This is a genomic window from Streptomyces sp. NPDC016851 (assembly GCF_055562795.1).
Map to the genome: position 1 here is coordinate 1 of NZ_JBVHEP010000005.1, position 57,671 is coordinate 57,671.

Annotated in this window: 44 protein-coding genes and 2 tRNA genes (1 of these 46 running past the window's edge); 41 read left to right on the forward strand and 5 right to left on the reverse strand. The window is 70.8% G+C overall.

All coding sequences use genetic code 11. The annotated features are described in order from the left end of the window. The first annotated feature begins 346 nt into the window (after positions 1-346). Positions 347-1,162, forward strand: a complete 816-nt coding sequence (locus ACZ3I3_RS10030; RefSeq protein WP_467364017.1) for an Fpg/Nei family DNA glycosylase — start codon at positions 347-349, stop codon at positions 1,160-1,162. Positions 1,163-1,210: 48 nt separating this feature from the next. On the opposite strand, the gene ACZ3I3_RS10035 is transcribed toward ACZ3I3_RS10030, so the two are convergent. Continuing rightward, a complete protein-coding gene (locus tag ACZ3I3_RS10035; RefSeq protein WP_467364018.1) occupies positions 1,211-2,470 on the reverse strand; it encodes a GNAT family N-acetyltransferase in 1,260 nt (419 codons plus the stop codon). Between the two features lie 161 nt (positions 2,471-2,631). Here ACZ3I3_RS10035 and ACZ3I3_RS10040 point away from each other — a divergent pair, with 161 nt between their 5' ends. Both ACZ3I3_RS10040 and ACZ3I3_RS10045 read left to right on the forward strand, forming a co-directional pair. Continuing rightward, positions 2,632-3,810 (forward strand): PP2C family protein-serine/threonine phosphatase, encoded by a 1,179-nt coding sequence (locus ACZ3I3_RS10040; protein ID WP_467364019.1) that lies wholly within the window; start codon positions 2,632-2,634, stop codon positions 3,808-3,810. 30 nt (positions 3,811-3,840) lie between these two features. After that, on the forward strand, positions 3,841-4,302 hold the full coding sequence (locus tag ACZ3I3_RS10045) for an HD domain-containing protein (protein ID WP_467364020.1): 462 nt from the start codon (positions 3,841-3,843) through the stop codon (positions 4,300-4,302). 15 nt (positions 4,303-4,317) lie between these two features. On the opposite strand, the gene ACZ3I3_RS10050 is transcribed toward ACZ3I3_RS10045, so the two are convergent. Beyond that, on the reverse strand, positions 4,318-5,430 hold the full coding sequence (locus tag ACZ3I3_RS10050; protein ID WP_467364021.1) for an acyltransferase family protein: 1,113 nt from the start codon (positions 5,428-5,430) through the stop codon (positions 4,318-4,320). 694 nt (positions 5,431-6,124) lie between these two features. Here ACZ3I3_RS10050 and ACZ3I3_RS10055 point away from each other — a divergent pair. The 3 genes from ACZ3I3_RS10055 (at position 6,125) to ACZ3I3_RS10065 (ending at position 9,256) form a co-directional block, all read left to right on the forward strand. Then, complete coding sequence (locus ACZ3I3_RS10055; protein ID WP_003990237.1) at positions 6,125-6,319, forward strand: hypothetical protein; 195 nt, start codon at positions 6,125-6,127, stop codon at positions 6,317-6,319. Positions 6,320-6,405: 86 nt separating this feature from the next. Continuing rightward, complete coding sequence (locus ACZ3I3_RS10060) at positions 6,406-8,847, forward strand: protein kinase domain-containing protein (RefSeq protein ID WP_467364022.1); 2,442 nt, start codon at positions 6,406-6,408, stop codon at positions 8,845-8,847. 10 nt (positions 8,848-8,857) lie between these two features. Beyond that, positions 8,858-9,256, forward strand: a complete 399-nt coding sequence (locus ACZ3I3_RS10065; RefSeq protein ID WP_467364024.1) for a squamosa promoter-binding protein 15 — start codon at positions 8,858-8,860, stop codon at positions 9,254-9,256. 171 nt (positions 9,257-9,427) lie between these two features. Here the strand turns inward: ACZ3I3_RS10065 and ACZ3I3_RS10070 are convergent. Then, positions 9,428-9,498 (reverse strand) — tRNA-Gly (locus ACZ3I3_RS10070). Between the two features lie 165 nt (positions 9,499-9,663). Here ACZ3I3_RS10070 and ACZ3I3_RS10075 point away from each other — a divergent pair. From ACZ3I3_RS10075 to clpX, 5 genes are all read left to right on the forward strand, one after another. Then, positions 9,664-9,740: transfer RNA gene (locus ACZ3I3_RS10075), tRNA-Pro, on the forward strand. 199 nt (positions 9,741-9,939) lie between these two features. After that, positions 9,940-11,337 carry a trigger factor gene (gene tig, locus ACZ3I3_RS10080; RefSeq protein ID WP_467364025.1) on the forward strand — a complete coding sequence of 466 codons (1,398 nt, stop codon included), beginning with the start codon at positions 9,940-9,942 and terminating at the stop codon, positions 11,335-11,337. Positions 11,338-11,721: 384 nt separating this feature from the next. Next, the gene (locus tag ACZ3I3_RS10085; protein ID WP_184993373.1) at positions 11,722-12,327 is read left to right on the forward strand and encodes an ATP-dependent Clp protease proteolytic subunit; all 606 of its coding nucleotides are present in this window, start codon (positions 11,722-11,724) and stop codon (positions 12,325-12,327) included. 109 nt (positions 12,328-12,436) lie between these two features. Continuing rightward, entirely contained in the window at positions 12,437-13,144 is a 708-nt protein-coding gene (locus ACZ3I3_RS10090; RefSeq protein ID WP_467364026.1) for an ATP-dependent Clp protease proteolytic subunit, read from the forward strand. A 182-nt stretch (positions 13,145-13,326) separates the two neighbouring features. After that, entirely contained in the window at positions 13,327-14,613 is a 1,287-nt protein-coding gene (clpX, locus tag ACZ3I3_RS10095) for an ATP-dependent Clp protease ATP-binding subunit ClpX (protein ID WP_086603933.1), read from the forward strand. A gap of 60 nt (positions 14,614-14,673) precedes the next feature. Here the strand turns inward: clpX and ACZ3I3_RS10100 are convergent, their stop codons facing one another. Further along, positions 14,674-15,627, reverse strand: a complete 954-nt coding sequence (locus ACZ3I3_RS10100) for a hypothetical protein (protein ID WP_467364027.1) — start codon at positions 15,625-15,627, stop codon at positions 14,674-14,676. A 138-nt stretch (positions 15,628-15,765) separates the two neighbouring features. On the opposite strand from ACZ3I3_RS10100, the gene ACZ3I3_RS10105 reads away from it, so the two are divergent. The 25 genes from ACZ3I3_RS10105 to ACZ3I3_RS10225 all read left to right on the forward strand — a co-directional run bounded on the left by ACZ3I3_RS10105 (position 15,766) and on the right by ACZ3I3_RS10225 (position 50,876). Continuing rightward, entirely contained in the window at positions 15,766-18,390 is a 2,625-nt protein-coding gene (locus tag ACZ3I3_RS10105) for a valine--tRNA ligase (RefSeq protein ID WP_467364028.1), read from the forward strand. A gap of 185 nt (positions 18,391-18,575) precedes the next feature. After that, the gene (folC, locus tag ACZ3I3_RS10110) at positions 18,576-20,099 is read left to right on the forward strand and encodes a bifunctional tetrahydrofolate synthase/dihydrofolate synthase (RefSeq protein WP_467364029.1); all 1,524 of its coding nucleotides are present in this window, start codon (positions 18,576-18,578) and stop codon (positions 20,097-20,099) included. A gap of 4 nt (positions 20,100-20,103) precedes the next feature. Then, positions 20,104-20,460 carry a DUF4233 domain-containing protein gene (locus ACZ3I3_RS10115; protein WP_193505189.1) on the forward strand — a complete coding sequence of 119 codons (357 nt, stop codon included), beginning with the start codon at positions 20,104-20,106 and terminating at the stop codon, positions 20,458-20,460. Between the two features lie 65 nt (positions 20,461-20,525). After that, entirely contained in the window at positions 20,526-20,939 is a 414-nt protein-coding gene (gene ndk / locus ACZ3I3_RS10120) for a nucleoside-diphosphate kinase (RefSeq protein ID WP_467364031.1), read from the forward strand. Between the two features lie 266 nt (positions 20,940-21,205). After that, the gene (locus ACZ3I3_RS10125) at positions 21,206-22,225 is read left to right on the forward strand and encodes a rod shape-determining protein (protein ID WP_006133575.1); all 1,020 of its coding nucleotides are present in this window, start codon (positions 21,206-21,208) and stop codon (positions 22,223-22,225) included. A 144-nt stretch (positions 22,226-22,369) separates the two neighbouring features. Beyond that, complete coding sequence (gene mreC / locus ACZ3I3_RS10130) at positions 22,370-23,317, forward strand: rod shape-determining protein MreC (RefSeq protein WP_467364033.1); 948 nt, start codon at positions 22,370-22,372, stop codon at positions 23,315-23,317. Between the two features lie 13 nt (positions 23,318-23,330). Next, entirely contained in the window at positions 23,331-24,002 is a 672-nt protein-coding gene (mreD, locus tag ACZ3I3_RS10135) for a rod shape-determining protein MreD (protein ID WP_307175164.1), read from the forward strand. 148 nt (positions 24,003-24,150) lie between these two features. Next, a complete protein-coding gene (mrdA, locus tag ACZ3I3_RS10140; protein WP_467364034.1) occupies positions 24,151-26,397 on the forward strand; it encodes a penicillin-binding protein 2 in 2,247 nt (748 codons plus the stop codon). Further along, the gene (gene rodA / locus ACZ3I3_RS10145; RefSeq protein WP_467364035.1) at positions 26,394-27,596 is read left to right on the forward strand and encodes a rod shape-determining protein RodA; all 1,203 of its coding nucleotides are present in this window, start codon (positions 26,394-26,396) and stop codon (positions 27,594-27,596) included. Before mrdA ends, rodA begins: the two co-directional genes overlap by 4 nt. A gap of 55 nt (positions 27,597-27,651) precedes the next feature. Beyond that, complete coding sequence (locus ACZ3I3_RS10150) at positions 27,652-29,157, forward strand: CYTH and CHAD domain-containing protein (protein WP_467364036.1); 1,506 nt, start codon at positions 27,652-27,654, stop codon at positions 29,155-29,157. Positions 29,158-29,288: 131 nt separating this feature from the next. Continuing rightward, entirely contained in the window at positions 29,289-31,253 is a 1,965-nt protein-coding gene (locus ACZ3I3_RS10155) for a TIGR03960 family B12-binding radical SAM protein (protein ID WP_467364039.1), read from the forward strand. A 163-nt stretch (positions 31,254-31,416) separates the two neighbouring features. Continuing rightward, positions 31,417-31,914, forward strand: coding sequence for a DUF2975 domain-containing protein (locus ACZ3I3_RS10160; protein WP_467364041.1), 498 nt, complete (start codon positions 31,417-31,419; stop codon positions 31,912-31,914). After that, positions 31,914-32,144, forward strand: a complete 231-nt coding sequence (locus ACZ3I3_RS10165; RefSeq protein ID WP_467364042.1) for a helix-turn-helix domain-containing protein — start codon at positions 31,914-31,916, stop codon at positions 32,142-32,144. Before ACZ3I3_RS10160 ends, ACZ3I3_RS10165 begins: the two co-directional genes overlap by 1 nt. Next, positions 32,144-32,614: a GNAT family N-acetyltransferase gene (locus tag ACZ3I3_RS10170; RefSeq protein ID WP_467364044.1), complete on the forward strand. Its 471-nt coding sequence runs from the start codon at positions 32,144-32,146 to the stop codon at positions 32,612-32,614. Before ACZ3I3_RS10165 ends, ACZ3I3_RS10170 begins: the two co-directional genes overlap by 1 nt. Positions 32,615-32,724: 110 nt before the next feature. Then, positions 32,725-33,912, forward strand: a complete 1,188-nt coding sequence (locus ACZ3I3_RS10175) for a hypothetical protein (RefSeq protein WP_467364045.1) — start codon at positions 32,725-32,727, stop codon at positions 33,910-33,912. Positions 33,913-33,960: 48 nt separating this feature from the next. Beyond that, a complete protein-coding gene (locus ACZ3I3_RS10180; RefSeq protein ID WP_467364046.1) occupies positions 33,961-34,743 on the forward strand; it encodes a TIGR03936 family radical SAM-associated protein in 783 nt (260 codons plus the stop codon). A gap of 254 nt (positions 34,744-34,997) precedes the next feature. Beyond that, positions 34,998-39,299, forward strand: a complete 4,302-nt coding sequence (locus ACZ3I3_RS10185; RefSeq protein WP_467364048.1) for an Rne/Rng family ribonuclease — start codon at positions 34,998-35,000, stop codon at positions 39,297-39,299. Positions 39,300-39,566: 267 nt separating this feature from the next. Continuing rightward, positions 39,567-39,887 carry a 50S ribosomal protein L21 gene (gene rplU / locus ACZ3I3_RS10190; RefSeq protein ID WP_004931419.1) on the forward strand — a complete coding sequence of 107 codons (321 nt, stop codon included), beginning with the start codon at positions 39,567-39,569 and terminating at the stop codon, positions 39,885-39,887. A gap of 14 nt (positions 39,888-39,901) precedes the next feature. Continuing rightward, positions 39,902-40,156 carry a 50S ribosomal protein L27 gene (rpmA, locus tag ACZ3I3_RS10195; protein WP_010041940.1) on the forward strand — a complete coding sequence of 85 codons (255 nt, stop codon included), beginning with the start codon at positions 39,902-39,904 and terminating at the stop codon, positions 40,154-40,156. Between the two features lie 139 nt (positions 40,157-40,295). Further along, on the forward strand, positions 40,296-41,732 hold the full coding sequence (gene obgE / locus ACZ3I3_RS10200; RefSeq protein ID WP_467364049.1) for a GTPase ObgE: 1,437 nt from the start codon (positions 40,296-40,298) through the stop codon (positions 41,730-41,732). A 161-nt stretch (positions 41,733-41,893) separates the two neighbouring features. Further along, a complete protein-coding gene (locus ACZ3I3_RS10205; protein ID WP_467364051.1) occupies positions 41,894-43,381 on the forward strand; it encodes a VCBS repeat-containing protein in 1,488 nt (495 codons plus the stop codon). 179 nt (positions 43,382-43,560) lie between these two features. Beyond that, positions 43,561-45,111: an alkaline phosphatase D family protein gene (locus tag ACZ3I3_RS10210; RefSeq protein ID WP_467364053.1), complete on the forward strand. Its 1,551-nt coding sequence runs from the start codon at positions 43,561-43,563 to the stop codon at positions 45,109-45,111. Between the two features lie 573 nt (positions 45,112-45,684). Continuing rightward, complete coding sequence (locus tag ACZ3I3_RS10215) at positions 45,685-47,181, forward strand: D-ribitol-5-phosphate cytidylyltransferase (protein ID WP_467364054.1); 1,497 nt, start codon at positions 45,685-45,687, stop codon at positions 47,179-47,181. A 203-nt stretch (positions 47,182-47,384) separates the two neighbouring features. After that, the gene (locus ACZ3I3_RS10220) at positions 47,385-49,463 is read left to right on the forward strand and encodes a hypothetical protein (RefSeq protein WP_467364278.1); all 2,079 of its coding nucleotides are present in this window, start codon (positions 47,385-47,387) and stop codon (positions 49,461-49,463) included. Positions 49,464-49,667: 204 nt separating this feature from the next. Further along, a complete protein-coding gene (locus ACZ3I3_RS10225; protein WP_467364055.1) occupies positions 49,668-50,876 on the forward strand; it encodes a glycosyltransferase family 2 protein in 1,209 nt (402 codons plus the stop codon). Positions 50,877-50,960: 84 nt separating this feature from the next. On the opposite strand, the gene ACZ3I3_RS10230 is transcribed toward ACZ3I3_RS10225, so the two are convergent. Further along, the gene (locus ACZ3I3_RS10230) at positions 50,961-53,057 is read right to left on the reverse strand and encodes a hypothetical protein (protein ID WP_467364057.1); all 2,097 of its coding nucleotides are present in this window, start codon (positions 53,055-53,057) and stop codon (positions 50,961-50,963) included. Positions 53,058-53,396: 339 nt separating this feature from the next. Between ACZ3I3_RS10230 and proB the strand changes: the two genes are divergently transcribed. The 5 genes from proB to ACZ3I3_RS10255 form a co-directional block, all read left to right on the forward strand. Then, entirely contained in the window at positions 53,397-54,503 is a 1,107-nt protein-coding gene (gene proB, locus ACZ3I3_RS10235) for a glutamate 5-kinase (RefSeq protein ID WP_467364279.1), read from the forward strand. A 134-nt stretch (positions 54,504-54,637) separates the two neighbouring features. After that, complete coding sequence (locus tag ACZ3I3_RS10240; protein ID WP_467364280.1) at positions 54,638-55,096, forward strand: hypothetical protein; 459 nt, start codon at positions 54,638-54,640, stop codon at positions 55,094-55,096. 84 nt (positions 55,097-55,180) lie between these two features. After that, positions 55,181-56,467, forward strand: a complete 1,287-nt coding sequence (locus tag ACZ3I3_RS10245; RefSeq protein ID WP_306967004.1) for a glutamate-5-semialdehyde dehydrogenase — start codon at positions 55,181-55,183, stop codon at positions 56,465-56,467. 157 nt (positions 56,468-56,624) lie between these two features. Next, positions 56,625-57,200: an SCO2584 family spore wall biosynthesis protein gene (locus ACZ3I3_RS10250; protein ID WP_467364059.1), complete on the forward strand. Its 576-nt coding sequence runs from the start codon at positions 56,625-56,627 to the stop codon at positions 57,198-57,200. A gap of 89 nt (positions 57,201-57,289) precedes the next feature. Further along, a protein-coding gene (locus ACZ3I3_RS10255; RefSeq protein ID WP_467364061.1) for an SCO2583 family membrane protein crosses the window boundary here: on the forward strand, positions 57,290-57,671 show its 5' end (the start). Its footprint extends 689 nt past the window's final position; only the first 382 of its 1,071 coding nucleotides appear in the window; the start codon lies at positions 57,290-57,292; its stop codon lies off the right edge, out of view.

A 57,671-nucleotide genomic window follows, 5' to 3' on the forward strand; every position in this document is an offset into this window, starting at 1 on the left:
GAACGAGGGGCGCACCCCCTTTTCGGGGTGCAGGGGCGGAGCCCCGCGAGGGGTGCAGGGGACGCAGTCCCCGCCGGGGTCCGGGGCGGAGCCCCGGGGCTTTTCGACCTCAGCCTCTTGAGGAACTGCTTCGGGTGGGCGGGTGGGAGACCTCCCGGCCGGGGTCCGGGGCGGAGCCCCGGGGCTTTTCGGCCTCAGCCTCTTGAGGAACTGCTTCGGGCGGGCGGGTGGGAGACCTCCCGACCGGGGTCCGGGGCGGAGCCCCGGGGCTTTTCGACTCGAGCCCTCGACGAACCGCTTCGGGCGGGCGGGTGGGAAAACCCGTAAGACATCACAGGAGGCACCCGTGCCAGAAGGCCACACCATCCACCGACTGGCCCACGACTACGCCACCGCCTTCCTCGGCACAACCCCCCTCCTCACCAGCCCCCAGGGCAAGTTCACCGACGCCGCCACCCTCCTCACCGGCACGGAACTCACCCACACGGAAGCCCACGGCAAACACCTCTTCCTCGGCTTCCGCACCACCGACTGGATCCACATCCACCTCGGCCTCTTCGGCAAGGTCACCTTCACCCGCGCCCCCGCCCCCGCACCCCCGCCCACCGACACGATCCGCCTCCGCCTCGCGAACGACACCACCTGCGTCGACCTCCGCGGCCCCACCACCTGCGCCCTGATCACACCCCCGGAGAAGCAGGCGATACACGACCGCCTCGGCCCCGACCCCCTCCGCGACGACGCCGACCCGGACACCGCGTACCGCCGTGTCTCCCGCAGCCGTACGACCATCGCCGCCCTGCTCATGGACCAGAAGGTCATCGCCGGCGTGGGAAACGTCTACCGCGCGGAGGTCCTCTTCCGGCACCGCATCGACCCGTACCGCCCCGGCAAGGACATCACCCCGCCGGAGTGGCACGCGATCTGGACCGACCTGGTCGAGCTCATGCACGAGGGCGTCCGCAACAACCGCATCGACACGGTCCGCCCGGAACACACCCCGGAGGCGATGGGCCGCCCACCCCGCGTGGACGACCACGGCGGCGAGGTGTACGTCTACCGCAGGGCCAACCAGCCCTGCCACATCTGCGGCGGCGAGATCCGCACCGCCGATCTCGCCGCCCGCAACCTCTTCTGGTGCCCGACCTGCCAACGCCCCTGAAAAACCCAACGCCCCTAAAAACCCAACGCCCCTGAAAACCCCCCGATTTCAGAATCCGTGCGGCAACCACGGCGCCGCCACCCCGCCGCTCCCGAACGCCAGTGACGCCTCCGCCAAGGCCCCCCGCCGTACCTCCCGCACACGCCCCGCCGCCCCCAACGCCCCGAGGCTCACCCCACCGAGATACGCCGCCCCCAACTCCCGCACGGACAGCGCGACATCCGCCGCATCCGCCGTACGCTCGCAGGACGCCCCCTTCGCATCCCCGCTGAGCCGCCAACGCCCGGCGTTCCAGGGACAGAACGCGTCCTCCACCTCGAACACCACGTCCACCGGCGTCTGAAACGTCCGTGCCTCCAGCGCGGCCCCGACATCCACCGGCCGTACGTACAGCGAATCCCGCAACCGCGGCTGACACCGCCGTATGTCGGACACCAGGTACTGCCACGCGTCGTCGACCGGCCGCCCCCGCATCACCACCGTCGACGTCAGATCGATGCCGAACAGGAACCGCAGCAGCGCCGCGTCCGCCGCGGGATCCAGCGCGGCCGAGTTCTCCACGATCACACTGCCGTTGGCCCCGGCGGGCCCCCAGCTCGGCTTGACGCGGTACCGCGCGTACCCGACCGTCTCCCCGTCCCGCTCGGCGAGGACGCACTGGAGCGGCGACGCCCCGTCCCGCCCGCTCTCCGGATCGAGCACCCCGAGCCGCTCCCAGCCGGGCTGCCGCGCCAGCATCCCCGGCCGCGACGGCACCAGTTGCGCGTACACGGCCTCGCACACGTCGACGACCTCTGCGGGATCGGCGTAGCGCAGACGCACGTCGTCCGTGCCCGCCGGCAGCGAGGCCAGCCGCACCCGGCTCGTGTCGATCTCGGCGTTCAACTGGAAGGTGGCCGCGCCGTATCCGAACCGGCCGTAGATCGCCGGCTCGGAGGCCGTGAGCACGGCCAGCGGCTCACCCCACGCACGGACGTCGTCCAACTGCCGCCGCATCATCGACGTCAGGACACCGCGCCGGCGGTGCGTGGCGGCCACGCTCACCATCGTGACGCCCGCGGCCGGCACCGAGGCCCCGCCGGGCACGGTGAGCCGGAAGGAGAACGCCCCCGCCGTCCCCACACAGGCGTCCCCGTCCCAGACACCGAGCGAGCGGTCGCACTCGGTCAGCGAGTCCCACAACTCCCGCTCCTCGGCGGACTCGGGCACTCCGCCGAAGGCGCGGATGAGGGTGTCGTACCACTTGTCCCAGTCGTCCCGCCGAAGCACCCGCAGGGTCGCCGCAGGGCCGGTCGTGTCAGTCACCATGGCCCATGCCTACCAGGGCAATGCGGGACGGGCGAGGGAATTTCGCCCGGCCGGCGACAGGCGGCGCACCGTGAAGTTCACTGGGAAGTCGGCCCTCGGACGGGGGACAAGTAGGACCTCCCGTGCCAAGTGGCCGGTCCGATGGATAGGGTCCCGAACTAATGGCAGCAGGACGAGAGCGGCGCGCGGAAGCCGAGACGTTCACGGCCCGGTTGAAGAAGCAGTGGCACCGGGCCCGCGTCGGCATGCGCCGATCCGCCGTGGACTACTTCCGCGGCGACGGCTCGGACTGGATCGCCCTGGCCGGCCTGCTCCTGCTGGTGCCGCTGATCGCGGCGGCGACGCTCGCGAACTCGGTGTGGTTCTCGCCGGCCGCGCTGGTCCTGCCGGTCGTCGTGGGCGGCCTGGTGCTGCGCCCGGCGAGCCTGCTCGGCCTGTACGCGGCGGCGGCCACGGCGCTGATCGTGGAGTCGGTGCGGCTCGGCCCCTACACCGAGGGCCCGTCCAGGGTCACCCCGGGCGTGGTGCTGGTGGTCGCGGCCTGCGGTTTCTTCGGGCTGCTGCTGGCGCAGTTCCGCAGCCGGGTCGGTGTGCCCTGGCGGCGCGGCGGCACCATGCTCTTCGACCTGCGCGAACGCATCCGGGTGCAGAGCAAGCTGCCCGGCCTGCCGGACGGCTGGCACCGGGAGATGGCGCTGCGCCCGGCGGGCGGCCAGTCCTTCTCGGGCGACTTCGTGGTGGCGGCCCGCACCAACGGCGGCCGTACGCTCGAGGTCGTCCTCACCGACGTCTCCGGCAAGGGCATGGACGCGGGCTCCCGCGCGCTGCTCCTGTCCGGCGCGTTCGGCGGCCTCCTGGGCTCGCTGCCCCCGCACGCCTTCCTGCCGGCGGCGAACGGCTACCTGCTCCGCCAGGACTGGGACGAGGGCTTCGCGACCTCCATCCACCTGGTCCTCGACCTGGACTCCGGCGACTACGAGCTCTACTCCGCCGGCCACCCGCCGGGCCTCCAGCTCAGCGCGGGCAGCGGCCGCTGGGAGGAGAAGACGGCCGAGGGCCCGCTCCTCGGTGTGTACGACGGCGCCCAGTTCGACCCGGTGAAGGGCTCGCTCCGCCCCGGTGACGTGCTGATGCTGTTCACGGACGGCCTGGTGGAGACCTCCGACCGCGACATCGTCGAGGGCATCGACCGTCTCACCGGCGAGGCCGACCGGTACGTGGCGGGCGGCTTCCACGGCGCCGCCTGGCACCTCATCGAGGCGGTGGCCAAGGACGTCAACGACGACCGGGCGCTGCTGCTGATCTGCCGGGAGGGCCCGACGGCCGCCGCGGCCCGCTGAAGTGCGCTGCTGCGGGTGCACACTGGAGCCGTGACCGAGACACCCCGCACCCCGCTGACCCTGGCCGAGGTCGAGGCCACCGCACGCGCCGCGCACGCCGGCCAGACCGACAAGGCCGGACGGCCCTACGCGGAGCATCTCCAGGCCGTCGCGGAGGGCGTACGGGCGCGGGGCGGCGACGAGGAGCAGATCGCGGCGGCCTGGCTGCACGACGCCGTCGAGGACGACGCGCTCTCCCCCGGGTGGCTGCGCGAGGCCGCGCTGAGCAGCCGTACCAAGGACATCGTCCTGGCGGTCACCAAGCGGGCCGGGGAGCCGCCCGAGGCGTACGCCGCGCGCGTCCTCGCCACGCCCGGTGCGCTGCTGGTGAAGGAGTCGGACCTGGCGCACAACGCGGACCCGGCACGCCTCGCGGTCCTCGACGAGGCCACCCGCAAACGACTGACCGAGAAGTACACGCGGATGCGCGCACTTCTCGGTCTCGTCGGATGAACCGGGGCAGGAACGTCAGGCGTTGACCTTCTCGCGCTCGCGCTCGCGCCGCTCGGCGCCCTGGCGCTCGCGGGCGACCTCGGCCGCGTCCCGCTTGAAGGCCCACTCCATCTTCGGCTCCATGGCGAACCGGAAGACCCGCCGCACCGGCTTGGTGCACAGCACCGTCACCACGGCGGCCGCGGCGACGGTCGCGGCGATCTCACCGAGCGGCCGGTGCATCCACGCCGGCTCGAACCAGCCCTGGTAGTCGCCGGCCTTCACCAGGAAGCCGTGCAGCAGGTAGCCGTAGAGCGTGCCGGCGCCGAGCGCGGTGAACCACATGTGGCGGCGCGGCACCCAGGCGAAGAAGCAGGCGGTCAGCACCAGGGAGCAGCCGAACATCGCGAGCACCATGACCGGGCCGGTCCACCACGGCGCGCCCAGCTCCTGCGCGGCGTCCCGGTGGTAGAACCAGGCGGTGTTCATGCGCGGCACGGCCCACCAGCTGAAGGCCAGCGCGGCGGCGAAGACGGGCACCGAGGCGATCCGCACGGAACGGCGGCGCACCATGTGGAAGTGCTCGGGCTTCATCACCAGGCCCAGCACGAAGAACGGCAGGAACTGCAGGACCCGCTGGAGGTCGAGGTCGTCACCGATCTCCGGGGAGACGGTCGCGAGCATCGCGAGGCCGAGCGCGAGCGGCAGCGGCCAGCGCGCGATCTTCCAGATGGGCGTGGTCAGCCGCCAGATGAACAGCGCGACCAGGAACCAGGTCAGGTACCAGGGGTCGAGAAGGCTGATGTCCTGGTGCGGGTCGTTGTCGATCCACCGCTTGAAGAGGGGGTAGGCCGTCTCGAAGAGGATGTACGGCACGGCCACACCGGTGATCAGGCGCTTGAGCCGGTCGGGCCGCATGTCGAAGCTGCGCGAGAAGTAGCCGGAGATGATGATGAACGCCGGCATGTGGAAGGCGTAGACGACCTGGTACGCGGCCTCGAGTATCCGGCTGTCGCCCTTGAGCGGTTCCCAGGCGTGGCCCATGGCGACCAGCACGATCGCGAGGTACTTGGCGTTGTCGAAGAAGGCGTCGCGCTGCTTGCCGTTCTGCTTCTTCTGGGGGCTCTGCGGCGAGCGCGGGCTCGGCACTCCGTCGGCAGAGGACTGTGCCGGGGGAAGTGGCGCCCTGCGGTCGCCGTTCGGTCGCAGCGAGTTCGTCACAGACCCTCCCACCAGGAGCTCGGGGAGACGATCCGGGACCTCGCTGCGCTTGCGGGGGACGAGGCAGCGTGGAACATCTGAGGCACCCTAGCGTTCCCTGCGGCTATTCGTAAAACGCCGGATGTGAATCCTGGCTATTCGCTGTGGGTACCCCGGATTTCGGGGAGTTGACGTCCTTGCGAGAGTGATGGCCAACACATCGTCCCGCGCCGGACTGTGTCCATCGCACCCCGCCCTGCTTGTCATGACACTTCCGGACTAAACGACCCATAAGACCAGCAGGCGACTCCGGTGGAATGTCCCCTTCCGTGCCTCTCCGGAGCTTGGCCGCAGGGTCGTTGAGAACTTGCGGGGGCAATTCGAATTAGCTGCGAACGCGTTGTGTGGGCATGGAAACGATTCCGTCGAATTCCCTGTGCGGGTGGTGCCTCGAATTCCCGTACGAGTCCCTGCCGTTCGGTCCCCGGGCGCAGGGGCCGCGCACCGGCCCGGACACGCGTGCGGTGGTCGATGCGTCACGATCCGCATAGCCCGGCCTGGTTGGTGGCACGATGGTTCTGGCGGGGTGCGCGTGGTCGCGTCCCGGGCCGGGAGAGCGGACCGACCGAGGGTGTGATCAGTTGTGGCCATTTCACTGTCTGTGGTGCTGCTGTTGGCGATCATCCTTGTGGTGTTGCTGAGAGGGGGATCCATCAAGGCAGGCCCAGCGATCGTGGCGGTCCTCTTCGGCTTCTTCCTCGCCTCGACCGGTATGGCCGACGACATCCAGCGATTCCTCAACTCGATAGCGGAGACCATCAACTCCATCAGCTTCTGACCGGGCCGTTGCCGCCGTCCCGGAGTACGTGCGGATACGCTCCTTCCCGACCAGGGGGCGGTGCGTGACGGGGGGAACGTACGGGGATGGCGCTGCGCGACTTGGACCCGGCCGAGGTGGGCGGCTACCGCATCGAGGACCGCCTCGGCTCCGGCGGCATGGGCGTGGTCTACCTGGCCCGTTCGGCCTCCGGCCGGCCCCTCGCCCTCAAGGTCGTGCACGGCCAGTACGCCGACGACGACGAGTTCCGCGCCCGTTTCCGCCGCGAGGTGGCCGCCGCCCGCCAGGTCAGCGGAGCCTTCACGGCCCCCGTCGTCGACGCGGACGCCGACGCGCCGCGCCCCTGGATGGCCACGCTCTACATCCCGGGCGCCGACCTCGGCACCCACGTCCGCGAGCACGGCCCGCTTCCCCCGCCCCGCCTGCGCGAACTCGCCGCCGGCCTCGCCGAGGCGCTGCGCGACATGCACCGCGCCGGAGTCGTCCACCGCGATCTGAAGCCGGCCAACGTGATGCTCGCCGACGACGGCCCCCGCGTCATCGACTTCGGCATCTCCCGCGCCGCCGAGTTCGCCGCCTCGGACGTCCTCACCCAGACCGGCCGGGTCATGGGGACACCGCCCTTCATGTCCCCGGAACAGTTCGCGTCCCCCCAGGACGTCGGCCCGGCCGCCGACATCTTCTCCCTCGGCTCGGTCCTCACCCACGCCGCGACCCGCCGCGGCCCCTTCGACAGCCCGAGCCCCTACGAGACGGCTCTCCGCGTCGTCGAGGGCGAGCCGGAACTGTCCGGCGTACCGGACGAACTGCTCCCCTTCATCCGCCTCTGCCTGCAAAAGCACCACAAGTCCCGCCCCACTGCGGACGCCCTGCTCACCCTCCTCCGCGAGGACGGCGCCCCCGCCGGCCACGCCCCGCCCATCACCGGCGCACCCCGGCCCTTGCTCCCGGGACCGGCCGCACGGCCGACCGAGCCCGCCGGGACGGTACGTCCCGACACGGCACGCGCCGCCGGGCAGGACGAAGCCCGGCACCCCCTGGCCGCCGAGGCGGACGCCGAGCGACATGAACGACCGCGCGACACGACCGGGACGCCAACACCCACCCCACCGCACACGCCCACCCCGCCGCACACGCCGACGCCACCCCCGACACCCGATCCCCCACGCCCCGACGGCCACCGCAGACGCCGCCGCCTCCTGCTCGTCTCAGCCGCCCTGACCGCCGTACTCGCCGGGGTCGTCACCACCACCGTCGTCCGCGCGCGCGGCGGCGACCCCGCCCCCTCGTCCACCGCGAAGCCCGCCGACCTCCCCGCCGGCTGGAAGCCCTGGACAGCGAAGGCCGAGACCCCGTCATGGGCCGGGCGTGCACGGGGCCGCGACTCCTCCTTCCAGCGCTGCGCCTCCGTGGGCCCGTCCCTGGTGTGCGCCGGCGCTCAGATCATGGCGACGCGCTTCGACCTCGCCGAGGGCCACAACACCTGGTCCCGGTTCGTCGACCCCACCGCGCCGGACGGCTCCTCCTTCGACGAGGGCGCGATCATCGGCACGGACGGCGGACGCGTCTACGCCTACCAGGCTGACGAGCGACAGTCGCCGGGCGGCGGCGGCCCGCTGTTCACCTACACGGTCGCCGCCCTGGCCGCCGACACCGGCAAGGTGCTCTGGCGGACCCGGACGGGCGACGGCCAGACGGCGAGCGTGCCCGACGGCGAGCAGGGCGGCGCCACAGCCGTCCCCGAAGGCGTCATCACGGCGTACGGCGACCAGGGCGAGCAGTACGCCCTGCTCGACGCCGACACCGGCAGGGTCCGCTGGAAGCGCCCGAAGCCCCAGGCCGCGGACGACTGCCGGCTGCGCGCCGCGGCCGAGCACGCCTACCTGCTCTGCACGACCGGCCGGTGGGACAAGGGCACCGCCCGGACCAGCGTCACCCGGCTCGACGCGGCGACCGGCAAACCGAACTGGACGGTCCAGGCGAAGGGCGCCCCGGACGTCCTCGGCCAGGACGGCGACCGCCTGGTGCTCGCGGACGCGATCGCGCCGGGCAGCGGCCTCACCCTGATCGACGTCTCCACCCGCGCGCTCACCGCCGTACGGGTCCCGGCCGAGCAGTCCGACGCGTCCGGCGCGTACCTGGTCCGCGGAACCGTCTACTTCACCCGCACCAGCGGCGGCGTCAGCGCGGTCTCGCCGCGCACCGGCCGGACCCTGTGGGACACCAGTTCCACCGTGGAACGGCCGGGCCCCCCGGCCGCCTCCGCCACCCACGTGTACGTCGCGTCCCCCAGCGGCCGGGTGGCCGCCCTGGACGCCGTCACCGGCAAGGTCGAAGGCACCCGCCCCGGCCGCGACGACGGCGGCCGGACCGACAACGCCTCCGGCGCCCCCCTCACCCTGGTCGGCGACGCCCTGTACGTCCCCTACGGCGAGCGCTCGGTCTACACCGTCGACGTACGGGACCTGCGCACCCCGTCCACCGGATCAGGCCGAAATCGCTCGACCGGTCGAGCGCCGGCGGGATAGAACGAAGGTCATGAGCTGGGTTGCCAACGTGATGATCTCGGCCGACGACGCCGATCGGGCGAACGTCGAGGCGCTGAGCGCCTGGCTGAGCGAAGAGGCACCGCGCCGCGGACAGCCGGACGCCTCCGGCGTCGGCGGCCTCAACCTTCTCACCGACCAGCGCCCCGGATGGGGTGGCTGGAAGTGGCCCGAGTGCCGGGTGTGGGCGGGAGCCCTCAACCACTGCGACCTCGACGCCCTCAGGAAACGGGTCGCCGAGACGCCCTGGCGGGAGCCGAACGTGGTGCAGCTCTTCGTCATGGACCAGGAGGAATCGTTCTTCCGCCTGTGGATGATCCGGGGCGGCGAACTGAGGCAGTACGCGCCCCTGGCACCGTCCGAAGAGGACGCGGGCTTCTACCTGTCCTGATCGCGGGAGGGGCGAAGGCCGGCGACTCCCCGTCATCTGTCACGTGCGCGAGATCCACCTGCGCCAGCGGGACGACACGCACGCCTCGCGCTCGTGGTCGACGACGAGTCCGGTCGTAGATCAGGGCCGGGTCGGAGGAATGATCCTCCGACCCGGCCCTGAGCCGTAGAGAGCGGGCGACGGGAATCGAACCCGCGTAGCTAGTTTGGAAGACTAGGGCTCTACCATTGAGCTACGCCCGCACAGCGCGCGCCGCAGGTCGGGCGACCGCGGCACTGAAGGCATCGTAGCGGGTCGGCCCCGTCCGTCGCACACCGCATTCCCGCCGTGGCCGACGCGGCACAGGGCCCTGTGGAAATGCGGCGGCCACAGCGCCTGGCGGCATGTACCCTACGTGTCGCACCAGACGGGGTGTGGCGCAGCTTGGTAGCGCGTCCGCTTTGGGAGCGGAAGGCCGTGGGTTCAAATCCCGCCACCCCGACCAGCCGGCCGATCACCTCGCGTGATCGTCTCCTGATCATTCGCCTGATCGCCTTTTGGGCGGTGTAGTCGCTGCCGTTACTATGCAAGCTGCACGCCCGTGTGTCTCATCGTCTGAAGTCGAAGTCCTCCGGGCGGCGAAATCCGCCGGGCCGCTCTGGCACCGGCAGAACCCAAGAAGTCAGCCACAAGGAGACCGAACCGTGAAGAGCGCCGTGGAGACCCTGAACCCGACTCGGGTTCGGCTCACTGTCGAGGTGCCCTTCGAGGAGCTCAAGGACAGCCTCGACGCGGCGTACAAGAAGATCAACCAGCAGGTCACGGTGAAGGGCTTCCGCAAGGGCAAGGTCCCGGCCCGGGTCATCGACCAGCGGTTCGGCCGCGGTGCGGTGCTGGAGGAGGCCGTCAACGACGCGCTGCCGAAGTTCTACACCGACGCCGTCAACGAGGCCGAGCTGAGCCCCCTGGGCCAGCCGGAGGTCGACATCACGGAGCTGAAGGACGGCGAGACGCTGAACTTCACCGCCGAGGTCGACATCCGCCCCGCGATCGAGATCCCGGACTACTCCGGCATCGAGGTCGAGGTCGACGCCGTCGAGGTCACCGAGGAGGACGTCGACAAGGCGGTCGAGGAGCTCCGTGAGCGCTTCGCCACCACCGCCCCGGTCGAGCGTGCCGCCGAGGACGGCGACGTCGTGACGATCGACCTGGAGGCCAAGGTCGAGGGCGAGGTCCTCGAGGACGGCGTCGCGAGCGGCGTTTCCTACACCATCGGCTCCGGCGAACTGCTGGACGGCATCGACGACGCCGTGAAGGGCCTGGAGGCCGGTGGCGAGGCCACCTTCACCTCCGAGCTCAAGGGCGGCTCCGCCGCCGGCAAAGAGGCCGAGGTCACCGTCAAGGTCACCCAGGTCGCCAAGCGTGAACTGCCCGAGCTGGACGACGAGTTCGCGCAGCTCGCCTCCGAGTTCGACACCATCGAGGAGCTGCGCGCCGACAGCCGCAAGCGCCTGGAGAACATGAAGCAGTACGACCAGGCCACGCAGGCCCAGGAGCGCGTCCTGGAGAAGCTGCTCGAGCTGGTCGAGGTCCCCGTCCCCGAGAAGCTGCTCGAGGACGAGGTCAACACGCGCAAGCACAACCTGGAGCACCACCAGCTCGGCCAGATGGGCCTCGACCTCCCGAAGTACCTGGAGATCCAGGGCAAGAGCGAGGAGGAGTTCGAGACCGAGACCCGCGAGGCCGCGGTCAAGGGCATCAAGACCCAGTTCGTCCTCGACGAGCTCGTCAAGCAGGAGAAGCTCAACGTCAACCAGGAGGAGCTCACCGAGCACCTCATGCGGCGTGCCGCTTCCTCCGGCATGTCCCCCGACCAGTTCGCCCAGGCGGTCGTCGAGGGCGGCCAGGTTCCGCTCCTGGTCGGCGAGGTCGCCCGCGGCAAGGCCCTGGCCGTCGTGGTCGAGAAGGCCACGGTCAAGGACACCAACGGCGAGATCATCGACCTCGACGACGAGGAGGAGGAGGAGTCCGAGGCCCAGGCCACGGAGGCCTCCGCCGAGGAGACCCCGGCCGAGACCGCCGAGGAGAAGACCGAGGGCTGACCCCCGGTTGTCGTGAGTCCGTGAGAAGGCCCTGGGGCACGCCCCAGGGCCTTCTTGATCTGCCGGCGGGCAGCGTCCTCAAGGGGCGCGGGGCTGTATCGATATGCGGCTCCGCCGCGTGGGCGCGAGCAACCACGACGCACCCGCGGTCCGGCGACGGCGGGACCACCCCCCGACGAGACGGCACGGCCCCACCGGCGGAGCCCGCCGCGCTACGCCCCCGGCGAACACTCCCATCTCCGGGATTCCCCGAAGGGACCCGCGCGTTAGGGTCCATGAATACCAGGGCAGTGGAGTCTCCGATACGGCTCCCGCCCCGCAGGGAACACGTGAAGACGGCCCGGCGCCGTCGTAAGACGAGCAGGTGGATACGTGACGAATCTGATGCCTTCAGCCGCCGGCGAGCCTTCCATCGGTGGTGGCCTCGGCGACCAGGTCTACAACCGGCTGCTCAACGAGCGGATCATCTTCCTCGGCCAGCCGGTCGACGACGACATCGCGAACAAGATCACCGCACAGCTGCTGCTCCTTGCCGCCGAACCGGACAAGGACATTTACCTGTACATCAACAGCCCCGGCGGTTCGATCACGGCCGGCATGGCGATCTACGACACCATGCAGTACATCAAGAACGACGTGGTGACGATCGCCATGGGCCTCGCGGCCTCGATGGGACAGTTCCTGCTCAGCGCCGGCACCCCGGGCAAGCGCTTCGCGCTGCCGAACGCCGAGATCCTCATCCACCAGCCCTCCGCCGGCCTGGCGGGCTCGGCCTCGGACATCAAGATCCACGCCGAGCGGCTGCTGCACACCAAGAAGCGCATGGCCGAGCTCACCGCCCAGCACACGGGGCAGTCGGTCGAGCAGATCACCCGCGACTCGGACCGCGACCGCTGGTTCGACGCCTTCGAGGCCAAGGAGTACGGCCTCATCGACGACGTCATGCCCACGGCCGCCGGCATGCCGGGCGGCGGCGGCACCGGGGCCTGAGAGGTCCCCACGGGGCCTGTGGCGCCCCGTGAGGCCCACGGAGCCCTCCCGGGCCCCCGAGACCCCAGACAGCCCCAGCCGACCGCCTCAGCCCTTTTCAGGAGACACCGTGAACCAGTTCCCCGGCAGCGGGATCTACGACCGTATGCACGCCGCGCAGGACATGCGCGCCGCTCAGGGCGAGTACACCGGCCCGCAGGCCGAGTCCCGCTACATCATCCCGCGCTTCGTCGAGCGCACCTCCCAGGGCATCCGCGAGTACGACCCGTACGCGAAGCTCTTCGAGGAGCGCGTGATCTTCCTCGGCGTTCAGATCGACGACGCCTCCGCCAACGACGTCATGGCGCAGCTGTTGTGCCTGGAGTCGATGGACCCCGACCGTGACATCTCGGTCTACATCAACAGCCCCGGCGGCTCCTTCACGGCGCTCACGGCGATCTACGACACGATGCAGTACGTGAAGCCGGACATCCAGACGGTCTGCATGGGCCAGGCGGCCTCCGCCGCCGCCGTCCTGCTGGCCGCCGGTACGCCGGGCAAGCGCATGGCCCTGCCGAACGCGCGCGTGCTGATCCACCAGCCCTACAGCGAGACGGGCCGCGGCCAGGTGTCCGACCTGGAGATCGCCGCCAACGAGATCCTCCGCATGCGTACGCAGCTGGAGGAGATGCTGGCCAAGCACTCGACCCAGAACATCGAGAAGATCCGCGAGGACATCGAGCGCGACAAGATCCTCACGGCCGAGGACGCGCTGAGCTACGGCCTGATCGATCAGGTCATCTCCACCCGGAAGATGGACAACTCGAGCCTGCGCTGAGGCGAGAGGCTGTATCGTCTGCCGCCCCTTGGCACGGTTTCGGACGGTCCACGTCAAAGTGAACCGCGCCAAGGGGGGCCCGAACGAGGGGCCCGGCAAGGTACCGTCGGACATAAGGCAGCACCAGGAGTCCGCTTGGACGTAGGCGTCCAGGAGTCTCCCAGGCGAAGGGGAAGCACACCGTGGCACGCATCGGTGACGGCGGCGATCTGCTCAAGTGCTCGTTCTGCGGCAAGAGCCAGAAGCAGGTCAAGAAGCTCATCGCAGGGCCCGGTGTGTACATCTGCGACGAGTGCATCGACCTCTGCAACGAGATCATCGAGGAAGAGCTGGCGGAGACCAGCGAGGTCCGCTGGGAGGAGCTCCCGAAGCCCCGCGAGATCTACGAGTTCCTCGAGGGCTACGTGGTCGGCCAGGAGGCCGCCAAGAAGGCCCTCTCCGTCGCGGTCTACAACCACTACAAGCGGGTCCAGGCCGGTGAGAACGGCGGGGGGAGCGGCCGCGACGACGCCATCGAGCTGGCGAAGTCCAACATCCTCCTCCTCGGCCCCACGGGCTCCGGCAAGACCCTCCTCGCGCAGACCCTCGCGCGGATGCTGAACGTCCCCTTCGCGATCGCCGACGCCACGGCCCTCACGGAGGCCGGCTACGTCGGCGAGGACGTCGAGAACATCCTGCTCAAGCTGATCCAGGCCGCCGACTACGACGTCAAGAAGGCCGAGACCGGGATCATCTACATCGACGAGATCGACAAGGTCGCGAGGAAGAGTGAAAACCCCTCGATCACGCGCGACGTGAGCGGGGAGGGCGTACAGCAGGCCCTCCTCAAGATCCTCGAGGGCACCACGGCCTCCGTCCCGCCGCAGGGCGGCCGCAAGCACCCGCACCAGGAGTTCATCCAGATCGACACGACGAACGTGCTGTTCATCGTGGGCGGTGCCTTCGCGGGCCTGGAGAAGATCATCGAGTCCCGCGCCGGCGCCAAGGGCATCGGCTTCGGCGCGCAGATCCGCTCCAAGCGCGAGATGGAGTCCAAGGACCAGTTCCAGGAGGTCATGCCGGAGGACCTGGTCAAGTTCGGCATGATCCCCGAGTTCATCGGCCGCCTGCCGGTCATCACCTCGGTCCACAACCTCGACCGCGAGGCCCTGCTCCAGATCCTCGTCGAGCCGCGCAACGCGCTCGTCAAGCAGTACCAGCGCCTCTTCGAACTCGACGGCGTGGAGCTGGACTTCGAGCGCGAGGCCCTCGAAGCCATCGCCGACCAGGCCATCCTCCGCCAGACCGGCGCGCGAGGCCTGCGCGCCATCATGGAGGAAGTCCTCCAGGGCGTGATGTACGAGGTCCCGTCCCGCAAGGACGTGGCCCGGGTCGTCATCACGGCGGACGTCGTTCAGTCGAACGTCAACCCGACGCTGATTCCGCGGGATGCGCGGGGGCGGGGGCCGGGGGAGCAGAAGACGGCCTAGTCACTCACTGCACGCGAAGGCGCCCAGCACTTCTGCTGGGCGCCTTCGTCGTTGCCGGTGTCAGGCCTTGACGCGGACTTCGCCGCGGGCCTTGGTGGTGAGGTCGATCGCCACGTCCTTGGTGACGTCCTGCGCCGCGTCACCCGGCGACACGATGGCGATCGTGCTGTAGTCGGCCCACGCGCAGAACCAGTTGGTCTGCTCCTTCTGGGTCGCCCGGTTCTGCCCCTTGACCGACTGGCACTTCATGACCGCGCCGTCGAGGTCGGCCGCCTCGGGCTCGCCGATCAGTTCGGGCTTGCCGGACCCGGTGGAGGACTCCTTCTCGGCCGACTTCTTGAAGTTGGCGAAGAACAGGTCCAGAGTCGCCTCCGGGTCGGAGATCTCACCGTAGGCACCGGCCACGGAAAGGGTCTTGGCCGTCGCCATCTTCGCCGCGGACGCCGGATCGTCGGGGTCGTAGTCGCTCAGGTCGACCGTGTTGTACAGGCCCGCCGTGGACTTGGCGTTCTTGACGCCGCTCGTCTCCAGCTCCGCCGTCAAGTCGTCGCCGGCAGTCTGCCCGTCCTTCGTGGTGCGCTTGTAGTCGCTGAGCACGGTCGCCGGCGTCGTGAGCTTGTGCGGCCCGTCGTCCTCCAGGCCGCCACCGCCCCCGCCGATCACGAAGTACGCGCCCACGGCGATCGCCGCGACCACCGCGACCGCGCCGATGATGATGCCCGTCTTCTTCTTGCCGCCGCCCGGGGCCGGGGGCTGGGGGACGCCGTACGGGGCCTGGCCGTAGGGCGGCTGCTGGCCGTACGGGGGCTGCTGGCCGTAGGGCGCCTGCTGGGGCGGGACGCCCTGCGGGGGCTGCTGCGGGTAGCCGTAGCCGGGCTGGGGAGGAGGGGCCTGCTGGGGGTAGCCGTAGCCGGGCTGGGGGGCCTGCGGCGGCTGGCCGTAGGGGCCCGGCTGGCCGTACGGTCCGGGCTGCTGGGGCTGCCCGCCGTACGGGCCCGGCTGGTTGTAGCTCATGTTCTGGGTTCCCCTCCAGATGCTTATGCGTTCGAGACATCCTGGCGCAGACCCGCCGTGTGCATGGCATCGGGGCCCCCACCGTTACAAAGGAAACGCGTTTCGGGACGGGGTGGTGACACCCCTAAACTGACCCCCGTGACCGAGAACGCTCAGCAGCAGCCACCAGCGCCCAGCACCGACCTGCCGACCCAGTACGCGCCGGCCGACGTAGAGGGGCCGCTGTACGAGCGCTGGGTAGAGCGGGGTTACTTCGAGGCGGACGAGAAGAGCGACAAGCCGCCCTACACGATCGTCATCCCGCCGCCGAACGTCACGGGCAGCCTGCACCTCGGGCACGCCTTCGAGCACACGCTCATCGACGCCCTGACCCGCCGTAAGCGGATGCAGGGCTACGAGACGCTGTGGCAGCCCGGCATGGACCACGCCGGTATCGCCACGCAGAACGTCGTCGAGCGGGAGCTCGCGAAGGAGAACAAGTCCCGGCACGACCTGGGCCGTGAGGCCTTCGTCGAGCGCGTCTGGCAGTGGAAGGGCGAGTCCGGCGGGCAGATCAGCGGACAGATGCGGCGCCTGGGAGACGGCGTCGCCTGGTCGCGTGAGCGGTTCACCATGGACGAGGGCCTGTCCCAGGCCGTCCAGACCATCTTCAAGCGCCTCTACGACGACGAGCTGATCTACCGCGCCGAGCGCATCATCAACTGGTGTCCGCGCTGCCTGACCGCCATCTCGGACATCGAGGTGGAGTACCAGGACGACGACGGCGAGCTCGTCTCCATGAAGTACGGCGACGGGGACGACACCATCGTCGTCGCCACCACCCGCGCCGAGACCATGCTCGGTGACACGGCCGTCGCCGTTCACCCCGAGGACGAGCGCTACAAGCACCTGATCGGCAAGCTGGTCAAGCTGCCGCTGACCGACCGCTCCATCCCGGTCGTCGCCGACGAGCACGTCGACCCCGAGTTCGGCACGGGTGCCGTCAAGGTCACCCCGGCCCACGACCCGAACGACTTCGAGATCGGCCAGCGTCACGACCTCCCGGCCCTGACGATCATGGACGAGCACGCGGTCATCACCGCCCACGGCCCCTTCCAGGGCCAGGACCGGCTGGAAGCGCGGTCGGCGATCGTCGCGGCCCTGCGCGCCGAAGGCCGGATCGTCGCCGAGAAGCGGCCCTACGTCCACTCGGTCGGCCACTGCTCGCGCTGCAAGACGACGATCGAGCCGCGCCTGTCCATGCAGTGGTGGGTCAAGGTCGGCCCGCTCGCGAAGGCCGCCGGTGACGCGGTCCGCGACGGCCGGGTCAAGATCCATCCGCAGGAGATGGAGAAGCGCTACTTCGACTGGGTCGACAACCTCCACGACTGGTGCATCTCGCGGCAGTTGTGGTGGGGCCACCGCATCCCGGTCTGGTACGGCCCGAACGGCGAGGTCGTCTGCGTCGGCCCCGACGAGGAGCCGCCGAGCGGCGAGGGCTGGCGTCAGGACACCGACGTCCTCGACACCTGGTTCTCCTCCGGCCTGTGGCCGTTCTCCACGCTGGGGTGGCCCGAACAGACCGAGTCGCTCGCGAAGTTCTACCCGAACTCGGTCCTGGTCACCGGCTACGACATCCTCTTCTTCTGGGTCGCCCGGATGATGATGTTCGGCCTGTACGCGATGGACGGCACCCCGCCGTTCCACACCATCGCCCTGCACGGCATGGTCCGCGACCAGTTCGGCAAGAAGATGTCGAAGTCCTTCGGCAACGCGGTCAACCCGCTGGACTGGATGGACAAGTACGGCAGCGACGCCCTGCGCTTCACCCTCGCCCGTGGCGCCAACCCGGGTGTCGACGTCCCGATCGGCGAGGACTGGGTCCAGGGCTCGCGCAACTTCGCCAACAAGATCTGGAACGCGACGCGCTTCGCGATGATGAACGGCGCGACGGTGGACGGCCCGCTGCCGGACCCGTCGAAGATGTCCTCGACGGACCGCTGGATCCTCTCCCGCCTGAACACGGTCGTCGCGGAAGTCGACGCGTTCTACGACGACTACCAGTTCGCGAAGCTGTCCGACTCCCTGTTCCACTTCGCGTGGGACGAGGTCTTCGACTGGTACGTCGAGCTGTCCAAGACGACGTTCCAGGCGGGCGGCGAGGCGGCCGAGGTCAGCAAGCGCGTCCTCGGTGAGGTCCTCGACGTCACGCTGAAGCTGCTGCACCCGGTGGTCCCGTTCGTCACCGAGACGCTGTGGACCACCCTCACCGGCGGCGAGTCGGTCGTCATCGCCGACTGGCCGAAGGACAGTGGCTTCCGGGACGCCGACGCCGAGCGTGAGATCGAGAGCCTCCAGTCGGTTATCACCGAGGTCCGCCGCTTCCGCGCCGACCAGGGCCTCCAGCCCGGCCAGCGCGTCCCGGCCCGGCTGACCCTGGACGGCACGCCGTTCGCGGCGCACGAGGCCGCCATCCGCCAGCTGCTCCGGCTCCAGCCGGAGGGCGACGCCTTCACGGCCACGGCGACTCTGCCGGTCGCGGGCGCGGAGGTCGCCCTCGACCTCTCCGGCACGATCGACGTGGCGGCGGAGCGCAAGCGCCTCGCGAAGGACCTCGCGGCGGCGGAGAAGGAGAAGTCCCAGGCGAACGCCAAGCTCGGCAACGAGGCGTTCCTGGCGAAGGCCCCCGACCATGTCGTGGACAAGATCCGCACCCGCCTGGCCAAGGCGGAGGAGGACATCGCCCGGATCCAGGCGCAGCTGGAGAGGCTGCCGCAGGCGTAGCCCGTTCGCACGGTCGTGGAGGCCCCCGGAGCTGTCAGGCCCGGGGGCCTCTGACGTGGCTCAGGGGCACGGACCTGTTTTTTGGGGGCGCGGGGAACTGCGCGACAAGCCCCCACAGACCCGCAGACACCGGACGACACAAACCACCCCCGACCGATGTCACCGCCGCTCCGTAGACTGGCCCCGTGAGCGAGCTCCCTCCAGACCACAACGCCGACGACCAGCCCGACCCCCTCAACACCTTCGACGAGATCATCGCGGAGGAGACCACCCGCGATCCCGACCTCGCGGTCATCGAGGCCGGCAGCCGAACGCTGCGCACCCAGGGCGGCCCGCCCGACGCCGACATCCCGACCCGGCCCGCCGACCCCGAGGTCGACAAGGCCCTGCGCGAGGTCGAGGCGGAGCTCGCCACCCGCTGGGGCGAGACCAAGCTGGAGCCCTCCGTCAGCCGGATCGCCGCGCTGATGGACGTGCTGGGGGAGCCGCAGCGGGCGTACCCGTCGATCCACATCACGGGGACCAACGGCAAGACCTCCACGGCCCGCATGATCGAGGCCCTGCTCGGCGCCTTCGAGCTGCGGACCGGCCGCTACACCTCGCCCCACGTGCAGTCGATCACCGAGCGCATCAGCCTCGACGGCGCTCCCATCGCGCCCGAGCGGTTCATCGAGACGTACCAGGACATCAAGCCGTACGTGGAGATGGTCGACGCGTCGCAGGAGTACCGGCTGTCCTTCTTCGAGGTGCTCACCGGCATGGCGTACGCGGCGTTCGCCGACGCGCCCGCGGACGTCGCCGTCGTCGAGGTCGGCATGGGCGGCTCCTGGGACGCCACGAACGTGATCGACGCCGACGTCGCCGTCGTCACGCCCATAGACCTCGACCACACCGACCGGCTCGGCACCACGCACGCGGAGATCGCCGCCGAGAAGGCCGGCATCGTCAAGCAGGGCGCGACGGTGATTCTGGCGCAGCAGCCGGTCGACGCGGCGCAGGTGCTGCTGAAGAGGGCCGTCGAGGTGGACGCGACGGTGGCCCGGGAGGGCCTGGAGTTCGGTGTCGTGGAGCGGCAGGTGGCCGTCGGCGGTCAACTGCTGACTCTGCGCGGCCTGGGCGGCGAGTACCCGGAGGTGTACCTGCCGCTGCACGGCGCGCACCAGGCGCACAACGCGGCCGTCGCGCTCGCCGCCGTCGAGGCGTTCTTCGGCGTCGGCGCGCAGCGGGCCGAGCCGCTCGACTTCGACACGGTCCGCAAGGCGTTCGCCGCCGTCGCCTCGCCGGGCCGGCTGGAGGTCGTGCGGCGTTCCCCGACCGTCGTGCTCGACGCCGCCCACAACCCGGCGGGCGCCCGGGCGGCGGCCGAGGCCATCGGTGAGGCCTTCCAGTTCAGCCGGCTCATCGGTGTCGTCGGCGCGAGCGGTGACAAGAACGTGCGGGGGCTGCTGGAGGCCTTCGAGCCGGTGTTCGCCGAGATCGTGGTCACGCAGAACTCCAGTCACCGCGCGATGGACGCCGACGAGCTGGCGGGTATCGCCGTCGAGGTGTTCGGCGAGGAACGCGTCCAGGTCGAGCCGCGGCTGCCCGACGCGCTGGAGGCCGCGATCACGCTGGCCGAGGAGGAGGGCGAGTTCGCGGGTGGCGGTGTGCTCGTCACCGGTTCCGTCATCACCGTCGGCGAGGCCCGACTGCTCCTGGGGAAGGGCTGAGACCGTGCGTACGCTCTGTTCTTCGACCCTGATCGGCGAGTTCTTCATCATCGGCTTCGCCGGTCTGGTCGCCATGAAGGATCCCGACCTGTCCATGACGACCGTGTGGACGGTCAGCGGTGTCGCGATGTTCCTGTGCCTGGTGCTGTGCGGTCTGGTGACGCGCCCGGGCGGGGTCGCGCTCGGCTGGGCGTTGCAGATCGCGCTCATCGCGTCGGGCTTCGCCGTGCCGATGATGTTCTTCCTGGGCGTGGTCTTCGCGGCCCTGTGGTGGGCGTCCGTGCACTACGGGCGGAAGGTGGACGAGGCGAAGGCGAGATTCGCGGCCCAATCCGGCTCCTCCACACCTGACGCTGCGTAACAGGCTCCCCGACACGCCGGGTAATCTCGTTCCACCGCACAACCTTGATACATAAGGAGCCCGTCGTGAGCCAGCGCACCCTCGTCCTCCTCAAGCCCGACGCCGTCCGTCGCGGCCTGACCGGCGAGATCATCAGCCGCATCGAGCGCAAGGCGGGCTGGGCGATCACCGCGCTGGAGCTGCGCACCCTGGACCAGGACACGCTGGAGCAGCACTACGGCGAGCACAAGGGCAAGCCCTTCTACGAGCCGCTGGTGGAGTTCATGGCCTCCGGCCCGGTCGTGGCGATGATCGTCGAGGGCGAGCGGGTCATCGAGGGCGTGCGCCAGCTGGCCGGCCCGACCGACCCGATCGCCGCGGCCCCCGGCTCCATCCGCGGCGACTACGGCGTCATCGTCCGGGAGAACCTGATCCACGCCTCCGACTCGGAGGAGTCCGCCGAGCGGGAAGTGAAGATCTTCTTCCCGGGTCGCGCCTAAGACGAAACGGTGAGAGGAAGTCTGGGAGCCACGGCTCCCGGACTTTTCTGGCATATGCGTGGCGATCGAGGGAACGATGGTCCCCGAACGCCCGTCTCCACAAGCGAACCCCTGCGGCATCTGCTGACAATGGCGGAGACCCTCCCGCAGTGTTCGCGAAGGCGCGTCTACGATGGAAGCCTTCACGTCACAGCACCCACCTTTGCCTACCTGAAAAGCCCTCAAAAGCTAGTGGGAAGGCCAGACGAATCCTGATGGGGAACTCAATGTCGTTCATCGGCCGTGACATGGCTGTCGACCTCGGGACCGCCAACACGCTGGTGTACGTCAGGGGTCGCGGGATCGTACTCAACGAGCCGTCCGTCGTCGCGATCAACACCAACACCGGTGGCATCCTCGCGGTCGGTGCCGAAGCGAAGAAGATGATCGGGCGCACGCCCGGCAACATCGTTGCCGTTCGTCCGCTGAAGGACGGTGTGATCGCCGACTTCGAGATCACCGAGCGGATGCTCCGCTACTTCATTCTGAAGATCCACAAGCGGCGGTATCTGGCTCGTCCGCGGGTCGTCGTCTGTGTGCCCTCGGGCATCACGGGCGTCGAGCGCCGGGCCGTCATCGAGGCGTCGTCCCAGGCCGGCGCCCGCCAGGTGCACATCATCGAGGAGCCCATGGCCGCTGCCATCGGCTCCGGCCTGCCGGTCCACGAGGCCACGGGCAACATGGTGGTCGACATCGGCGGCGGCACCACGGAGGTCGCGGTCATCTCCCTCGGCGGCATCGTCACCGCCCAGTCCATCCGTGTCGCGGGCGACGAGCTGGACAACGCGATCATCCAGCACATCAAGAAGGAGTACTCCCTCCTGCTGGGTGAGCGCACGGCCGAGCAGATCAAGATCACGATCGGTTCTGCGTACGACCTGGACACCGACGAGCACACCGAAATCCGCGGCCGGGACCTGGTCTCCGGGCTGCCGAAGACCGTAGTGATCTCCGCCGCGGAGGTCCGCAAGGCGATCGAGGAGCCGGTCAACGCGATCGTCGACGCCGTCAAGACGACCCTCGACAAGTGCCCGCCGGAGCTGTCCGGCGACATCATGGACCGAGGAATCGTTCTGACCGGCGGCGGAGCGCTGCTGAGGGGCCTGGACGAGCGGCTGCGTCGGGAGACCGGCATGCCGATCCATATCGCCGAGGACCCCCTGGACAGCGTGGCGCTCGGTTCCGGAAAGTGCGTCGAGGAGTTCGAGGCGCTCCAGCAGGTGCTGGACGCCCAGCCGCGCAGATGACGTAACTCTTCGATTCCGCCGTACGGGACGATCTCCTCTCGTACGGCGGATCGTTGATATAGATGCATAAGCTCCCACAATGCAGCCCCTCGGGTTTCCCTGGGGCTTCCCGAATTCCTATGAGGAAGGGCACGGCCGCCGCACGTGAGGGACACACGAGAGAGCCGGCTGCTCCTGGTGCTGCTGATCGCCATCGCGTTCGCGTTGATCACGGTGGACATTCGCGGTGGGGAGGATTCCCCGGTCGACGGTGCCCGGCAGGGCGCGGCGACGGTCTTCGGCCCGATCGAAAGCGGTGTGGCGGCCGCGGTCGACCCGGTCGGCAACGCGGTCTCCGCCATCCGGGAATCCGGTGAGCGGCACGACCGGCTCGCCGCGCTGGAAGAGGAGAACGCGGCCCTGAAGGCGCGGCTCGGCAGCGACGACCGCGGTCGCAGCCGCCTCAAGCAGCTCGACAAGATGCTGAAGATCTCCGGCCAGGGCCAGTACGGAATCAAGGGCGCCGAGGTCATCGCCATCGGGGCCGCGCAGGGCTTCTCCTGGACCATCACCATCGACGTCGGCGCCAACGACGGCATCAAACGCGACATGACCGTCCTGAACGGGGACGGGCTCGTCGGCCGGGTCACCACCGTCGGGCCCAACACCGCCACGGTCCTGCTCGCCAGCGACCCCGACTTCACGGTCGGCACCCGGATGGAGGCCAGCGACGAGCTGGGCTTCGCCTCTGGGCAGGGCGACCGCCCGCTGCGCGTGGAACTCCTCAACGGCAAGGCGGAGGTGAAGAAGGGCGATCGCCTGGTCACCTTCGGCTCGCAGGCCGACCGGCCGTTCGTGCCCGGGGTGCCCGTCGGTGTGGTCTCCCGCGTCGACCCGTCCGGCGGCGGGCTGACCCGCACGCTCTACGTCACGCCGTACGCCGCCTTCAGCAAGCTCGACATCGTCGGCGTCGTCGTCGAGGCCCCGAAGAAGGACCCGCGCGACACGGTGCTCCCGCCCAAGCCGAAGCCGACTCCGAGGCCGACGGTGACGGTGACCGTGACGCCGTCCGCCGAGGCCCCCGCAGACGGCCAGAACCAGCAAGAGCAGTAGGAGCTGTCACCTCATGCGCGTCAACCGGATCCTGCTCTCCTCCGCCCTGGTCGTCGTCGCCCTGGTGATCCAGGTGAGCGTCCTCGCCCGCCTGCACCTGCCGGGCGCCGTGCCCGACCTGATGCTCCTCACCGTCCTGGGCCTCGCCCTGGTGTACGGCCATGTGGGCGGCGCCCTCGTCGGCTTCGGCGCGGGCCTGCTCGCCGATCTGGCCCCGCCGGCCGACCACGCCGCCGGGCGCTACGCACTCGTGCTGTGCGTCATCGGCTACCTCGCGGGCCTGGTGAAGCCCGAGACGGGCCAGCTGAAGTCCGCGACCGGCCCCATGGTCGTGGTGGTCGCCGCCGCCCTCGGCTCCACCCTGCTGTACGCCGGGGTCGGTGCTCTCGTCGGGGACACCGCCGCCCGCCATGTGGGCCTGGGCAGCCTGCTGTTCACGGCCGCCCTGTACGACCTGCTGCTCGCCCCGTTCGTGGTGCCGGGGGTGATGGCGTTGGCCAGACGCGCCGAGAACGATCCGCTCGCCGAGACCGGCTCCGGCGCCAAGGCCACGGACATCTCCTCCGGCTGGCTCTCCGGCGGCACCGGCCTGAAGATCGGCAGCCAGCGGAACGGGCTGCGCGTGAAGGCGGCCCGGGCACGGATGGCGCGGGCGGGGCGCATCAAGGGGGTCAAGCGGCTGTGACCGCAGGAAAGTTCACCCGAACGCGCCGCTCCGGTAGGAACGCCGGCTCCTGGGCCCGTCGTTCCTCACTCGTAACCGCACACACGTGCCCGGAGACACCTTCGTACTCGCACATCCGTACGCGCACCGAGAGGGGGAGGCAGCCGCAGTGACCAACATCCCCGAGACCGGGCGGAACCCACGGGTCCAGATCCGGCTCGTCGTCATCCAGGTCCTCGTCCTGTCCCTCCTGCTCACCCTCGGCGGACGTCTGTGGTACCTCCAGATCCGTGAGGGCGCGGCGTACGCCAAGGAGGCGTCGGGCAACCACGTCCAGCAGGTCGTCCAGCCCGCCGTCCGCGGCTCCATCCTGGATGCGCGCGGCGTGGCCCTCGCCGACAACGAGACGCGACTGGTCGTCTCCGCCTCCCGCACCGACCTGCTGAAGATGCCGGACGACGGCAAGGACGTCCTCACCAAGCTCGCCGGAGTCCTGGGCATGACGCCCAAGGAGGTCCAGGAGAAGGTCCGGCTCTGCGACTCCAAGACGCCCCAGCCCTGCTGGAACGGCTCGCCGTACCAGCCCATCCCCATCACCGACGAGGCCACCCCCAAGCAGGCCCTCCAGATCCGCGAGCGCGCCGAGGACTTCCCCGGCATCACCGCCGAGCCCGAGGCCGTGCGCCGCTACCCGAGCCCGGGCAAGGCCAACACCGCCCAGGTCCTCGGCTACCTCTCGCCGGTCACCGACGAGGAGATCAAGAAGGCCCAGAACACCAACTCGCCGTACCTGCGCTCCGACCAGGTCGGCCGCTCCGGCCTGGAGCGCCAGTACGACAAGCATCTGCGCGGCAAGGCCGGCGTCACGCGCTACGAGGTGGACAACCTCGGCCGCGTCATCGGCCAGGCCGAGGCCGACCCGGCCCATCCCGGCGACAACCTCGTCACCAGCATCGACTCCCGCGTCCAGCGGATCGCCGAGTACGAGCTGAACGAGGCCATGAAGCAGGCCCGCAAGGAGCACGACCGCAACACGGGCACGAACTACAAGGCCGACTCCGGTGCCGTCGTCGTCATGGAGGCCAAGACCGGCCGCGTCGTCGCCATGGCCTCCAACCCGACGTACGACCCGAACGCCTGGGTGGGCGGCATCTCCGCCAAGGACTACACGCGGCTCACGGGCAAGAGCTCCAACTACCCACTGCTCAACCGCGCGATCCAGGGCCAGTCGGCGCCCGGCTCCATCTTCAAGGTGATCCCGACGGCCGCCGCGGTCAACGCGGGCTACTCCTTCAACGGCCCCTACCAGTGCTCCAGCTCGTACTCGATCGGCGGGCAGGTCTTCAAGAACTTCGAGTCCAAGGGATACGGCCCGATCAGCCTCGGCCGCGCCCTGGAGGTCTCCTGCGACACGGTCTTCTACCGGCTCTCCCACGAGGAGTGGAAGAGGGACGGCGGCACCAAGCCGAAGAAGAAGCCCAGCGACTGGTTCTACAAGACCGCCCACCAGTTCGGCCTCGGCAAGGAGACCGGCATCGACCTGCCCAACGAGGTCACCGGCCGCGTCCCCGACCGCAAGTGGAAGCTGGACTACTGGAAGGCCAACAAGGACGCCTGGTGCCGCACCGGCAAGCGCAACGGCAGCTACGCGGAGAAGATCGCCTACGAGAACTGCCTCGAAGGCAACCGCATGCGCGCCGGTGACTCCGTCAACTACTCCATCGGCCAGGGCGACACCCTCGTCACGCCGATCCAGATGGCCACGATCTACGGAGCCATCTCCAACGGCGGCACGATGTACACCCCCTCGGTCGGCAAGGCCGTCATCAGCGCGGACGGCAAGACGGTCACCCCGCTCAAGCCCCAGGCGCACGGCAAGCTGCCGATGACGCAGAAGACGCGCAACGAGATAGACGAAGCCCTCGCGGGAGTCGCCACCCGCGGTACGGCCGCCTGGAGGTTCGGCGGCTGGCCGCAGGACAAGATCCCGATGCACGCCAAGACGGGTACGGCGGAGGTCTACGGCAAGCAGACGACCTCCTGGTTCGCCACGTACACCAAGGACTACACGGTCGTCATGACGATCTCCCAGGGTGGTACGGGCTCCGGAGCCTCCGGCCCCGCCGTCCGCAACATCTACAACGCGCTGTACGGCGTCTCCCCGGACGGCGACATCGACCCGAAGAAGGCGCTGCTGCCCACCCCGCAGAAGACCCTGCCGAAGGTCAAGACGGACGGCACCATCGCCTCCCCGAAGGTTCCCAAGGACCCGGCCAAGGACCAGCAGGCGAACAAGAAGGACCCGAACGCCCCGGCCGACCCGCTCCAGCCGGCGACGGCGGCCCCGCCGACGCCGGAGAACCGTGACACCCGAAGGCGCCGGCGCCGGCGGGGAAGCCGGAGGTTGCCGTCATGACCGGTGGTGTGAACAGCTTCCAGGTCTCCGGCTACGGCCCCGAGCGCTCGGGCTGGACCAGACTCCTCGCCCGCGACTCGGTGGCGCGGCGGCTGGACTGGCCGATCCTGATGTCGGCGCTGGCCCTGTCCCTGCTCGGCACGCTCCTCGTCTACTCGGCGACCCGCAACCGCACGGAGCTCAACCAGGGCGACCAGTACTTCTTCCTCGTCCGGCACCTGCTCAACACCGGCATCGGCCTCGCCCTGATGGCCGGCACGATCTGGCTCGGCCACCGCGGCCTGCGCACGGCCGTGCCGGTCCTGTACGGCTTCTCGGTCCTGCTGATCCTGCTGGTGCTCACCCCGCTCGGCTCCACGATCAACGGCGCCCACTCGTGGATCAAGCTCCCCGGCGGCTTCTCCCTCCAGCCCTCGGAGTTCGTGAAGGTCACGATCATCCTGGGCATGGCGATGCTGCTGGCGGCCAGAGTCGACGCCGGCGACCGGCAGTACCCCGACCACCGCACGGTCATGCAGGCCCTGGGCCTGGCCGCCGTGCCCATGGTGATCGTGATGCTCATGCCCGACCTCGGGTCGGTCATGGTGATGGTCATCATCGTGCTCGGCGTGCTGCTCGCCTCCGGCGCCACCAACCGGTGGGTGTTCGGGCTGCTCGGCGCGGGCGCCATCGGCGCGATCACCGTCTGGCAGATCGGGGTGCTCGACGACTACCAGATCGCCCGCTTCGCCGCCTTCGCCAACCCCGAGCTCGATCCGGCCGGCGTCGGCTACAACACCAACCAGGCCCGCATCGCCATCGGCTCCGGCGGCCTGACCGGCTCCGGCCTCTTCCACGGCTCGCAGACCACCGGCCAGTTCGTGCCCGAGCAGCAGACGGACTTCGTCTTCACCGTGGCCGGGGAGGAACTGGGCTTCCTCGGCGGCGGCCTGATCATCCTGCTGCTGGGCATCGTCCTGTGGCGGGCCTGCCGTATCGCCCGGGAGACCAGCGACCTGTACGGCACGATCGTCGCCGCCGGCATCGTCGCCTGGTTCGCCTTCCAGACGTTCGAGAACATCGGCATGACGCTCGGCATCATGCCGGTCACCGGCCTGCCGCTGCCGTTCGTGTCGTACGGCGGCTCATCGATGTTCGCCACATGGATAGCGGTCGGTCTGCTGCAGTCGATCCGGGTCCAGCGCCCCATGTCGGCGTGAACACCGGCGGGGCGGCCCCCTGCCGCCCCGCCCCCGTGCCCACTAGATTCGGTCCATGGCGGACACCAAGCGTGAGATCGAGCGGAAATACGAGTCCGAGGACAGCGGACTCCCCGACCTGACCGGTGTCGCCGGGGTCGCGGCCGTACTCGACAAGGGCGTCACCCACCTCGACGCCACCTACTACGACACCGCCGACGAACGCCTCGCCGCGTCGTCCGTCACCCTGCGCCGCCGCACCGGCGGCTCGGACGCGGGCTGGCATCTGAAGTTCCCCGTCGCCCCCGGCGTCCGCGACGAGATCCAGGCCCCGCTCTCCGACACCCTCCCGGACGACCTCGCCGGGCTCGTCCGCTCCCGCGTCCGCGGCGGCGCACTGCTGCCCGTCGTCCGGCTGCGCTCCGACCGTGACGTGCGTCACCTCGTCGACGCCGACGGCCGGCTGCTCGCCGAGGTCAGCGTCGACGCCGTCCAGGCCGACCGGCTCACGGCCGGCGGCGGTGCGGCGCAGTGGACGGAGATCGAGGTGGAGCTCGCCGACGGGGGAGACCCGGCCTTCCTCGACAAGGTGGAGAAACGGCTGCGCAAGGCGGGCGTACGGCCGTCGGCCTCGGCGTCGAAGCTGGCGCGGGCCCTGGCGGAGACGGCGCCGCACGAGCAGCGCGCGTCCGCCGCCGCCGCGGAACCGGTGACGGCCTCGGACCACGTCCTGGCGTACGTGCGCGCCCAGCGGGACGCCATCGTCGAGCTCGACCCGGCCGTGCGGCGGGACGCCGAGGACTCCGTGCACAGCATGCGCGTGGCCACCCGCCGGCTGCGCAGCACCTTCAAGTCCTACGGCGAGATCCTCGACCGGACCGTCACCGACCCGGTCGGCGACGAGCTGAAGTGGCTGGCCGCTGAGCTGGGCCTGGACCGTGACCGCGAGGTGCTGACCGAACGGCTCACGGCGGCCCTCGACGAGGTACCGGCCACCCTGGTGCGCGGCCCGGTCGGCGAGCGGCTGCACACCTGGGCGAGAACCGAGCACGGCGGGACCCGGGGCCGGCTCATCGGCGTCCTGGACTCCCGCCGCTACCTGGCCCTGCTCGACACCCTGGACGCGCTGATCGCCGGCCCGCCCCTGCGGAAGACGGCCGGCAAGAAGCCCCGCAAGCCGATCGCCAAGGCCGTGAAGAAGGACTTCCGCAAGGTCGCCGGGCTGGTCGAGCAGGCCGTGGAACTGGAGCCCGGCACCGACCGCGACGTCGCGATCCACGAGGCCCGCAAGAAGACCAAGCGCGCCCGCTACGCGGCTGAGGCGGCCCGGCCGGCCCTCGGCAAACCGGCCAGGGACCTGGTCAAGTCCATGAAGGCGCTCCAGGCCCTGCTCGGCGAGCACCAGGACAGCGTGATGGCCCGGCAGGCCCTGCGCGAGCTGTCGGCGGTCGCCCACGCGGCCGGGGAGAGCGCCTTCACCTACGGCCTGCTCCATGAGCGCGAGGAGCAGCGGGCGGCGCGAGTGGAGACCGAGTTGCCCGGATTCTGGGACGGGATCAAGGACGGGGCGGCGGGCCTCTGATCCCCCTCTGATCCCCCTCTCATCCTCCGCTGATCTTCCGCTGATCTTCCGCGCGTACGAAGGTGCGTCCGGGTCGCGTTAGTCTGGATGGTCACCCTGTCCGTTCAGTCCAGCTCACGAAGGTGCGCGACATGTCTGCCGAAGTCGCTGCGTCGGTGTTCCCGCAGCTCGAAGCTCTGCTCCCGCACGTGCAGAAGCCGATCCAGTACGTCGGCGGAGAACTCAACTCCACGGTCAAGGACTGGGACTCCTGTGACGTCCGCTGGGCGCTCATGTACCCGGACGCCTACGAGGTCGGCCTGCCCAACCAGGGCGTCCAGATCCTCTACGAGGTGCTCAACGAGCAGCAGGGCGTCCTCGCCGAGCGCACGTACAGCGTGTGGCCGGACCTCGAGGAGCTGATGCGGGAGCACGGCGTCCCGCAGTTCACGGTGGACAGCCACCGGCCCGTGAAGGCCTTCGACGTACTGGGCCTGTCCTTCTCCACGGAGCTGGGCTACACCAACATGCTGGCGGCCCTTGACCTTTCCGGGATCCCCCTGGAGTCCAAGGACCGCGGCCTGGACGACCCGATCGTCATGGCCGGCGGCCACGCCGCGTTCAACCCCGAGCCGATCGCGGACTTCATCGACTGCGCGGTGATCGGTGACGGCGAGCAGGCCGTGCTCGAGGTCACCGCGATCATCCGCGCCTGGAAGGCGGAGGGCCGCCCCGGCGGCCGCGAGGAGCTGCTGTTCCGCCTGGCGAAGACGGGCGGGGTGTACGTGCCCGGCTTCTACGACGTCGAGTACCTGCCGGACGGCCGTATCGCCCGCGTCGTGCCGAAGCGCAGCGGAGTCCCGTGGCGGGTCTCCAAGCACACGGTGATGGACCTCGACGAGTGGCCGTACCCGAAGCAGCCCCTGGTCCCGTTGGCCGAGACGGTCCACGAGCGCATGTCGGTGGAGATCTTCCGCGGCTGCACCCGCGGCTGCCGCTTCTGCCAGGCCGGCATGATCACCCGCCCGGTCCGCGAGCGCTCCATCACGGGCATCGGCGACATGGTCGAGCAGGGCCTGAAGGCGACGGGCTTCGAGGAGGTGGGCCTGCTGTCCCTCTCCTCGGCGGACCACTCGGAGATCGGCGACATCGCCAAGGGCCTCGCGGACCGCTACGAGGACGACAAGGTCGGCCTCTCCCTCCCGTCCACCCGCGTGGACGCCTTCAACATCGACCTGGCGAACGAACTCACGCGCAACGGCCGCCGCTCCGGCCTCACTTTCGCCCCGGAGGGCGGTTCGGAGCGTATCCGCAAGGTCATCAACAAGATGGTCTCGGAAGAGGACCTGATCCGCACGGTCGCCACCGCCTACGGCAACGGCTGGCGCCAGGTGAAGCTGTACTTCATGTGCGGCCTGCCGACGGAGACCGACGACGACGTCCTCCAGATCGCCGACATGGCGACGAAGGTCATCGCCAAGGGCCGCGAGGTCTCGAACTCCAACGACATCCGCTGCACGGTCTCGATCGGCGGCTTCGTCCCCAAGCCCCACACCCCCTTCCAGTGGGCGCCGCAGCTGTCGGCCGAGGAGACGGACGCCCGCCTGGAGAAGCTGCGCAACAAGATCCGCGGCGACAAGAAGTACGGCCGCTCCATCGGCTTCCGCTACCACGACGGCAAGCCCGGCATCGTCGAGGGCCTGCTGTCCCGCGGCGACCGCCGGATCGGCGCCGTCATCCGCGCGGTCTACGACGACGGCGGCCGCTTCGACGGCTGGCGCGAGCACTTCTCGTACGACCGCTGGATGCGGTGCGCCGAGAAGGCACTTGTCCCGTTCGGCGTCGACGTCGACTGGTACACGACGCGAGAGCGCACGTACGAGGAGGTCCTGCCCTGGGACCACCTGGACTCCGGCCTCGACAAGGACTGGCTCTGGGAGGACTGGCAGGACGCCCTCGACGAGACGGAGGTCGAGGACTGCCGCTGGACGCCGTGCTTCGACTGCGGGGTGTGTCCGCAGATGGACACCCAGATCCAGATCGGCCCGACGGGCAAGAAGCTCCTGCCCCTGACGGTCAAGAACGCGGCACCGGCGCCGAGCGGTCACGCGCACTGACGGTCGCCGGCGGCGGCACCACATCCGTATCGCCGCACAGGGAGCCCCCTCCGACTTCGGAGGGGGCTCCTTCGCTTCTGCGTGTGCGTCGAAGGCCGACACCCCTTGCCTCATGTATCGAATTTCGATAGATTCCTATCGTAGGTCGATTGAAGGAGTGGTGATGGGGAAGCTGGCCGTGGCGGCGTTGCGTGTGGTGCTCGTGGTGTTGCTCGCCGGGTCGTTGTTCGTGCAGGGGGTGATGGTCCCGCTGCTGGCCATCGACATGAACGGGCTCAAGCCCGAATACGCCTACCTGCGCACCCCGATCCTCGTGATCTTGGTGCTGGGTGTCGTGACCGCCCAGGTCGTCGTGGTCTGCGTGTGGCGGCTGGTGACGATGGTGCGTCGCGGGACGGTGTTCTCCACGGCCGCCTTCCGGTACGTGCACATCGTGATCGGTGCCTTCGTGGCCGCGGCCTGCCTGGTGTTCGCGCTCGGGGTCGTCCTCGCGCCGGGCGAGGCCGTCGCTCCGGGGGTGGTACTGCTGCTGGGCGGGGTCGGCGTGGCCGTGCTGGGGGTCGCGCTGGTCGTGCTCGTCCTGCGGATGCTGCTCGCGCAGGCCGTCGCGCGGGACGTCGAAGCGGCGCGGATGCAGGCCGAGTTGGAAGAGGTCATCTGATGCCGATCGCCGTCGACATCGACGTGATGCTGGCGAAGCGGAAGATGTCCGTGGGTGAACTCGCGGAACGCGTCGGCATCACCCCCGCCAACCTCGCGGTCCTCAAGAACGGCCGCGCCAAGGCGGTCCGCTTCTCGACCCTCGCCGCCCTCTGCGAGGTCCTCGAGTGCCAGCCGGGGGACCTGCTGCGGTGGGAGGCGGACGGGGCCACCGACCGGACAATGAGCTGATGGAGAACATCAGCATCCGCCCCGCTCGGCCCGGCGAACTGGCGGCCGTGGCGGCACTTCGCTGGGAGTGGCTCGTCGAGAACGGAGGCGAGGCCCTCGGTGAACGCGAGGAATTCTTACGGCACTTCGTCGACTGGGCCCGGGACAACGCCGGTTCGCACCGGTGCACGGTGGTCGTGCGTGACGACGGCGTCGTCATCGGCATGGCCTGGCTGGCGGTGGTGCAGCGGGTGCCATCGCCGCGGGCGCCGCGCCGGGCCTCCGGCGATCTGCAGTGCGTGTACGTCGTACCCGGGGCGCGCGACGGCGGGGTGGGCGGTGCGCTGATCAGGGCCGTGCTGGACGGGGCCCGGGAGCTCGGGCTGGAACGGGTGACCGTGCACTCGAGCCCGCGGGCGATTCCCGCCTACGCCCGGTGCGGCTTCCAGGAGTCGCCCCGGCTGCTGCACGCGCGGATCGCTGGCGCGTGAGCCGTATGATCATGACGCCAGGTGGAGAACCAGGTGGAGGATCTGCGGAAGAACGGGGCGGGGCTGTGCGGTGCTGGATCCGGACGGGCCGCTGAGGCGTCTACGACGGTATGGATCTGGAGAAACCGGCCCGCGAGGGCTCCGAGACGCGAGTCGATCTGCGGAAACGGGTGCCCGAACCGTCCGCGCCACCGGTGCGTGAGGCGGCGCCCGAGGGGTGTCTCGCCGTCGCCGTCCGGATTCCCGTGCGGATCGTCGTGCTCGTGCTGGTCGTCCCCGTGCGGATGGTGTGGGACGCGCTCGTCGTGGCCGGGCGGTTCCTGAACGACGTGCTCTTCCGGCCGCTGGGCCGGGCGCTGCTGTGGCTCGGGCGGGCGGTGTTCGTCTGGCCGTTCGTGGGGCTGTGGCGGTACGTCGTCGTGCCCGTGGCCAAGGCGCTCGGGTGGCTCGGGAACGTGCTGCTCGTCGTGCCGCTGGTGTGGTTCTACCGGCAGGTGCTGACGCCGGTGGGACACGCGATCGAGTGGGTCGTCACCGGGGTCGCCCGGGGCGTCGTTGCCGCGCTCGGCTGGGTGTACTCGTATCTGCTCACACCGGTCGGGCATGCCGTGATGTGGGTGCTGAAGGGGCTCGGCGCCGTGCTCGCCGCGGTCGGGGCCGGCGTGTACGCGGTCGTGGCGTGGCTCGCCCGGTATCTCGTCGTCGTCCCCGCCGTATGGCTGTACACGTGGGTGCTCGCGCCCGTCGGGCGGGCGATCGCCTGGTGCGCCAGGGGGCTGGTGTGGCTGGCGAGCACGATCGTCACCGGCATCGGGACGGCCCTCTACTGGATCGCGCGGATCCTGTTCGTCCTTCCCGCGCTCGCCGTGTGGCGCTGGATCCTCACGCCGGTCGGGCGGGTCCTCGCCGTCATCGGGCGGGAGGTCGGGGACGCCCTCGGGCACGCCTGGCGGATCGCCGGGCACATCTCGCTCGCCGTCGGGCGGTTCCTGGCGACACTCCTGAGGTGGATCTTCGTCGAGCCGGTGCGGTGGGTGTACCGGAGCGTGCTGACGCCCGTCGGGCACGTCGTGCGGGACGCCGTCCTGCGGCCCGCCGCCGAGGCCGCCCGCAGCGTGGGACGGGCCACGCGGCAGGCGCTGGCCTCCGCCCGGGAATCCGTACGGCAGGCGCGTGCCGACTTCCGGCGGATGCTCTTCGGTGAGCCCGCGCAGCCGCAGCCGGTCGACCTCGGGGAACCTTCGGGCCGCGAGGCACGTACTCTTGGTAGCAGTACGACCGCTCTCACGAAGGACTGAACGACACTGGGCAAGCGACAGCCCGAAGGCCCGCCGCCCGCACCCGCGGTGCAGCGCATCCGACTGCGCTACACCAAGCGCGGCCGCCTCCGGTTCACCAGCCACCGTGACTTCCAGCGCGCCTTCGAGCGTGCGTTGCGCCGTGCCGAGGTGCCGATGGCGTACTCGGCGGGCTTCACACCGCACCCGAAGGTGTCGTACGCCAATGCCGCACCCACCGGCACGGGCAGTGAGGCGGAGTATCTGGAGATCGCGCTGACCGCGCACCGCGACCCGGAGCAGCTCAGGGCCCTTCTCGACGAGTCGATGCCCACCGGGCTCGACATCATCGAGGCGGTCGAGGCCCACACCTCGGGGCTGGCCGACCGGCTGACGGCTTCCGTGTGGGAGCTGCGACTGGACGGCGTGTCGCAGGAGGACGCCCGCCGTGCGGTGGACGCCTTCAACGCGGCCGAGACCGTGGAGGTCCAGCGCCTCATGAAGAACGGCGTCCGTACCTTCGACGCCCGCTCCGCCGTCGTGAGCCTGGAGATCCCCGGCCTCACGGAAACGCAGAGTTCCCAGGCTGATAGGCCGACCGACCAGCCCTGTGCGATACTGCGGCTGGTTGTTCGGCACGTGACGCCTGCCGTACGACCCGACGACGTCCTGTCCGGTCTCCGCGCCGTGGCCGACCTGGCGCCGCCGGTCCCCGCAGCGGTGACCAGGCTGGCGCAGGGGCTGTTCGATGAAGAGACCGGCACGGTGACCGACCCGCTCGCGCCCGACCGCGAGGCAGCGGAGGCCCGCTCAAAGGCCGAACCGCCTGCCGCCGCGACGGCGCCGGCGTAGGTTCCGCGAAGGGACGGACGTCGTAGCGCCGCCCTCGGACTCGGGAGCCACCTGGGTCGGGCAGCGCACCGACCAGAAGACTTTCGCCAGGCCGTACGCATTCGGCGTACGGAACCGGCGAGACAGGACACAGAGAGCTCCCGTGCGGCGCCCGCGCCCCGGACGGCGGCGACGCGCACAGCGCGAGCCGCGGACGTCACCGGCACAGCCGGACCAGGTGCGGCGCCCGGGAGCCTGACGGGAGAAAAGCCCGCATGCTCGGACCGACCGAACCCACAGAGTCCGCCACGGACTCCGAACAGAACACCCCCAGCGACACCCTGCCGCCCCGGCGGCGGCGCCGTGCCGCCTCCCGGCCGGCGGGTCCGCCCGTCGGCGCCTCCTCCGACGCTCCCGTGGAGACCGTCACGCCGGCCATACCGGCCGCGGAGCCCGACGACCTCGCGGCCGACGCCGTAGAGGCCGGCGAGGTCGAGGAGACCGCCGCCGAGGACGCCGCCGCGGCGGCGCAGGAGACTCCTGAGGCTGCCCAGAGCGCCGAGGAGGCCGCGCCCGCCGCTCCGAAGAGGCGCCGCGCGGTTCGCCGTGCCGCCGCGCCCGCAGGGGCTCCGGCGGGTGCTGAGGCCGCCGAGACCGTGGTGCCGGTGACCGCCGGTGCTCCCGCCGCCTCCGAGGCGCCGGAGCAGCCCGAGACCGCCGCTCCCGCCGAGGTCGCCTCGCCCGCGGAGGTGTCCGAGGACGCCGCTCCCCGGCGCACCCGGCGTCGTGCGACGCGCACGGTGACCTCGCCCGCCGCGGCTCCGGCGGAGGCGGCGGAGACGGCGGCGCCCGCTGCCGCCGCCGCGCAGGCCGAGCCGAGCGCCCCTGAGGCCGCCGCTGCCGCCGACGGCGCCGAGACGGCTGAGGCATCCGAGACCGCCGATGCCGCCGAGGAGGCCGCGCCGCGCAGGACTCGCCGGCGTGCCACGCGCCGGGTGACCGCGCCCACCGCAGCACCCGCCGCCGCACAGGCGGCGGAAGGAACCGCCGACGCGGGCCGGTCCGGCTCCGTCACCACGACCGACGCGCCCGCCGAGGCCGCCGCTGCCGTGTCCGGTGGGCCCGCCGAGGCCCCCGCCGGCACGCCCGCCGAGGAGGCGAAGGCACCCGTGACCGAATCCCCTGCCGCCGAGTCCGACGGAGCCGACGAGGCCGCTGCCGCCGAGGCCCCCGCCGAAGCCGCCGCCCAGGCGTCCGAGCCCGCCGAGGAGGCCACTCCGCGGCGCCGTCGCCGGGTCGTCCGCCGGGCCGCCAGTGGTTTCGCCGAGCCCGGGCAGTCCTCCCGGGCCTCCCGGGGCTCGAAGTCCGCGCGGGGTGCCGCCGGTGCCGAGGCCTCCGGCGAGGACGAGACGTCGGCGCGGCCCGCGCGGCCCGCCGTCGCCCTGTTCCAGGCGCCCGTGTTCACCGAGCCCCAGTTCCAGACGCCGGAGCGGGCCGCAGCCGCGGCCGCCGCCGAGGCGGCCGGGACGGAGGAGCCCGAGGAGGCGGAGGAGTCCGCGCCGGTGGAGGCGCGGGAGGAGCAGCCCAGCGGATCGCGCCGCCGTCGCCGCCGCCGGGGTGCCGCGGAGGAGCCCGAGGCCCAGGCCGCCCAGGCCCCCGCCGAGAGTGCCCCTGCCGAGAGTGCCGCCGCCGAGAGCGGTGTCGACGAGGCGGAGGAGCCCGAGGAGTCCGCCGAGGGCGACGATCAGGACGACTCCGAGGGCGGCGGCTCGCGCCGTCGTCGCCGCAGGGGCGGCCGCCGCCGTCGGCGTGGTGAGTCCGCCGAGAGCGACTCCGACGCCGGCGAGGGCACGGACGCCGAGCCCGAGCAGGTCGCCGCCGTCCAGGCCGCGCAGGACGCCGAGGACACCGCGGAGCAGACCGAGGAGGACCAGGACGAGTCCGACGAGGGTGCCGACCGCGACGAGTCCGGCGGGGGCTCCAGCAGCAGCCGCCGTCGCCGTCGCCGCCGTCGCCGTGCCGGTGACAGCGCGCCCGAGGCCGAGCCGTCCGAGGACGACCCGGAGCGCACGGTCGTCAAGGTCCGTGAGCCCCGCCCCAAGGCCGAACCGTCCGACGAGGTGCAGTCCATCAAGGGCTCGACCCGTCTGGAGGCCAAGAAGCAGCGCCGCCGGGAAGGCCGCGAGCAGGGCCGCCGGCGCGTCCCGATCATCACCGAGGCCGAGTTCCTGGCCCGGCGCGAGGCCGTCGAGCGCGTGATGATCGTCCGCCAGCACGGCGACCGTACGCAGATCGGCGTCCTGGAGGACGGCGTGCTCGTCGAGCACTACGTCAACAAGGAACAGGCGGTCTCGTACGTCGGCAACGTCTACCTCGGCAAGGTGCAGAACGTGCTGCCGTCGATGGAGGCCGCCTTCATCGACATCGGCAAGGGCCGCAACGCGGTGCTGTACGCCGGTGAGGTCAACTTCGAGGCGCTCGGCATGGCCAACGGGCCGCGGCGCATCGAGTCCGCCCTGAAGTCCGGGCAGTCCGTGCTCGTCCAGGTGACGAAGGACCCCATCGGGCACAAGGGTGCCCGTCTGACCAGCCAGGTCTCCCTCCCCGGGCGCTACCTCGTGTACGTGCCCGAGGGCTCCATGACCGGTATCAGCCGCAAGCTGCCCGACACCGAGCGGGCCCGGCTGAAGACGATCCTCAAGAAGATCGTCCCCGAGGACGCGGGCGTCATCGTGCGCACCGCCGCCGAGGGCGCGAGCGAGGACGAGCTGCGCCGGGACGTCGAGCGGCTCCAGGGGCAGTGGGAGGACATCCAGAAGAAGGCCAAGAACGGCGGCAACGCGCCGACGCTGCTGTACGGCGAGCCGGACATGACCGTCCGGGTCGTGCGCGACATCTTCAACGAGGACTTCTCCAAGGTCGTCGTCAGCGGCGACGAGGCGTGGCAGACCATCCACGGCTACGTCTCGCACGTCGCGCCGGACCTCGCCGACCGGCTCCAGAAGTGGACGTCCGAGGTCGACGTCTTCGCCACCTACCGGATCGACGAGCAGCTCGCCAAGGCGCTGGACCGCAAGGTCTGGCTGCCCAGCGGCGGTTCGCTGGTGATCGACCGGACCGAGGCGATGGTCGTCGTCGACGTCAACACCGGCAAGTTCACCGGCCAGGGCGGCAACCTCGAGGAGACCGTCACCAGGAACAACCTGGAGGCGGCCGAGGAGATCGTCCGCCAGCTGCGGCTGCGCGACCTCGGCGGCATCATCGTCATCGACTTCATCGACATGGTGCTGGAGTCCAACCGGGACCTGGTGCTGCGGCGTCTGCTGGAGTGCCTGGGCCGGGACCGTACGAAGCACCAGGTGGCCGAGGTGACCTCGCTGGGGCTCGTGCAGATGACCCGCAAGCGGGTCGGGCAGGGGCTCCTGGAGTCCTTCTCCGAGACCTGCGTCCACTGCAACGGACGCGGCGTCATCGTGCACATGGAGCAGCCGACCGGCGCCGGCGGAGGCGGCGGCAAGCGCAAGAAGCGTGCCCGTGCCGGTGCCGCCGACCAGCACGTGCACGAGGCGGCCGTCGAGACCGCCGAGCAGGAGGCGGAGACCGAGGCCGAGGTCGTTGCCGAGATCGCCGAGCCGATCGCGCTGCCCGAGCCGGTCTTCGAGCCCGACGAGGAGCTGTACAGCAGCGCCGCCGAGGCGGAGGCCGCGGCCACGCGTGGCCGGTCGCGGCGCCGGGCGAGCCGGCGGGCGTCGGCTCCGGCGGGCGCGCCGCGCGGTGAGACCGCGGAGCCGAAGGCCGAGCAGGACAGGAAGGCCGGGCAGGCCGCGCCGGCCGAGGTGCCGACGGCTCAGGACGTGACCGCCGCCGAGGAGGTCGCCCGTCCGGTGCAGCCGGAACCGGCCGCCGAGGCGCACGCCGAGCCGAGCGCCGTCGAGGACCCGGTCGTGGAGGCCCCGGCCGTCGAGGCTCCGGCCGCAGAGGAGGCCGCGCCCAAGGGCCGTGGCCGTCGGCGGGCGACGCGCAAGGTGTCCGCGCCGGCCGGTTCTCCGGCGGGGGCGGAGGCGGCCGTGGTGACGGTGTCCGAGACCGCGCCCGCCGCGGCCGAGGCCGCACCGGCTCCCGAGCAGGCCGAACAGCCGGTGGCGGCTGCCCCGGAGGCTGCCGAGGCGGCCGCACAGCCGCCCGCCGAGAGCGCCGCCCCGGCCCGTCCGAGGCGCCGCGCCGTGCGCAAGCCCACCGTGTCCACCGCGCCCGAGGAGGCGGCCGTCGTGGTCGTCCCGTCGGCCGCTCCCGAGGAGGCCCCGGAGCCCGCCGCGGCTGACGGCGCCGCCCCGCAGGAGGCCGCCGAGGAGTCGGCCCCGGCCAAGAAGACGGCCCGCAAGACGGCCAAGAAGGCCACGGCGAAGAAGGCCGCCACCAAGAAGACCGCGGCGAAGAAGACCGCGGCCAAGAAGACGACGGCGAAGAAGACGGCGGCGAAGACCACCAAGACCGCCGCCAAGAAGACCACGTCGAAGAAGACCGTCGCGGCGGAGCAGTCCCGCTCCTCCGTCTCGGCCTCCACCGACGAGGACTGACCGCCTCGACGTCCGCCGGGGCGTGCGCGAACCCGCGTACGCCCCGGCGGACGCGACCGGCGTGACCGGTCGCACAGGCGGCGGGCCCGGCTCGGTTTGACCCCCTTGGCCGCGGCCCCGTAACCTTGACCGTCGGCGTGTCGAATGACGCGTCACATCCCCGTAAACCTCATCCTCCGGGCGCCGGGCGCCCAGGAGAGGCCGCTCTTTGTGTCGGGCGGCTGGCCTGCGGGGGTGCCGTTTCCCCGAGCGAGAGAGTGAGTCCGCGTGTACGCCATCGTGCGCAGCGGTGGTCGCCAGCACAAGGTTGCTGTCGGCGACATCGTTGAGGTTGACAAGATTTCCACTGCCAAGGTTGGCGACACGGTCGAGCTCTCGACCCTGCTCGTTGTCGACGGCGACGCCGTGACCAGCGACCCGTGGGTGCTGGCCGGCATCAAGGTCCAGGCCGAGGTCGTGGACCACCACAAGGGCCAGAAGATCGACATTCTGCGCTACAAGAACAAGACCGGTTACCGCCGTCGTCAGGGCCACCGCCAGCAGTACACGGCGATCAAGGTCACTGAGATCCCCGCGGCTGCAAAGTAAGGGACTGAGGAGAGATGGCACACAAGAAGGGCGCATCGTCCACCCGTAACGGTCGTGACTCCAACGCTCAGCGCCTCGGCGTGAAGCGCTTCGGCGGTCAGGTCGTCAACGCGGGTGAGATCCTGGTCCGTCAGCGCGGCACCCACTTCCACCCGGGCGCCGGTGTCGGCCGTGGCGGCGACGACACGCTGTTCGCCCTCCAGGCCGGTTCGGTGCAGTTCGGCACCCACCGTGGCCGCAAGGTCGTGAACATCGTTCCGGTCGCCTGACCGGAAGCTTTCGCGAGGCGGACCTCACTTCCCTCACGGGAAGCGGGTCCGCCTTTCGCGTGTTACGCAGAGAACAACCCCGTACAACCCGCACACCACGGCTGTACACCACCGCCGTACATCACTGGAGGCACCCACCATGACCACCTTCGTGGACCGCGTCGAGCTGCATGTCGCCGCGGGTAACGGAGGTCACGGCTGTGCCTCCGTCCACCGTGAGAAGTTCAAGCCGCTGGGCGGACCCGACGGCGGCAACGGCGGTCGCGGCGGGGACGTGATCCTCACCGTCGACCAGTCCGTCACCACGCTCCTCGACTATCACCACTCCCCGCACCGCAAGGCCACCAACGGCAAGCCCGGCGAGGGCGGCAACCGCTCCGGCAAGGACGGACAGGACCTGGTCCTGCCGGTGCCGGACGGCACGGTGGTCCTCGACAAGGCGGGCAACGTCCTCGCCGACCTGGTCGGGCACGGCACGTCGTTCGTCGCCTCGCAGGGCGGCCGGGGCGGGCTCGGCAACGCGGCGCTGGCGTCCGCGCGGCGCAAGGCGCCCGGGTTCGCGCTGCTCGGCGAGCCGGGAGACGTGCGCGAAGTCGTCCTGGAACTGAAGACCGTCGCCGACGTGGCGCTCGTCGGATACCCGAGCGCCGGAAAGTCGTCGCTGATCTCGGTGCTGAGCGCCGCCAAGCCGAAGATCGCCGACTACCCGTTCACCACGCTCGTGCCGAACCTCGGTGTCGTCACGGCCGGCTCGACGGTGTACACGATCGCCGACGTGCCCGGTCTGATCCCGGGAGCCAGCCAGGGCAAGGGCCTGGGCCTGGAGTTCCTGCGGCACGTGGAGCGGTGCAGTGTGCTCGTGCACGTCCTGGACACCGCCACGCTGGAGTCGGACCGCGACCCGGCCTCCGACCTCGACGCCATCGAGGCGGAGCTGCGGGAGTACGGCGGGCTGGACAACCGTCCGCGGCTGGTCGTCCTGAACAAGATCGACGTACCGGACGGCAAGGGCCTGGCCGAGATGGTGCGGCCCGACCTGGAGGCGCGCGGGTACCGCGTGTTCGAGGTGTCGGCCGTGGCGCACATGGGGCTGAAGGAGCTGTCGTACGCGATCGCGGAGCTCGTGGCGAAGGCGCGGGCCGCGAAGCCGAAGGAAGAGGCCACGCGGATCGTGATCCGGCCCAAGGCCGTGGACGACACGGGCTTCACCGTGACGCGCGAGGACGACGGGCTGTTCCGCGTACGCGGCGAGAAGCCCGAGCGCTGGGTGCGGCAGACCGACTTCAACAACGACGAGGCGGTCGGCTACCTGGCGGACCGGCTCAACAGGCTCGGGGTCGAAGAGGAACTGATGAAGGCCGGGGCCCGGGGCGGCGACGGTGTCGCGATCGGTCCCGAGGAGAACGCCGTGGTCTTCGACTGGGAGCCATCCGTGATGGCCGGGGCCGAAATGCTCGGCCGACGCGGTGAGGACCACCGGCTGGAGGAGGCGCGACCGGCCGCCCAGCGCCGCAGGGACCGGCAGGCCGAGCGGGACGAGTCGGAGCGGGAGTTCGACGACTTCGAGCCGTTCTGATCCGTCTCAGATCCGAGCGTTAACGGAAAGCAAATTCGCAACGGACTTCGAGGCAACCAAGTGGTGCTCCGGTGGGTCGTACTGGGCAGCGCGGTGCGGATCTTGTTCTTCGCCGCGTCGCAACTGCCCAGCGAATCACCGGAGTTCACGTGCCCCAGTCCATGAGCAAGCGCAGGATCGGCAAGGGAGCGGGTGTGGCGGCGGCCATCGCCGTGTTAGCGGCCGTCACCGCCCCGATGACCGCGCACGCCGCCGACGCCCCCACCACCCCGGCCGCCGCGGCGAAGCTCGACGACGACTTCAACGGTGACGGCTACCAGGACCTGGCCGTCGCCGCCCCGCACGGCAAGGTGGGCGGCAAGGCCCGCGCCGGGTACGTGGCTGTCGTGTACGGCTCGGCGAAGGGCATCGACCTCGCCCACCGGCAGGTCATCAGCCAGGACACCCCGGGCGTACCCGGTGCCGCCGAGGCCGAGGACCGCTACGGCGACGGTCTGGCCGCCGGTGACCTGGACGGCGACGGTTACGCCGACCTGGTTGTGGGCGCGCAGGGCGAGGACGTCGGGGACGTCGTCAGCGCCGGCACGCTCGCCGTGCTGTGGGGCGGGCCGCAGGGCCTGTCCGGGGGTACGGCCGTGGCCACCGGCACCGAGGAGGACCGCGTCGACCCGCTCCGGCCGGCGCTCGGCGACTTCAACGGCGACGGCCGGCTGGACCTCGCCACCGGCAACCGCCTGCTGTACGGGCCGTTCGACCGCACCACCGGCGCCGCGAGCAGCCACCGCCTCGCCCTGGAGGCCGAGTACGTCACGGACGACGTGGCCGCCGGTGACGTCGACCACGACGGCACCACGGACCTGGTCGCGCTCATCCACGACGACAGCGAGGACGACCTGCACGACCCGGACGCCAAGCACCGCCGCGCGGTCTACCTGGCCGGCACCGCGGACGGCCTGAGCGCCCCCGCCCCGCTGAAGAACCCCGACGGCACGCGGATGCGGGGCGGCGAGAGCCTCGGCATCGGCGACGTGAACAAGGACGGGTACGGCGACCTCGTCATCGGCCGCCGGCTCGACGGCTCGGGCGAAGTCCCGCTGGACGACCCGCTGCTGAAGGGCGGCCAGATCGGTGTCGTGTACGGCTCGGCCGACGGTCCCGACACCTCCCGTACGACGATCACCACGCAGGACACCCCCGGTGTGCCCGGCAGCCCCGAGTGGGGCGACGGCTTCGGCGGGGGCATCTCCGTCGCCGACGTCAACGGCGACGGCTACGCCGACGTCTCCACCGGCAGCGGGACCGAGAGCATCGGGGACGTGTACGCGGCCGGGCAGTTCACCGTCCTGCGCGGCGGGAAGTCCGGGCTGACCGGCGACGGCGCCGTGGCCATGAACCAGAACACCGCGAACGTCCCGGGCACGGCGGAGCAGAACGACTTCTTCGGCGCCCGGACCAAGCTGCTCGACGTCAACGGCGACGGCCGGCCCGAGCTGTTCGTCGGCGCCACCGGCGAGAACCGGGACGGGGGAGTCTGGGCGTTCCCCAACCCGGTCGGCGCCCCCACCGCCACCGGCTCGGTCAGCTTCGGCGCGGGCACCCTCGGCACCGTCGCGGACGGCTCCGCGCTCGGCGCCGGCTTCGCCCGGTGATCCCTGGCTGATCATCTGTCAGACCCGCCCCGGCAACGGCTTGTTCCGATGCTGGCGGTGGGTCTTCTTTTGTCTGCTTAGTTGTCATGTACGTGAACTCCGGCGTTCAGCGGGCGGACCGCCCGCGAGCGTGAAGCTTCCCAGAGTCCAAGTGGCCAGCGAGGTAAGGGAGTCAGTCGATGACCGGAGCAGTATCCCCCGACCGACGCCGATTTCTGACCGGCGGTGCCGCGGTCCTCGGCGCCGCGGCCTCCGCCCAGTTGTGGCTTCCGGCCACCGCCCACGGGGCCGAGACGCCGCTGCCCGACGGCGTGTTCAGCCTCGGCGTCGCCTCCGGAGACCCGCTGCCGGACGGCATCGTGCTGTGGACCCGGCTCGCCCCGGACCCGCTGAACGGCGGCGGTATGCCCGACCGGGTGGTGCCCGTGGAGTGGCAGCTCGCCGAGGACCACCGGTTCAGAAAGCTCGTCCGCCGGGGCACCGCCCAGGCCCGGCCCGAGTACGGGCACAGCGTTCACGTGGACGTACGCGGGCTGCGCCCGGGCCGTACGTACTGGTACCGCTTCCGCACCAGCGGACAGCTCTCGCCCGTCGGCCGCACCCGTACCGCGCCCCACCCCTACAGCTCCGGTGACTCCCTGCGCATGGCGCTGGCCTCCTGCCAGAACTGGCAGCACGGCTATTTCACGCCATACGCCGACATGCTGGAGCAGGACCCGGACGTCGTGGTGTTCGTCGGCGACTACATCTACGAGTCCACGCCGTCGGCGACGGGCGTACGACGCCACGAGGGGTCCGGGGAGCCGTTCAGCCTCGCCCAGTACCGCAATCGGTACGCCCAGTACCGCACCGACGCCGACCTCGCGGCGATGCACGCGAACGCCCCGTTCGTGGTGAGCTTCGACGACCACGAGGTCGACAACGACTTCGCCGGCGAGATCCCCCAGGACCCGGACAAGCAGCCCCACGACGCGTTCGTGGCCCGGCTGACCGCGGCCTACCAGGCGTTCTACGAGCACATGCCGGTCCGTGCCACCGCCGTCCCGAACGGCCCGCACATCAAGATGTACCGCCGTCTGGAGTTCGGCCGCCTGGCCCGGCTCAACGTCCTGGACACCCGGCAGTACCGCAGCGACCAGGCCAAGAGCCAGGCCGGTGCCCAGGACCCGTCGCTGACCATGCTGGGCGCACGGCAGAAGCAGTGGCTGCTGAACGGGCTGCAGAACTCGCCGGCCCGCTGGAACCTGATCGCCTCGCAGATCATGATGGCCGAGACGGACCTCCAGGTCGGCGAGGGCAAGCTCTGGTTCTACGACGCCTGGGACGGCTACCAGGCCGAACGCAACCGCTTCCTGAAGGAGTTCAAGCAGATCCGCAACCCCGTCGTGCTCTCCGGCGACCGGCACCTGACGATGATCAGCGACCTCAAGGAGGACTACGCCGACGCGGACTCCGCGGTCGTCGGCGCCGAGTTCGTCGGCACCTCCATCTCCAGCAACGGCGACCAGGACCAGGCGGCCTTCCGCAAGGAGTGGGACCCGCGGCGCCCGGACAACCCGCACTGGAAGCTGCTCGACGCCCACCGCGGCTACCACCTCTTCGACATCGGCCGCGCCGGCATCGACGCCCGGGTGAGGGTGGTCGACACCGTACGGCAGCCGTCGGCGACGCCGAGCACGCTGGCCAGGCTGCGGGTCGAGGCGGGCCGGCCGGGCGTCGAGGTGGTCTGACCCGGCCCCTGACGCACGCGTGAGCCCGGTACTCCTCGGAGTGCCGGGTTCTTCCTCGTGCGCGGCGCGTGAGCCGTGTGAGAAGTCCGACCCGGGCTGCCGGCCTATTGCTCTCGCCGAGACCGAAATGCTGCGGAATCTTAATCAGGAATTCCGGGCCAATGAACGGCCGGGCGAGCCGTATTCGCGCCCGGGCCTATGAAGAACACGTGCAGCCCCTCGCCCCGGGACGTGAAGATCCGCGCACCGGGGCGGCGGGGCCCGCCGCGGCGAGCGGCGGGGCCGGTACGCAGCAGGCCTTCAAAGCGCGTACCGTGCACCGGACATCGTCCAAGGAACTCGCGGAGGTCCTCGGTCACCGCCGTCCCGAGCGGCTCCGATGTCGCTGAGCATCTGTGGAGTTACTCACAGCGCATTTCCCCGGGGCCCGCGCAGTCGTCTCACCAATCACCAGGAGTGGGAGGTGAATGACAGGTTGCGCGCACATATGCGGCGGAGGTCGCTCACCTTGCACTGCGGTAACCACAAGTGGGACCATTTCCAAGTTCCCTGTCGCCCCAAGGTAGGTCACCTGTGTCCCAGCACATAGCCAAGCCCCGTACCACCGCAGTGATCCTGGCCGGTGGCACCGGTCAGCGGGTGGGTCTGTCGATCCCCAAGCAGCTGCTGAAGATCGCCGGCAAGGCAGTCATCGAGCACACGCTGACCACCTTCGAGAACGCCGACTCGATCGACGACATCATCGTGCTGATGGCACCCGGCTACGTGCCCGACATCGAGAAGATCGTCGCGAAGGCCGGATTCAAGAAGGTCTCGAAGATCATCGAGGGCGGCGCCACGCGGAACGAGACCACCGAGCGCGCCATCTCGGCCCTGGGCGAGGGCCTGGCCGAGGGCGAGGACGCCAACGTCCTCTTCCACGACGCCGTGCGCCCCCTGCTGTCGCAGCGCGTCATCGACGACTGCGTCACCGCGCTGGAGCGCTACCAGGCCGTCGACGTGGCCATCCCCTCCGCCGACACCATCATCGTCACGCGTACGCACGGCGAGGACGGCGAGTTCATCACCGAGATCCCGGACCGCTCCCGGCTGCGCCGCGGCCAGACCCCGCAGGCCTTCAAGCTGTCCACGATCAAGCGGGCCTACGAGGTCGCCGCCGGTGACCCCAACTTCCAGGCCACCGACGACTGCTCCGTCGTGCTCAAGTACCTGCCGGACGTGCCGATCCACGTCGTCGCGGGTGACGAGTACAACATGAAGGTCACCCAGCCCGTCGACGTCTTCATCGCCGACAAGCTCTTCCAGCTGGCCTCCACGGCCGCGCCCGAGCAGGTCTCCGAGGAGGCCTACCGTGAGCTGCTGACCGGCAAGACGGTCGTCGTCTTCGGCGGCTCCTACGGCATCGGCAAGGACATCGCCGAGCTCGCCGAGTCCTACGGCGCCTCGGTCTACGCGCTGGGCCGCTCCACCACCGGCACCCACGTGGAGAACCCGGAGGAGGTCGACGACGCCCTGTCCAAGGCCTACGCCGAGACCGGCCGCATCGACTACGTGGTCAACACCGCCGGCGTGCTGCGCATCGGCAAGCTCGCCGAGACCGACAACGCCACCATCGAAGAGGCGTTGAAGGTCAACTACCTGGCCCCGGTGCAGATCGCCCGTTCGTCGTACAAGTACCTGTCCGAGACCAAGGGCCAGCTGCTGCTCTACACCTCCAGCAGCTACACCCGCGGCCGCGCCGAGTACAGCCTCTACTCCTCGACCAAGGCCGCCATGGTGAACCTCACCCAGGCCCTGTCCGACGAGTGGGCCGGCGACGGCGTCCGCGTCAACTGCATCAACCCCGAGCGCACGGCCACCCCGATGCGCACCAAGGCGTTCGGCCAGGAGCCGGCCGGCTCGCTGCTGTCCTCCGAGGCCGTGGCGCGCACCTCGCTGGACGTGCTGCTGTCCGAGCTGACCGGCCACGTCATCGACGTCCGTCAGCAGGACCCGACGGCCGGTGCGGCCCGGGCCTCCGGCTTCGAGACGGCGCTGGCCTCGGTGCTGGACCGGCAGGACGGCGTGTAATAATTGACGCCAAATAGACTTAAGTAATTCAGGCCTCTGCGCCCTCCTGTTAACGGTGTTCGTCAACAGGAGTGTTCGCAGGGGCCTGAATCCATACCGTCTCGCGAATATTCACAGACCAGCCGCATTCTAGAAACAAGACCGGCACACCCCTCCCAAGAGCAGGTTTCTCCGTGATATCCACCGCTATTCGCGTCGCCCGGGTGGGCAGCGCGGCCGAGCTGGCCGCGGCGGTCCTCATGGTGGCGGGCTTCCCCGCCCTCATGCTGGCCGCGCTCGTCCCGAGCGTCCCCGCCTTCGCGGCAGCGGCCGCCGTGACGTACCTGGCGGACCACTATCTGCACCGCAAGGGCAGCTATCTGATCAACCGCCTCGGCAAGGTCCGGGCCGGCCTGTCGATCCGCTTCCTGATCCGGCAGCTGCTCCTGGTCCTGCTGCTGGCCCGGCTGTCCCTCGCGGACAACCTGATCTACTACGGGGCGATCGCCTGCTTCATCGCCTTCTACGGTCTGCAGGCCCCGCACGGCGCGCTGGTCCAGCTGATCCGCAACCGCCGCCGCATGCCGGTCGCCACCCGCAACGTCGACCTGAAGTCGCGCATCCGCATCCCGGACGCCCCGCCGCGCAAGCTGCTGCACCGCTCCGCCGAGAAGATGCTGCACCTCGACCTCTTCGCGGTCGTCGGCATCCTGATCGCCGCGCAGGTGAAGTCGGCCCTCGTCGGCTTCGTCGGCATCGGCATCACGGTGGCCGTCGCCACCCTGTACGTCCTGGCGCTCATGCCGTACGTCCGGGGCCGGAAGATCCCGCCGAACGCCGAGAGGGTGCTGGCCGCCGTCGACGACTGGCTGGGCGAGTACAAGCCGGAGACGGTCCTGTACTTCTCCGGTTCGAAGGACTCCGCGTACCAGGTGAACATGTGGCTGGACACCATGGAGAACCTGGACTCCAAGCCGCTGATCATCCTGCGTGAGCGGGCCATCCTGAACAACCTCGCGCCGACCACGGTCCCCGTCATCTGCGTGCCCGGAGGGGTGCACCTGATGAACATGGACCTGTCCACGGTGCGGGTCGCGCTCTACGCGGCGAACGTCGGCAAGAACATCCACATGCTGCGCGTGCCCACCATCAAGCACGTCTTCATCGGCCACGGCGACAGCGACAAGCTCGCCAGCGTCAACCCGTTCAGCAAGGTCTACGACGAGGTGTGGACGGCAGGCCGCGCGGGCCGCGACCGCTACGCCATCGCCGACGTCGGCGTCCGCGACGACGACATCGTCGAGGTCGGCCGCCCGCAGCTCGCCCCGATCCAGATCTGGCAGGGCGTGCCCGAGGGACGCATCCCCACGGTCCTGTACGCCCCCACCTGGGAGGGCTGGGACGACAACCCCGGCAACACCTCGATCCTGCTGGCCGGCGAGAACATCGTGCGCAGGCTGATCACGGCCGACCCGCCGGTGCGCGTCCTGTACAAGCCGCACCCCTTCACCGGTACGCGCAGCAAGGAGGCCAAGGCCGCCCACCAGCGCATCACCGCCCTGGTCCAGAAGGCCGCCGCGGAGCGTGCCGCCGACTCGCGCTTCGTCACCGACAGCGCCGCCCAGGCGCAGGCCAAGGCGGAGCTGGCCCGGATCGAGGCCCGGATCGCCCAGCTGGCCGGCACCGGCGACAAGGGCCGCGACGAGGCCGAGGCCACCCGTGACGGGCAGGTCGACGTCGCCCGGCACGAGGAGGTCGCTCGGCTGCGCGCCGAGTGGAACGACGCCTACTGGCGTTCCTTCCCCAGCTGGGAGCACCGGGTCATCACGGGCGCCGAGCCGCGGCTGTACGACTGCTTCAACGTCTCGGACGCGATGGTCTCGGACATCTCCAGCGTGGTGTCCGACTTCATCGCGAGCGGCAAGCCGTACGCGGTCACGGACTCCGCGGAGCTGGGTGCCGAGGAGTTCAAGCGGAACAACACGGCGGTGCGTGCCGCGGTGATCCTGTCCAACAGCGCGGACGAGCTGGGCGAGCTGCTGAGCGCCGTCCGCGACCCGGCCGCCGATCCGCTGGCCGAGGACCGCAAGGAGCTCAAGCAGTACCTGCTGGGCCCGGACGAGCCGGCCTCCATCGACCAGTTCAACACCGCCGTCGCGAACCTCGCGCTCAAGGCCGAGACGCGCAACGTCGGCCAGGAGTCACGGATCGCGGCCGCCACGGCCGAGTCGGAACTGGCGAACGCCGTGCCCGGGCAGCGGGTGTCCTCCGCCGGTGACACGGACGGTGTCGGCACGGGCTGAACCGCCGCCGCCCGCTTGAGAGTTCGGCCCCCGAGGAGTGTTCCTCGGGGGCCGAACTCTTTCGCTTTCCCGCTTCCTGTCGGTTCACCATGTGACGTGACTCACTGATACGGGTGATCGAGGCAACCGCTTGCCTCGATCACCCGTCTACCAAGTAGCGAATGAGGAGATACGGGGGGAATATCCCATTGACTAGGGGGAAACGTGACCGTGGCGCAGCCTGATGTGAGTGTGATCATCGGTGCGTACGAAGCGATGCCTTATCTGATCGAGTGCCTCTCGTCCGTCGAGGCGCAGACCATCGATCCGGAGCGCGTCGAGGTCATCGCGGTGGACGACGGATCGACGGACGGTACGGGGGAGTACCTGGAGGAGTTCGCCGAGCGCGCTCCCATGCACGTGCTGGTGATCCGGCAGGAGAACTCCGGTGGCCCCAGCGGCCCGCGCAACGTCGGTCTGGGCAAGGCGACCGGGCGTTACGTCTTCTTCCTCGACGCCGACGACCGGCTGGGACCCGAGGCCCTGGAGCGGATGGTCGACATGGCCGACCGCGCCGGAACGGACGTCGTCCTCGGCAAGGTCGAGGGCGTCAACCGCTCGGCGCCGAAGTCCATGTGGGGCAAGACGGTGGAGCGTACGGACGTCTACTCGTCCAACATCAAGTTCACGCTCAGCGCGCAGAAGCTGTTCCGCCGCGCCCTGCTCGACCGGCACGGCATGCGGTTCGACGAGTCGCTGTTCACCGGCGAGGACGCCCTGTTCACGATGGAGGCGTACCTGCGGGCGGACGGCGTCTCCGTGGTCGCCGACCACACCTGCTACTACCTGGTCGGCCGGGACGACGGCAAGCACGTGACCAAGAGCGGCAGTTACACGCTGCGCTTCGACTCCGCGCGGGCCCTGATGAACCTGATCGCCGACCTCGTCCCCGCGGGCGGCCGGCGCGACCAGCTGATGGTCAGGCCGTTCCTCGTCACGCTGCTGCCGCAGTTCGGGCCCAAGTACCTGACGGACAGCGAGGAGATACGCCGGCACAAGTTCGAGCTGGCCAAGCCGCTGATGGACGCGCACTGGACCGAGGGCGTCGCCCAGCGCCTCAAGGTGCACGAGCGGCTGCGGCTGCATCTGGTCGCCGAGCAGCGTCCCGAACTGCTGCTGGACGTGGTGAAGTTCGTCAAGGCCAAGAAGCAGGCGGCGGCGCTGCTGGAGAAGAAGGGCCGCCGCGTCTACCTGGTCTACCCGCACTTCCGCGACCGCGCCGCGGGCATCCCCGACTCGGTGTACCTCGCCGAGCCGCGCGAGGCCCGTGCCTTCCCGGGCTACCGCGAGGGCGGCGTCGACACATTCGTACGCCGGGCGGTGCGCAAGGCCCGGCGGGTGCTGACAGCGCGTGAGGTGCGGCAGGCGGCGTGAACACGGGCGCGGGGCCGGTGGGTGATCGCCCACGGCCCCGCGGTTGGTCGGTCGGTTCGTCTGCTGGTGCGTGCCGTCGTGCTGTTAGCGCGGTGCCGTCGTCGGCAGGCCTGCCCCGCCGCTCGCCGGCTGTGTGCGCTGGCCGGGCAGTTCCGCGGCCGGGTGCTCCGCCGCCAGGCGCTCCGCCACCCGGGCCCTGTGGTCCCGGGCCTGGGCGCACAGGGCCCGTACGGCCGCGTTGAAGCGCTCCTGCGACGGCGGATCGGCCGGGCCCAGCAGGCGCAGCTTCAACGCGGCGCGTGCCTCGGCCAGGGTGTCCTTCTCCGGGTGCCGGACCGTCTCCAGCAGGCTCGGCACCCCGGCCGCGTCCGGTGTCAGCACGGTCGCCGCCGCCACCGTCGGGAACGCCGTACGGAAGGCCTCCTCGGGCAGCCCGCTGGTGTTGGCCACCGCGTACGGCTTCTCGCTCGCCAGGAAGTCACTGATCACGCTCGACACGTCACTGATCAGCAGGTCGGCCACGTTGAAGCAGGAGTAGAGCGCGGGCCGGGCGTCCGTGATGATCTGGTGTTCGCCCTCCGGCAGCGAGGCCCAGTACGCCTCCTCCCAGGCCGCCGTCGCCCGTGCCACCGCCTGTGCCCGGCCCGGCTCCGGCGCCGACTGCACGAGCATCCGCTCCAGTGTGTCGGCCCCGGACCGGAAGTCGGCCGTGGTGAGCCGGTCCAGCTCCTCGGTGAGACGGGCCAGCTCCGCACCGGCCGTGGGGCGACGCACTCCCGTGCGCTCCCGGTTGGCCGACCGCATCAGCTCCCGGATACGCAGATCGGCCGCGCCCGCGCGCGGGTCCACCGAGCCCGTCAGCGGATGCGGCTTGTACAGCAGCCGCACGCCCGGGTCCGCGAGCAGCGCCCGCACCAGGTTCTCACCGGCCGCGATCACCGACGTGTTGCCGGGGTTGCCGTCCCAGCCCTCCCAGGTCGGCGCGTACAGCACGGTCGTGAAGTGCCCGTCAGCGGCTCCGCCGCGGGGCCCCGTCGGCGGGCCCGCGTAGGGGAGCACGCCGTCCAGCTGCGGGCGGCCCGTCTCCACCACGTCCTTGTCCTCGACCCCGACCTCGGCCAGCGCGTACCGCTCGCGCGCGGCGGGGCCGGCCACCCAGACCTCGTCGTACGCCTTCGCATAGGGGTTGCACGAGGACAGCTTGTCGCTCTCGCCGTGGTTGACGAAGGTGTGCCGGATCGTGGGGATGCGCAGCACCTGGGAGGTCTTGCCGGAGTTCGACGGGTGGATGAGGACCTGGAGCGTGGAGTGCTCGAGACGCATCAGCGTCGACACCTTCGGCAGGCACACGATCGGGATGTCCGTCGCCGCGATCTTCTGCACCATGAACCGCTCGCGCAGCACGATGACGGGCTTCCCGTCGAGCCCCGCGAGCGGCTCCAGCCACATGTTCGCCTGGTAGGCCGAGGAGGCGCCGCCGGAGAAGTACAGGCCCACGGTCGGCCGGTACTCGGCCAGCCACGCGTCGAACCAGGCGAGCACCTCCTGCTCGCCGGCCGGGCGGCGTCCCGGAAGCAACCGGAGGAGCAGCGCGCCGAGGCCGGTCAGCGCGAGCGCGAGGGAGAGCGCGATGCCCGCGGCGGCGTACACCGGCTCGTCACCCGGCGCGGCGGCCAGCAGCCCGGCCGTCGCCGGCAGGCCGAACACCAGCAGCCGGTGGCCGGGGCGGCGCAGCAGCACGGACGGGGCCGGGGACAGCCGCAGGGCCGAGGCGTCGATGTTCCGGGTCACCACCGGCAGGGTGCGGGTCCGGCGCACCAACACGGAGAGCGCCTGGATCGCGCAGTGCAGCACGTAGAAGGCGAGCAGCCCGGCCACGAGCGGGGCGTACACCGTCTCCCGGTCCTGCTCGCCGAGCCGCAGCAGGCCCACGACCAGCAGCAGGTCCCGCAGGACGTGCCGCACGGTGATGTCCGCGTGCGACTTGGCGAACAGCGACAGCACCCCGCGCTGCCACCGGTACAGGACGCCCTCGGTGGCCAGGGAGACGGTGGTCGCGGCGAGCAGCAGGGGGACGTGGGGCAGCAGCGCCGCGACCGCCTGAGCGGCGAACGCGGCGGCCAGGACGATGGTGACCAGCCCCTTCAGCAGGGCCGGTGGGCGGGGGAGAGGTAGGGGCACTGCGGTCACTCCAGGAGCGTCGGTTCGGCGCGGCGCAGGTCGGCCGTCCGGGTTAACGTGCGGCGACCTCCTGACGACACGCGCGTGTCGTCAAGGCGTGGGGGTGGCTGCCGTCCCGCGTGGCGTCGGACCGTAGCGGAAGATTGCATTCCTGTCTTGGGGGTGGGGCGGGGCCCGAGCCGGGCGACGGTGCTCCCGTGACAGCTCCCGTGACACGAGCGGCACCGTCCGTAGCGTGGACCGGCGCCGCGCCCCGTACGCCCGTCCCGTAGATTTCCTGGTGAGCGACCGCATCGACGCGAGGGGACGGACGGGGACGTGGCAGGGGCAAGGCAGGCCGTGGGCGAGGCCCGCAGGATCGTCGTCAAGGTCGGGTCCTCCTCGCTGACCACCGCCTCGGGCGGCCTGGACGCGGACCGGGTGGACGCGCTGGTGGACGTGCTCGCCAAGGTCCGCAGCGGTGGCGAGCGCGAGATCGTCCTCGTCTCCTCCGGTGCCATCGCGGCCGGCCTCGCCCCGCTGGGCCTGCGCCGCCGTCCCAGGGACCTCGCCCGGCAGCAGGCCGCCGCCAGCGTCGGCCAGGGCCTGCTGGTCGCCCGCTACACCGCCTCCTTCGCCCGCTACGGCGTCGGCGTCGGCCAGGTGCTCCTGACCTCCGACGACATGAGCCGCCGGGCGCACCACCGCAACGCCTCCCGCACCCTGGACAAGCTGCTCGCGATGGGCGCGTTCCCGATCGTCAACGAGAACGACACCGTCGCCACGGACGAGATCCGCTTCGGCGACAACGACCGCCTCGCCGCCCTCGTCGCCCACCTCGTCCGCGCCGACCTGCTGGTCCTGCTGTCCGACGTGGACGGCGTCTACGACGGCGACCCCGGCAAGCCCGGCACCTCCCGCATCGCCGAGGTGCGTGACCCGTCCGATCTCGCGGGTGTCGAGATCGGCAGCGCGGGCAAGGCCGGCGTCGGCACCGGCGGCATGGTCACCAAGGTCGAGGCCGCCCGGATCGCCGCCGCCGCCGGCATCCCCGTCGTGCTCACCAGCGCCGTCCACGCGGCCGACGCCCTGACCGGCCAGGACACCGGAACCTTCTTCCACCCCACCGGCAAACGCTCCGCGGACCGGCTGCTGTGGCTCCAGCACGCCTCCACCCCGCAGGGCGCCCTCACCCTGGACGACGGCGCCGTCCAGGCCGTCGTGGAGCGCCGCACGTCGCTGCTGCCGGCCGGCATCGCCGCCGTCGAGGGCGAGTTCAGCGCCGGCGACCCGGTCGAGTTGCGGGACGACACGGGGCGCGCCGTGGCCCGCGGGCTCGTCAACTTCGACGCCAAGGAGATCCCCCGGCTGATCGGCCGCTCCACCCGCGAGCTCGCCCGTGAACTCGGACCCGCGTACGAACGCGAGGTCGTACACAGGGACGACCTGGTGCTCCTGCACCCGTAATGGGTCGAAACGTCCGCCCCCGGTGGTGGACGTTCCGCAAAACCGCCCCGCGATCTCCTGCGGCCTGCTCAACTTTGTCTCGGGGACACATTCCGCAGCAGCGCCACAGTGCAAAGGAGGCCGTCGTGAGACGAGTGCGCCCTGGGGCCGCGGCGTCCCGTGGTGGTACCGGCTCCCGCGCGGCCGGTGAGGAGCGGGCCCTGACGAGCGTGGCGGCAGGGGACCGCTTCGAGGGCGAGGAGCCCGGTGACACCCCGCGCCTGTGGCACGTCACCCTCAGCGTCTCCGGCCAGGAGGCCCCGCTCCCCGAGGTCCGGCGCGCCCTGGAACAGCTGGCCCACGACCACCCCTTCCTCCTGACCAGCCGATACGCCGTCGACCACGCGGAGATCCGCTACTGGGAGGAGGCCCGCGACCTGCACGACGCGGCCGCCGTCGCCCTGCGCCTGTGGGGCGAGCACCGGCAGACCGCCGGGCTGCCGCCCTGGGAGATCGTCGGCCTGGAGGTCATCGACCGCGCCACCTACCACCAGCGCATCGCCGAGGGGTACGGGCCCCCGCCGGCCTCGCCGGTCGGAGTTCATCCGTTCTGACCCGCTCCGGCGGATGTCTCGGGAGGTGTCTCGGGGTGTGGAACGCGCCGTGAACGGTCCCGCCCGGCACACTACGCTTCCCTTATGACCACGCTTTCGCCGTACGACTCCATGTCCCCGGTCACCGAGGCCGCCTACCGCGCCAAGGCCGCCGCCGCGAGCCTCGCGCCGCTGCCACGGGCCGACAAGGACGACGCGCTGCTCGCCATCGCCGACGCGCTGGAGGTCCGCACGAGCGAGATCGTCGAGGCCAACGCCAAGGACGTCGCCAAGGCCCGCGAGGCCGGCATCAGCGAGGGCATGATCGACCGGCTCACGCTCACCCCCGAGCGGGTCCGTGCCATCGCCTCGGACGTCCGCGACGTCGCCGCGCTGCCCGACCCGGTCGGCGAGGTCGTACGCGGCTCCACGCTGCCCAACGGCATCGACCTGCGGCAGGTCCGCGTGCCGCTCGGCGTCGTCGGGATCATCTACGAGGGCCGGCCGAACGTCACCGTCGACGCCGCCGCCCTCTGTCTGAAGTCCGGCAACGCCGTCCTGCTGCGCGGCTCCTCCTCGGCGTACCAGTCGAACAGCGCCCTCGTGCGCGTCCTGCGCGACGCCGTGGGCGGGGCGGGGCTGCCCGCCGACGCCATCCAGCTCGTGCCCGGCGAGAGCCGCGACAGCGTGCGCGAGCTGATGCGCGCCCGCGGCCTGGTCGACGTACTCATCCCGCGCGGCGGCGCCTCCCTCATCAACACGGTCGTCCAGGAATCCGTCGTCCCGGTCATCGAGACCGGCACCGGCAACTGCCACGTCTACGTCGACGCCCAGGCCGACCTCGACATGGCCGTCGAGATCCTGATCAACTCCAAGGCCCAGCGCGTCGGCGTCTGCAACGCCGCCGAGACCCTGCTGGTCCACCAGGACATCGCCGCCGAGTTCCTGCCGCGGGCCCTGGACGCCCTCGCGGAGGCCGGGGTCACCGTGCACGCCGACGAGCGCGTGCAGGCCTACGCCAAGGACTCCAAGGCCACCGTCGTCGAGGCGACGGCCGAGGACTGGGAGACCGAGTACCTGTCGTACGACATCGCCGCGGCCGTCGTGGACTCGCTGGACAAGGCCGTCGAGCACATCCGGCTGTGGACCTCCGGCCACACCGAGGCCATCGTCACGACCTCCCAGCAGGCCGCCCGCCGCTTCACCCAGCTGGTCGACTCGACCACGGTCGCGGTCAACGCCTCCACCCGCTTCACCGACGGCGGCCAGTTCGGCTTCGGCGCCGAGATCGGCATCTCCACGCAGAAGCTGCACGCCCGCGGCCCCATGGGGCTGCCCGAGCTGACCAGCACGAAGTACATCGTCACCGGGGACGGGCACGTACGGCGCTGAGCCGCCTGCCGCGGGGTCTGCACGGCGGCGCATGTGTGTGCGGCGGGGTGGCCGGGCCGCGCGTGCGCCGTGCGGCACCCCGTGCACGCCGTCTCAACCGGCGGATGAATCTCCATACCGTCTGCCCAAAATGACCCCCCAGGTCTACTCTGGAAGCGTGCCGGAGGACGTGGGGGGCACGCCGTTTCCTGACGGCCGGGAGCCCGACGACGACCACGACCGCGGGGTGTCGGACGAAGAGTTCGCCTCCGTGGTCTTCGACGAGGCCTTCGTACGCGCGGCCGTGGTGCACGAGCCGACCGCCGTGGAGCGCCTCCTGGCCGCCGCCAAGGCGAGAGCCGAGGCCTCCGAGGCGGAGGCGCGCCGCGCCCACTCCAGAGGCGAGCGGTACGACGAGGGGTACGGCCCGGACGGGCACGGCGATTTCGGCCATGATCCCGAGCTGGACGAGCTGGACGACCCCGACATCCTCGAGGACCGCTACGGCGGCGCGGGGCCGTACTCCCGACAGGTCCGCTGGCACCGCCCCGTCGCCTGGGTGCTCGCCCTCGTGATGGGCATCGGCATGGTCGCGCTGGCCTTCACCGCGGTCTACCGGGGCGCGTCCTCCAACCGCGAGGAACCCGTGCCGGCGCCCACCTCCACCGGGCTGGAACAGGGCAGCGGGGCGGCTCCCTCCGCTTCCGCCGACTACTCCCCGCCGGCCGTCTCGGTGATACCGCGCAACCCGTGACCGGAACCCGCCCTTCCTGGTGAGGACCTGTCAGAATTTGTGGTGCGGCCCGGCGTTTACCCGAGCTTCCGGAGACCTACCCTGAAGATATGGGCGGGCCTGGAGACCCACCTGAGGGGACACCCGAGGGCGCTCCCGGAGGTGGAGAGGACGAGTACCGATCCGTCGTCTTCGACGAGTCGTTCGTCCGTGCTGCCCGCCTCCAGGAGTTCTCCGCGCAGGAGCGCATCGCCGACCACGCGCCCGCCGTGCGACGCCGGCCGCCCCTGCGCCGGGGCCTGTCCCGGCAGGCCCTGGCCCTGGTCCTGCTGATCGCCCTCGCGTTCGGCACCGCCATCTACATGGGGGTACGCCACCCCTACCAGACCCCCGCAGCCCGGGAGTCCGCCGAGCCCCTGCGGATGACCGTCATCCCGCTCGCCCCCGAGGGCAAGGTGCCCGGCACGGCCGACACGGCGTACCTGTACGAGC

Excerpts from the sequence above, each read along its gene's own strand:
- ACZ3I3_RS10155 (WP_467364039.1), top strand. The coding sequence starts at position 29,289 with ATGTCTGCCGAAGTCGCTGCGTCGGTGTTCCCGCAGCTCGAAGCTCTG.
- ACZ3I3_RS10165 (WP_467364042.1), top strand. The coding sequence starts at position 31,914 with ATGCCGATCGCCGTCGACATCGACGTGATGCTGGCGAAGCGGAAGATG.
- rpmA (WP_010041940.1), top strand. The coding sequence starts at position 39,902 with ATGGCACACAAGAAGGGCGCATCGTCCACCCGTAACGGTCGTGACTCC.
- ACZ3I3_RS10160 (WP_467364041.1), top strand. The coding sequence starts at position 31,417 with ATGGGGAAGCTGGCCGTGGCGGCGTTGCGTGTGGTGCTCGTGGTGTTG.
- ACZ3I3_RS10065 (WP_467364024.1), top strand. The coding sequence starts at position 8,858 with ATGAGCTGGGTTGCCAACGTGATGATCTCGGCCGACGACGCCGATCGG.
- rodA (WP_467364035.1), top strand. The coding sequence starts at position 26,394 with ATGACCGGTGGTGTGAACAGCTTCCAGGTCTCCGGCTACGGCCCCGAG.
- ACZ3I3_RS10185 (WP_467364048.1), top strand. The coding sequence starts at position 34,998 with ATGCTCGGACCGACCGAACCCACAGAGTCCGCCACGGACTCCGAACAG.
- ACZ3I3_RS10040 (WP_467364019.1), top strand. The coding sequence starts at position 2,632 with ATGGCAGCAGGACGAGAGCGGCGCGCGGAAGCCGAGACGTTCACGGCC.
- ACZ3I3_RS10100 (WP_467364027.1), bottom strand. The coding sequence starts at position 15,627 with ATGAGCTACAACCAGCCGGGCCCGTACGGCGGGCAGCCCCAGCAGCCC.
- ACZ3I3_RS10060 (WP_467364022.1), top strand. The coding sequence starts at position 6,406 with ATGGCGCTGCGCGACTTGGACCCGGCCGAGGTGGGCGGCTACCGCATC.
- ACZ3I3_RS10210 (WP_467364053.1), top strand. The coding sequence starts at position 43,561 with ATGACCGGAGCAGTATCCCCCGACCGACGCCGATTTCTGACCGGCGGT.
- ACZ3I3_RS10125 (WP_006133575.1), top strand. The coding sequence starts at position 21,206 with ATGTCGTTCATCGGCCGTGACATGGCTGTCGACCTCGGGACCGCCAAC.
- ACZ3I3_RS10170 (WP_467364044.1), top strand. The coding sequence starts at position 32,144 with ATGGAGAACATCAGCATCCGCCCCGCTCGGCCCGGCGAACTGGCGGCC.
- mreD (WP_307175164.1), top strand. The coding sequence starts at position 23,331 with ATGCGCGTCAACCGGATCCTGCTCTCCTCCGCCCTGGTCGTCGTCGCC.
- ACZ3I3_RS10175 (WP_467364045.1), top strand. The coding sequence starts at position 32,725 with ATGGATCTGGAGAAACCGGCCCGCGAGGGCTCCGAGACGCGAGTCGAT.
- ACZ3I3_RS10205 (WP_467364051.1), top strand. The coding sequence starts at position 41,894 with ATGAGCAAGCGCAGGATCGGCAAGGGAGCGGGTGTGGCGGCGGCCATC.
- ACZ3I3_RS10035 (WP_467364018.1), bottom strand. The coding sequence starts at position 2,470 with ATGGTGACTGACACGACCGGCCCTGCGGCGACCCTGCGGGTGCTTCGG.
- ACZ3I3_RS10150 (WP_467364036.1), top strand. The coding sequence starts at position 27,652 with ATGGCGGACACCAAGCGTGAGATCGAGCGGAAATACGAGTCCGAGGAC.
- ACZ3I3_RS10085 (WP_184993373.1), top strand. The coding sequence starts at position 11,722 with ATGCCTTCAGCCGCCGGCGAGCCTTCCATCGGTGGTGGCCTCGGCGAC.
- ACZ3I3_RS10245 (WP_306967004.1), top strand. The coding sequence starts at position 55,181 with ATGACCACGCTTTCGCCGTACGACTCCATGTCCCCGGTCACCGAGGCC.
- obgE (WP_467364049.1), top strand. The coding sequence starts at position 40,296 with ATGACCACCTTCGTGGACCGCGTCGAGCTGCATGTCGCCGCGGGTAAC.